General features: G+C 40.2%; 37 protein-coding genes, 1 tRNA gene and 3 pseudogenes. 8 read left to right on the top strand and 33 right to left on the bottom strand.

Annotated features, from left to right (window positions below; translation table 11 throughout):
• From AAX15_RS09495 to AAX15_RS00930, 4 genes are all read left to right on the top strand, one after another.
• The coding region (locus tag AAX15_RS09495; protein ID WP_046938682.1) for a hypothetical protein at positions 1-1,353 on the top strand (1,353 nt) is incomplete at its 5' end.
• Entirely contained in the window at positions 1,346-3,184 is a 1,839-nt protein-coding gene (locus AAX15_RS00935) for a dynamin family protein (RefSeq protein ID WP_046938681.1), read from the top strand. The genes AAX15_RS09495 and AAX15_RS00935, both read left to right, overlap by 8 nt.
• A 189-nt stretch (positions 3,185-3,373) precedes the next feature.
• Complete coding sequence (locus AAX15_RS09665) at positions 3,374-3,508, top strand: hypothetical protein (protein WP_268988586.1); 135 nt, start codon at positions 3,374-3,376, stop codon at positions 3,506-3,508.
• A 167-nt stretch (positions 3,509-3,675) separates the two neighbouring features.
• A complete protein-coding gene (locus tag AAX15_RS00930; RefSeq protein ID WP_329956733.1) occupies positions 3,676-4,029 on the top strand; it encodes a hypothetical protein in 354 nt (117 codons plus the stop codon).
• A 140-nt stretch (positions 4,030-4,169) separates the two neighbouring features.
• Here the strand turns inward: AAX15_RS00930 and cysK are convergent, their stop codons facing one another.
• Entirely contained in the window at positions 4,170-5,120 is a 951-nt protein-coding gene (cysK, locus tag AAX15_RS00925; RefSeq protein ID WP_046938680.1) for a cysteine synthase A, read from the bottom strand.
• A 99-nt stretch (positions 5,121-5,219) separates the two neighbouring features.
• Positions 5,220-6,038 carry a sulfate transporter CysZ gene (cysZ, locus tag AAX15_RS00920; RefSeq protein WP_046938679.1) on the bottom strand — a complete coding sequence of 273 codons (819 nt, stop codon included), beginning with the start codon at positions 6,036-6,038 and terminating at the stop codon, positions 5,220-5,222.
• 152 nt (positions 6,039-6,190) lie between these two features.
• Between cysZ and zipA the strand changes: the two genes are divergently transcribed.
• Together zipA and ligA are read left to right on the top strand one after the other, a co-directional pair.
• On the top strand, positions 6,191-7,177 hold the full coding sequence (gene zipA, locus AAX15_RS00915; RefSeq protein WP_046938678.1) for a cell division protein ZipA: 987 nt from the start codon (positions 6,191-6,193) through the stop codon (positions 7,175-7,177).
• 110 nt (positions 7,178-7,287) lie between these two features.
• Entirely contained in the window at positions 7,288-9,306 is a 2,019-nt protein-coding gene (ligA, locus tag AAX15_RS00910; RefSeq protein WP_046938677.1) for an NAD-dependent DNA ligase LigA, read from the top strand.
• Positions 9,307-9,766: 460 nt separating this feature from the next.
• Here the strand turns inward: ligA and cas2 are convergent, their stop codons facing one another.
• From cas2 to folA, 13 genes and pseudogenes are all read right to left on the bottom strand, one after another.
• On the bottom strand, positions 9,767-10,060 hold the full coding sequence (gene cas2, locus AAX15_RS09575; RefSeq protein ID WP_139989619.1) for a CRISPR-associated endonuclease Cas2: 294 nt from the start codon (positions 10,058-10,060) through the stop codon (positions 9,767-9,769).
• An 84-nt stretch (positions 10,061-10,144) separates the two neighbouring features.
• Positions 10,145-10,998, bottom strand: a pseudogene (gene cas1c, locus AAX15_RS00905) (type I-C CRISPR-associated endonuclease Cas1c); the annotation flags it as partial.
• Between the two features lie 142 nt (positions 10,999-11,140).
• Positions 11,141-12,367, bottom strand: a complete 1,227-nt coding sequence (locus AAX15_RS00900) for a DUF3800 domain-containing protein (protein ID WP_046938676.1) — start codon at positions 12,365-12,367, stop codon at positions 11,141-11,143.
• Between the two features lie 47 nt (positions 12,368-12,414).
• The gene (cas4, locus tag AAX15_RS00895) at positions 12,415-13,065 is read right to left on the bottom strand and encodes a CRISPR-associated protein Cas4 (RefSeq protein ID WP_046938675.1); all 651 of its coding nucleotides are present in this window, start codon (positions 13,063-13,065) and stop codon (positions 12,415-12,417) included.
• 15 nt (positions 13,066-13,080) lie between these two features.
• Positions 13,081-13,947 carry a type I-C CRISPR-associated protein Cas7/Csd2 gene (gene cas7c, locus AAX15_RS00890; protein ID WP_046938674.1) on the bottom strand — a complete coding sequence of 289 codons (867 nt, stop codon included), beginning with the start codon at positions 13,945-13,947 and terminating at the stop codon, positions 13,081-13,083.
• A gap of 11 nt (positions 13,948-13,958) precedes the next feature.
• A complete protein-coding gene (gene cas8c, locus AAX15_RS00885) occupies positions 13,959-15,749 on the bottom strand; it encodes a type I-C CRISPR-associated protein Cas8c/Csd1 (RefSeq protein WP_046938673.1) in 1,791 nt (596 codons plus the stop codon).
• Positions 15,746-16,420, bottom strand: coding sequence for a type I-C CRISPR-associated protein Cas5c (cas5c, locus tag AAX15_RS00880; protein ID WP_046938672.1), 675 nt, complete (start codon positions 16,418-16,420; stop codon positions 15,746-15,748). The genes cas8c and cas5c overlap by 4 nt, the downstream gene beginning before the upstream one ends.
• An 84-nt stretch (positions 16,421-16,504) precedes the next feature.
• Complete coding sequence (locus tag AAX15_RS00875) at positions 16,505-18,205, bottom strand: LeoA/HP0731 family dynamin-like GTPase (protein ID WP_046938671.1); 1,701 nt, start codon at positions 18,203-18,205, stop codon at positions 16,505-16,507.
• 15 nt (positions 18,206-18,220) lie between these two features.
• Positions 18,221-20,416, bottom strand: coding sequence for a P-loop NTPase family protein (locus AAX15_RS00870; protein ID WP_046938670.1), 2,196 nt, complete (start codon positions 20,414-20,416; stop codon positions 18,221-18,223).
• Between the two features lie 18 nt (positions 20,417-20,434).
• A pseudogene (gene cas3, locus AAX15_RS00865) lies at positions 20,435-22,726 on the bottom strand (CRISPR-associated helicase Cas3').
• A 126-nt stretch (positions 22,727-22,852) separates the two neighbouring features.
• Positions 22,853-24,385, bottom strand: a complete 1,533-nt coding sequence (locus tag AAX15_RS00860) for a DHA2 family efflux MFS transporter permease subunit (RefSeq protein ID WP_046938669.1) — start codon at positions 24,383-24,385, stop codon at positions 22,853-22,855.
• 9 nt (positions 24,386-24,394) lie between these two features.
• Positions 24,395-25,567: an EmrA/EmrK family multidrug efflux transporter periplasmic adaptor subunit gene (locus AAX15_RS00855; RefSeq protein WP_046938668.1), complete on the bottom strand. Its 1,173-nt coding sequence runs from the start codon at positions 25,565-25,567 to the stop codon at positions 24,395-24,397.
• 186 nt (positions 25,568-25,753) lie between these two features.
• Positions 25,754-26,236, bottom strand: coding sequence for a type 3 dihydrofolate reductase (folA, locus tag AAX15_RS00850; RefSeq protein WP_046938667.1), 483 nt, complete (start codon positions 26,234-26,236; stop codon positions 25,754-25,756).
• 101 nt (positions 26,237-26,337) lie between these two features.
• Here folA and proB point away from each other — a divergent pair, with 101 nt between their 5' ends.
• Complete coding sequence (proB, locus tag AAX15_RS00845) at positions 26,338-27,441, top strand: glutamate 5-kinase (RefSeq protein ID WP_046938666.1); 1,104 nt, start codon at positions 26,338-26,340, stop codon at positions 27,439-27,441.
• Between the two features lie 110 nt (positions 27,442-27,551).
• On the opposite strand, the gene ftsN is transcribed toward proB, so the two are convergent.
• From ftsN to trmB, 10 genes are all read right to left on the bottom strand, one after another.
• Positions 27,552-28,340: a cell division protein FtsN gene (gene ftsN, locus AAX15_RS00840; protein ID WP_046938665.1), complete on the bottom strand. Its 789-nt coding sequence runs from the start codon at positions 28,338-28,340 to the stop codon at positions 27,552-27,554.
• Positions 28,341-28,515: 175 nt separating this feature from the next.
• Positions 28,516-29,118 carry a cytochrome c3 family protein gene (locus AAX15_RS00835; protein ID WP_005632140.1) on the bottom strand — a complete coding sequence of 201 codons (603 nt, stop codon included), beginning with the start codon at positions 29,116-29,118 and terminating at the stop codon, positions 28,516-28,518.
• Positions 29,119-29,132: 14 nt separating this feature from the next.
• Positions 29,133-29,576: a nitrate reductase cytochrome c-type subunit gene (locus tag AAX15_RS00830; protein WP_005636511.1), complete on the bottom strand. Its 444-nt coding sequence runs from the start codon at positions 29,574-29,576 to the stop codon at positions 29,133-29,135.
• 5 nt (positions 29,577-29,581) lie between these two features.
• The gene (gene napH, locus AAX15_RS00825; RefSeq protein ID WP_046938664.1) at positions 29,582-30,445 is read right to left on the bottom strand and encodes a quinol dehydrogenase ferredoxin subunit NapH; all 864 of its coding nucleotides are present in this window, start codon (positions 30,443-30,445) and stop codon (positions 29,582-29,584) included.
• Positions 30,445-31,284: a ferredoxin-type protein NapG gene (gene napG, locus AAX15_RS00820; protein ID WP_046938663.1), complete on the bottom strand. Its 840-nt coding sequence runs from the start codon at positions 31,282-31,284 to the stop codon at positions 30,445-30,447. The genes napH and napG overlap by 1 nt, the downstream gene beginning before the upstream one ends.
• A gap of 54 nt (positions 31,285-31,338) precedes the next feature.
• A complete protein-coding gene (gene napA / locus AAX15_RS00815) occupies positions 31,339-33,822 on the bottom strand; it encodes a nitrate reductase catalytic subunit NapA (protein WP_046938662.1) in 2,484 nt (827 codons plus the stop codon).
• Positions 33,823-33,978: 156 nt separating this feature from the next.
• Entirely contained in the window at positions 33,979-34,260 is a 282-nt protein-coding gene (locus tag AAX15_RS00810; protein ID WP_046938661.1) for a chaperone NapD, read from the bottom strand.
• Entirely contained in the window at positions 34,253-34,783 is a 531-nt protein-coding gene (gene napF, locus AAX15_RS00805; RefSeq protein WP_005636506.1) for a ferredoxin-type protein NapF, read from the bottom strand. The genes AAX15_RS00810 and napF overlap by 8 nt, the downstream gene beginning before the upstream one ends.
• Before the next feature lie 214 nt (positions 34,784-34,997).
• Positions 34,998-35,342 carry a YggL family protein gene (locus tag AAX15_RS00800; protein WP_046938660.1) on the bottom strand — a complete coding sequence of 115 codons (345 nt, stop codon included), beginning with the start codon at positions 35,340-35,342 and terminating at the stop codon, positions 34,998-35,000.
• A 117-nt stretch (positions 35,343-35,459) separates the two neighbouring features.
• A complete protein-coding gene (trmB, locus tag AAX15_RS00795; RefSeq protein WP_046938659.1) occupies positions 35,460-36,200 on the bottom strand; it encodes a tRNA (guanosine(46)-N7)-methyltransferase TrmB in 741 nt (246 codons plus the stop codon).
• An 84-nt stretch (positions 36,201-36,284) separates the two neighbouring features.
• Here trmB and priA point away from each other — a divergent pair, with 84 nt between their 5' ends.
• Complete coding sequence (gene priA / locus AAX15_RS00790) at positions 36,285-38,477, top strand: primosomal protein N' (protein ID WP_046938658.1); 2,193 nt, start codon at positions 36,285-36,287, stop codon at positions 38,475-38,477.
• 40 nt (positions 38,478-38,517) lie between these two features.
• On the opposite strand, the gene AAX15_RS00785 is transcribed toward priA, so the two are convergent.
• The 8 genes and pseudogenes from AAX15_RS00785 to AAX15_RS09490 all read right to left on the bottom strand — a co-directional run.
• The gene (locus tag AAX15_RS00785) at positions 38,518-39,564 is read right to left on the bottom strand and encodes an AI-2E family transporter (protein WP_046938657.1); all 1,047 of its coding nucleotides are present in this window, start codon (positions 39,562-39,564) and stop codon (positions 38,518-38,520) included.
• Positions 39,564-39,902: a nitrogen regulatory protein P-II gene (gene glnB / locus AAX15_RS00780; RefSeq protein ID WP_005627040.1), complete on the bottom strand. Its 339-nt coding sequence runs from the start codon at positions 39,900-39,902 to the stop codon at positions 39,564-39,566. The genes AAX15_RS00785 and glnB overlap by 1 nt, the downstream gene beginning before the upstream one ends.
• A 1-nt stretch (position 39,903) precedes the next feature.
• Entirely contained in the window at positions 39,904-40,497 is a 594-nt protein-coding gene (gene mog, locus AAX15_RS00775) for a molybdopterin adenylyltransferase (protein WP_046938656.1), read from the bottom strand.
• Between the two features lie 82 nt (positions 40,498-40,579).
• Positions 40,580-40,936: a diacylglycerol kinase gene (locus AAX15_RS00770; protein ID WP_046938655.1), complete on the bottom strand. Its 357-nt coding sequence runs from the start codon at positions 40,934-40,936 to the stop codon at positions 40,580-40,582.
• Between the two features lie 14 nt (positions 40,937-40,950).
• Entirely contained in the window at positions 40,951-43,182 is a 2,232-nt protein-coding gene (gene relA, locus AAX15_RS00765) for a GTP diphosphokinase (RefSeq protein WP_046938654.1), read from the bottom strand.
• A gap of 657 nt (positions 43,183-43,839) precedes the next feature.
• Positions 43,840-43,916 (bottom strand) — tRNA-Ile (locus AAX15_RS00760).
• Between the two features lie 86 nt (positions 43,917-44,002).
• Positions 44,003-46,069, bottom strand: a complete 2,067-nt coding sequence (gene glyS, locus AAX15_RS00755; RefSeq protein WP_046938653.1) for a glycine--tRNA ligase subunit beta — start codon at positions 46,067-46,069, stop codon at positions 44,003-44,005.
• Between the two features lie 37 nt (positions 46,070-46,106).
• Positions 46,107-46,328: pseudogene (locus AAX15_RS09490) on the bottom strand (anti-phage dCTP deaminase); the annotation flags it as partial.

The raw sequence follows: 46,328 nt of genomic DNA, 5'->3' as shown, positions 1-46,328 counted from the left end.
AATCAATTATTTGGTAGCGCAAAAGGAGAGGAAAGCGATCCAAGAAAAGTTATTGCTAAAGTCACTGATACATTAAATGCTCAAGCACACAGTGTTTTTGCAGATAATCAAGATGAAATGATGAAAAAAGTCATTGAGTTATATAAAAAACATAGCGTAATTTGTACATCTAGTGTCGCTTACACGATGTTACAAAACTTTACTCTGCAATCACAATGGGATGAAAACACGCAACACGTTTGGTTGCAATTTAAGAAACATTATCGTGATTTTTTTAGTGATGACACAACAGCAAAAATGGCATTGGAAGAATTAAGTAATATCAAACGTATTAAACAAATTCTTGTTGATGTTCAGGCTCGCAAAGAGCAAATTCAATCACAAAAACGTCAATCATTAATTTCTAGCAAAATTAATGCCTATAAAGAATTTGTTGATTTCATTGCTAGCTATATCGAAAACCGTATTGATGATATTGAAAGTAAGGATATTAATTCTGAACGTCAGAAATTAAAAGAATTTGAAGAGCAGCGTGATGATAGTGAAGATATGATCAATACGGAATATCGTCGTGCAATCCGTGATTTTTCTAGTTTGCAAAATAGTTTAATCGCAATTTTAGATCGTGAAACAAAAGATTTTAATAAGCATAATAAAGTTGAAGAAAAAGAGCGAACAGAAACTTATGAAGACTGGGAGTGGGATGACAGTGCCTTATGGGGAGGCATAAAATCACTATTTGGCGGTAAACGTGAGAAACGATATTTTAATCGAACAAGAACAATACAAGAAGATGTGATTAATGCTGGACAAGTCAATAAATTTATTCGAGAAATCCGCGATACGATAGCTAATAAACTATCGACACGTAATGATGAATTTCGCAAAGAATGGGAAGATGATTTAGTGCGTACCATTTTTGCCGGTATGCGACAAATTCATTCGGAACATCAACATACGGAACGTTTGGATCGTAAACAAATTAACGGCACTATTCAAAATGTATTCTCTAATATGCCGAGAGCGGATTTTAGTGTTCGGGATACCATGCCGGAAAGTTTGAAAAAAACAGGGACATTAAAAGACAGTAGTGCGCGCTCTTTTGCTAGTGAAGCGGAAGATTATATGTTTGAAAAATTCAAACCAAATATTCGTCAAGATATTACAAATTTTATTGAAAACACAATTGATACGCTTAATAAACAAGAGGTTTCTAAATTGATTTTAGATAAATTATCTAAAGATATTGCTAAGCTTATCCACGAACTTGAAAATAAAGAAGAATCCATCGCTCGTTATAAAAGAATGCAAAAAGATTTAGCTGTATTACAAAAAGAGGTTCCAAATGCGTAATGAATTAAAAAAGATAGCAGAAAATATTGAGCAAACATCTCGTATTGGGTATTTATTTAGTAAAGGTAACGTAGTGAATGCCCTTACAGAGCAACTTACAAAAGTAGAAGAAAACATCACCGCTCTTGAGGCTGAAAAAGAAAATGTTGAAAATAACTTAGCTCAACAAACTGAAACTTTAGCAAGTGTAAAACGTAATTTAAAACGTAAGGAAGATGAAATTGAAGAGTTAGGTGAAGAAATTGATGATCTTCAGGCAGATTTAAGTAAAAAGAAAAATGCGCTACGAGAAGTGGAAGAAAACTTCGCGGATCTATCTACCGAGCATGACGATCTGACTCAAAAACATAAAACATTATTAGAAAATGTTAAGAAAGAAAGAACGGTTACAAAATTACGTGAAAACTTAGTTGGTGCATTAATTTCCGCGAAAAATGAAAATGAGCATTTAAATAGTTTTCGCCAAATCTTTCATAATGAATTTTTACCTTTTGCGTCAGAAGAATCTTCTTTGCAAAATGAAGCAGGTGCATTGCTCAAATTGCAAGAAATCGAAAAAGAGTTAGCAATGATAAGTGGCTTACCATCATTCTATTCAGCTCGAGCTATTGCTGTAGGTGGTGGATTTAGTGCTGGGAAATCAGAGTTTATTAGTAGCTTTTTTAAGAATCCTGACTTAAAACTTCCTCGCTCCATCGAGCCGACAACGGCAATTCCGACTTATGTGGTTAATCAAAAAAATAAAAATCAAACAGAGGTTAAAAATAGCTTAATTGGCATTAATAATAATGGGGCAGCGGTTGATTTATTAAAAATTGATCCTGATTTAACGCAAAAATTAAGCCACCAATTTATGCGTTCATTTAATTTCCCATTAAAAAGCATTATGCCTTATATGTTTTTAACAACAGAATTAACCTATGAACACATTTGTTTTGTGGATACACCTGGATATAATCCGACTGGTTCACACACTTCAGAAGATATGGCAGTGGCAAAAGAATTTGTAGCAAATGCTGAGGCTTTAATTTGGTTAGTGGGAGCCGATGTAAATGGCACGCTTCCACGCACAGATATTCAATTTTTGAAAGATGTGCTTGGAAAAACCAAGAAACCAGTCTATTTCGTGCTAAATAAAGCTGATGTAAAACCTGAAGCTGATATAGTTAAAATTATTAAAGAATTTAGTCAAGTATTAGAGCGAGAGAAAATAGCATATATTGGTATTTCAGCTTATGATTCTTTAGAAGGTAAGGGATTACTTTATTATAAAGGAAAAGGTAAAAAGGATATTTTTGAATTTTTAAATTCAATGAATAAATCCTCAAATAAACAAGATGAAATTTTGCATAAACTTTATGAAGTAGAGCGTGATTATCAATTTGCGATTAAGAAAGATATTAAGCAACGTAAAGCTATTGAGAAAGCCTTGGATAATATCACCTTTGATTTAAATGAAGCAAATTTTAAACGGGGTCAACATAAAGTTTATGACCAACTTGAGATCGTTGCAGAATCATTTAATACGAAAACAGAGGAAAAACATTTGAAAACATTGGAAAAATTAATGACTAATTTTACCAATGTCATTAATCAAATGTTTGGTAAGGTTTCTCAAGTTAAACGCCCGAATATCAATATAGCTGATATTGAAGTTGAAGGGTTTGAGTTTGATGAAGATAATCTAAAAGAATCTGAAGTTCATAGTTCTAAAGAAGATGAGCTAAAAGAATTTGAAGTACATAATTCTAAAGAAGATGAAGTGAATGATAAACAATTTGAAACATTCCATGGGAGTTATTTCCAGCGATTTTTTAGTACATTTAAATAACAATAAATTATAGTATTTTATTTAAAAATTTTTCGATTAGCTTATTCATTTATAATAATTTTGTAGTGTTCAACTAATTCTAATAAGTTTATTTGATTAGTTGATAACTACAGTTTATTTTCTTTTGAAATTTACGAATCTGACAATCTATCCTACAGTAGTCCCATTCTCTCCCTATTGGAGCCTATTATGTTACTTGCAGAACAACTCGAAAATTTGACGGCTTATTACAAAGAAAATCGTGATACCTTTAACGATAACTTTCGCTTAAAAATGCACCGTACATTAAGCTGGTTGAAAAAGCCAATGAAGAAGACAATTTAGATTTCAAATTTATCGCACTTTGGATTGCCTTTAATGCAGCCTATGCCGATGAGTTAAGTAAAGAAGAAATTGAACGTAAGGTATTTCATCAATTTATTACTCGCCTTTGTGAATTGGATTCTGAACATCTACTTTATGGAATTATCTGGGATGAATTTCCTGGGACAGTGAAAACTCTACTAGATACGCCTTATACATTCCAACCATTTTGGGATGCTCATAATGATCTATTAGCAGGAAAAGAATGGAAAGCAATGTTTTCTGCAGCGAAGAAAAAAGCCCATTTTGCTTTTGAAGAACAGAAAACAGCAGAAGTATTGGAAGTGGTATTTGGGCATTTATACACATTGAGAAATCAACTTATACATGGCGGAGCTACTTATGAAAGTAGTACCAACCGTAAACAGTTAGAAGAAGCCTGTGCATTACTGTCATTATTCATACCTGCAATGGTAAAAATTATGTTACGTAATGATTCAGAGCCAAGTTGGGGAAAACCTTTCTATCCTGTTGTAAAATAAATTTATTTCTTACTGTAATTTGCGAACCAACCTTGCAATCTAGTTATCTATAATTCTCACCAATCTGATATCATTCAGATTGAACTCCTTTGGTCTAGGTAAAAGTGCGGTGAAATTCACCGCACTTTGTTATTTTTGGTTTAGCCCTCAATCCCTTCAAACAATGCTGTGCTTAAATAGCGTTCAGAGGCTGAAGGCAAAATAACAACAATGAGTTTATCAGCAAATTCTGGTAATTTAGCTAGGCGATCTGCAGCCGCGACAGCTGCACCAGATGAAATCCCTGCAAGAATGCCTTCTTCCGCCATTAAGCGACGAGCTGTGGCAAGTGCGGTATCACTATCAACGGTTTCTACGCGATCAATAATAGATAAATCTAAATTTTTTGGAATAAAACCAGCACCGATGCCTTGAATTTTGTGTGGGCCTGGTTTTGCTTCTTCACCCGCTAAAGTTTGAGTAATGACAGGAGATTCCACTGGCTCAACCGCAACAGAAGTGATTTGTTTACCAAAATCTAATTTAATCGAGCGAGAAATACCCGTAATCGTTCCGCCTGTTCCTACTCCAGCAACAATAACATCGACTTTGCCATCAGTATCTTTCCAAATCTCAGGGCCTGTTGTTTCTCGGTGAATTTGTGGATTGGCTGGATTTTCAAATTGTTTAAGCATGACATAGCGGTTTGGATCAGAAGCAACTATTTCTTCCGCTTTCGCAATCGCACCTTTCATTCCTTTTGCGCCTTCAGTAAGCACTAAATTCACACCCAATCCACGCAATAAGCGTTTTCTTTCTAGGCTCATTGTTTCTGGCATGGTGAGTGTAATTTTATAACCTCTAGCAGCTGCAACATAAGCCAAAGCGATACCTGTGTTACCGCTCGTTGCATCTACAATTTCTTTTCCTTTCGTGAGCGTACCATCTTTTTCTGCTTGCCACACCATATTCGCCCCAATGCGGCATTTTACGCTGTAGCTTGGGTTACGCCCTTCAATTTTCACCACCACATTGCCGTTGTGACCAAAGTGTTTTAAACGCACAAGTGGCGTATTTCCGATAGAATAAGAATTGTCTGCATAAATTGTCATAATATTTCCCTTTCGTTTGACTTCGTTAATGTTGATTTATTTATAGCACCGCACTTTTGATTAAAAAAATAGTTATTTGATCTATTTTATAACCGCAAGCTATTTAACAATCCCTGTATTTTCTGAACGAACATCAAGCCCTGTTTGAGATGAGGAATGACTATTCATATTAAAACGTAAGGCATTACGATAATTTTCCACCCACATTACCGTCGCACCACATACTGCAACAGGCATAATTAATAAATTAATCACTGGTACAAAAGTACAACAAGTAACCAATCCACCAAAAGTTAAACTTTGGGTTCGTTGATTACCAAGCGCATTTTTCATGATATCAAAAGAGACTTTATGATTATCAAAAGGATAATCACAGTATTGAATTGCCATCATCCAACAAGTGAACAAGAAAGTAAGTACAGGCACGATGGTTTGCCCAACCAAAGGAATAAAACTCAGTAAAGACAAGGCTATAATTTTGGGTAGGCTATAACGTAATTTTTGCCATTCTCGAGCAAGCATACGAGGCACATCTCTCATTACATCCACAAAACTATCATCATTAATATTTTCACCTGTCAGCATTTTTTCTACTTTTTCCGCTAACAAGCCATTAAATGGGGCGGCAATAAAGCCGGAAAGTGTGGTGAAGGTAAAATAAAATAGCAATAAAATCGTTAAAATGGACAGGGTTAACAAAATTACACTGAGAAAACTAAGCCAGTCCGGAATAAAATTCATCACCCAATCAATAGCACTCGTAATTTGGCTAATAAAAAGCCAAAATAAACCACAAAGTAAAACGGTATTAAGCAAAATTGGAATAATAACAAACCGACGCAAACCTTTTTGTGTAATATAATGCCAGCCCATTACAAAATAATGGAAACCAGATTTTAATTCATTGGGGTTCAACATTTTTCTTTCCTTTCAATAAAAATACGCCTAAAACAGACCGCTCTTTTCCCTTAAAATTCCACGCATTGAAGTATTTTTTCACCTACTGAAATATGGTAGGATTAGCGCTACTAATAGCATTCTCGCAGGACTAGCACGCGTAAGGAATAAAGATGGATTTAAATACAATTTTGATTATTGTGGGCATTTTGGCACTTGTTGCCTTAATCGTGCACGGATTATGGTCAAATCGTCGTGAGAAATCAAAATATTTTGATAAAGCTAATAAATTTGACCGCACTTCTCATGTGCAAAGATCCCATACGCAAGAAGAAGCGCAACCAACAAATGCTAATTTGTCTCACGTCACTACAGCGCAAGCAAATGCACCAATTCGTCATCAAGTAATGCCCAATGCAGCTGTGACTCAAGAACCTGTTGATTATAGACAAAGTGAAAAAAGTGTCGATGACATTAAGATTTCAATTCCAAATGTTCAACCTGTTTATGATATGGGAAATCATCGTTCTGAGCCGTTAAAGCCGACTCAACCACAATATGATATGCCGACATCAAATAGCGTTGCGAATATGACATTGGAACAAATTGAAGAACAAAGCCAAAATGCTAGTTTCAATGGAATTAATTCGTCATCACCAGAATTAAGAGCGCAACTGGCGGAATTAGCTCATGAAGAACGTCAAGTGGACTACAACGTATCTTTTAATGAACCAAAAGCAGAAACAACAGCTAAACCGAAACAAAAAACTGGATATATTCAACTTTATCTTATTCCAAAATCTAGCGACCAATTTAACGGTGCGAAATTAGTACAAGCACTTGAAAACTTAGGCTTTATCTTGGGTGAGGATGAAATGTATCACCGCCACTTAGATTTAAGTGTGGCAAGTCCAGTTCTCTTTAGCGTGGCAAATTTAGAGCAACCAGGAACATTTGATGCTTACAACTTAGTAGATTTTAGCACAATGGGAATTGTATTCTTTATGCAACTGCCATCACCAGGTAATAATCTCGCTAATTTACGAATGATGATTCGCGCAGCGCATACATTAGCTGAAAATTTACAAGGCATTGTGCTTACTGAAGAACAAGAAATCTTTGATGAAAATGCAGAGCAAACATATCTTGCTCGCGTGTAAATTCATACCTTAAATTTACCGCACTTTTATCTTTATTGAGACAGGCTTTATGCCTGTCTATTTTCACTCTAAACACACAAAAAGTGCGGTCATGTTTCCCCGAGAATTTTATGACAAATATTCAAACTCAAATAGACAATCTACGCAAAACCTTGCGCCAATATGAATACGAATATCACGTTCTAGATAATCCAACCGTTCCTGATAGCGAATATGATCGTCTCTTTCACCAACTAAAAGCATTAGAACTAGAACATCCTGAATTTCTGACTTCAGATTCCCCAACTCAACGTGTGGGTGCAAAACCACTTTCTGGGTTTAGCCAAATTCGTCATGAAATTCCCATGCTCTCTTTGGACAATGCTTTTTCAGATGAAGAATTCAATGCCTTTGTAAAACGCATTGAAGATCGTTTAATCGTATTACCTAAACCACTTACCTTCTGTTGTGAACCTAAACTTGACGGTTTGGCAGTGAGTATTTTGTATGTAAATGGGGTTCTTACCCAAGCAGCCACTCGTGGCGATGGCACCACAGGCGAAGATATTACAGCCAATATCCGTACTATTCGTAATATTCCATTACAACTTCTAACAGACAATCCTCCAGCACGTTTAGAAGTACGAGGCGAAGTTTTTATGCCACACGCGGGATTTGAGCGTTTAAATGAATATGCGCTAGAACATGGTGAAAAGACCTTTGCTAACCCTCGTAATGCTGCAGCAGGCTCTTTGCGTCAGCTTGATCCTAATATTACAAGTAAACGCCCATTGGTATTAAATGCTTATGGTATTGGGATTGCTGAAGGCGTTGAACTGCCAAGCACTCATTATGCTCGTTTGCAATGGCTAAAATCTATCGGTATTCCAGTGAATCCAGAAATTCGTTTATGTAATGGTACGAATGAAGTTTTAGATTTTTACCGAGATATTCAAAATAAACGAAGCTCGCTGGGTTATGACATTGATGGAACAGTATTAAAAATCAATGATATAGCCTTACAAAATGAGTTAGGATTTATTTCTAAAGCACCTCGTTGGGCAATTGCTTATAAGTTCCCAGCCCAAGAAGAATTAACGGTGTTGAATGATGTTGAATTCCAAGTTGGCCGAACGGGTGCAATCACACCAGTAGCTAAATTAGAACCCGTATTTGTTGCAGGTGTTACAGTAAGCAATGCTACCTTACACAATAGCGATGAAATTGAACGCTTAAATATTGCTATTGGCGATACTGTTGTCATTCGCCGAGCAGGCGATGTGATTCCACAAATTATCGGTGTATTACATGAACGTCGCCCTGATAATGCTAAAGCAATTATTTTCCCGACAAATTGCCCTGTGTGCGACTCTCAAATTATTCGTATTGAAGGCGAAGCAGTAGCACGCTGTACAGGAGGATTATTCTGTGCTGCACAACGAAAAGAGGCTTTAAAACATTTCGTGTCTCGTAAAGCAATGGATATTGATGGTATAGGCGGAAAATTAATAGAACAATTAGTCGATCGAGAACTGATTCATACACCAGCGGACTTATTTAAACTTGATTTAACTACGCTCACACGCTTAGAAAGAATGGGCGCAAAATCTGCAGAAAATGCTCTCAATAGTCTTGAGAAAGCCAAAAGCACGACTCTTGCTCGCTTTATTTTTGCTTTAGGCATTCGTGAAGTAGGTGAGGCCACTGCATTAAATCTTGCAAATCACTTCAAAACTTTAGATGCGCTTAAAGCCGCTGATCTTGAGCAACTTCAACAAGTGCCGGATGTAGGTGAAGTTGTGGCAAACAGAATTTTTGTATTCTGGCGTGAAGCGCATAATGTTGCCGTTGTTGAGGATTTAATCGCACAAGGCGTACATTGGGAAACCGTGGAAGTAAAAGAAGCCAGTGAAAACTTATTCAAAGATAAAACCGTCGTCCTCACCGGCACCCTCACTCAAATGGGTCGCAACGAAGCAAAAGCATTACTACAACAGCTAGGCGCAAAAGTAAGTGGCTCAGTTTCCAGCAAAACGGACTTCGTCATCGCAGGTGACGCAGCTGGCTCTAAACTCGCCAAAGCGCAGGAACTAAATATTACAGTATTAACAGAAGACGAGTTTTTAGAGCAGCTTAATATTTTAAATTAGTTAAATTAAAATCGTATGAACAAAAGCGGCCAAAAATTATCATATTTTTGACCGCTCTTTTGTATTTAAATGTTAAGTTATCAATTTACTGACATAGTCATTTGTCTTCTTTCATCCTTACTTAAATACGCAGCTGCCCGTATTAATGACGGTAATTTGATTGTGATTACAGTTTCAACACACAGCCGCGCGGAGGCGGCTGCTTATAGATGTGGATAACTATTGCAATCGTAAATGGTTTCAACACACAGCCGCGCGGAGGCGGCTGCTCTCTACATAAAAAAGCAAGAAAAATCAGCGTATTAAACACTGTATTTCGCTAACTGATTTTATGATAAGGAGTTTAATAAGTATAACGGTCATACCGCCGTTATACAAATAGATTAACTTATTCAAATTGTTAAAGAAAATAAGGATCGCTATCCCATCAGGGTTTTAATGAGAACAACAGGTTAGCGAACTAAATGACAAGCACGTCTTTAAATACATCTATTGCTGGTTTTGCCCCATGATGTTCCACTTTATTACGCCACTTACTGCCTAAATGATAAAAACGCAGACTGTCACATGTAGGGTCGTAGGTTTCCAACAGTTTGTTTTTCAATATGACCCACTGGTCAGGCGTGACATCACATTCAAATACCGAATATTGCGCCCGCACGCCGTAATCTAAGCAATGTTTTGCAATGCGGCGCAATCGCGCTTGCCCATTTGGATCATCAAAAGAAATGTCGTAAGTAATCAGCATTAACATAGTGTATCTCATCAAAAACGGCGGGTATTCCGCCAAATCCCCGCGCAGATGACGCGCCAAAAGCATCGCCTGAATATACGGCAGCAGCCCGATTTCTACTTCTTCGCCCAAAAACGGATGAACGATTTTCTCCTGCTTTTTCGCCTGCAAAGCTTGGAACAACAGCTTACGCGCATCGGCTTTCAAACTTACCGCGCCGCTTGCTTCGGTAACAAAATCCTGCGGTTTGATTTGCCCGCGGTTAATCAGCGACAGCACCAACCTGTCTGCCCACCACGCGCGGAATTCTTCCAAAATATCCTGCGCCAAACTGTCGCGCCCCGACCGGTCGGCATGCAGAAAGCCTACCTGCGGATCCAGCCCCACGCCTTGCAGCGCGCCGCTGATGTCCTTGCCCAACAAACTGTACACAAACGACAACAGCGCATTCACCCCGTCTCTGGGCGGACGGCGGTTGCGCCCATCAAAAGAAAAGCCGCTTTTTTCGCTCAAAAGCTGCCCGAACACGCCGAAATAACGCGCCGCCGCATCGCCCTCAATCCCGCGCACCCGTCCAGCTCCGCTGCGCTCTTCAACTGCCGCAGCGAAATGTTCAAAGAATCGACCGCACTTTGAATCGCCGCATTCTCGCCATAATTGCGAACCTGTCGCTGAAGCACCCGCTTGCCCGCCTGAATCTTCGCCGCAATGATATTGCGCGCAATCGGCACGGGATTTTGCTCCGACACCCGATACTGCGCCCGACGCAACAGCACATTGCCGCTCTGCCGCCCCTGAAACCGTCCCAAGAAACGTCCGTTTTCGGTAAAAAACGCCAAATTCACATTATTTTCGCCGCAAAACCCCAGCAGAAACGGCGACACCAGCACATTCCCAAAACAGAAAATATGCCCGATGGAATGCACCGGTAACTGCGCCACCTTCTTACGCTCCTGCTCAACCACCAGCGTTTCCCGCTCCTTATGCAGATAGCTGCCTTGGGTGGTGATGTAGAGCGTGTTTTGCAGTTTGCGCATGGGGAAAACTCCTTGGGGTTTGAACGCAGTTTGGGACGTTTAACAGGGGTTGGCTACCTGAAAATTATCTGTAGGTTAGGTTAAATATTTCATTTTTCATATGCTCAAAAGCTAAATATTGAATATATTCATTTTCTATTTTTTTTGCTTCATCACTAATTTCGATACCTCGCGTATATCCCTTGTTTAGTTTTACAAAACCAGAAATTCCAATCATATAATTAATGGTTGATAAGTTCTTGTTATATTCTATATTTTCAAATATTTCATGATAAATACTATCCATATCTTCATTTTTAAATCTTTTTTGCATATATCTCATTGTAAATCCAGAAAGAATATCTGCAATTTGAATTCCTACATTATTCTTTGAATCGGTATCGAAAGTAATATTAATTGGTTTTTCAATATTAAAATTTGAATTTGTAAACTTATATCTTGTTTCCCCTACATCCAACATCTTTTGAACATTGTAAGATAACATATCATCAAAATGAACCTGCTGATCATGTATGAAATTAATATCTTCAAGGTTACCATTAAAATAGTTAACTCTAGCTACAAGGTTGGTAAGTGATGAAATTTGCGGTAATAAATAAGTTAACTGCCCTTTTTTATTTTCATCTGGAATAGGAATAAACTTTCTTACTGCATTGTCTAAACCTTCTTTCTCTTTAATATCAAAATAATCCTCTATAGACATACCAATATCATTTACAATACTTTGAAAAATACCTTTTAAGTATAAATCTTTTTCTTCTTCAACTTTTGCAGAAAAGAATTCTCTCAGGGTATGAAACGAATTTAATAGAGATTCTTCATTAATATTTTTACATGCTTCAAAGAAGCATTGATACTCAGGCTCACCTATATTTCTGATGAGGATATCCATATATATTTCGCGTAATACTTGCCACTCTCCATCCAACTCTTCTTCTCTTGGTATAAAATATGGAGGAATTACCTGATGAATAACCATTGAATTGCATATATAATATTTTTTGTCGGTTATTTCTATAAAATAGTCAATATTATTATCTTTGATAAAATCCACAATCTCTAAAATTACTTTTGGTTTTTTATCAAATAAGTTTGAAGATTTTATTTCACCACTTTGAATTTTATATTTTTTCTTCAACTCAGGAATAAATTCATTTTCTATTTTAGAATATACATCTTCAGGTATTTTCACAGCTGAAAGTGTAAAAATATTCTGATTTGAAAATGTTAAATCAATTTTTCTCTGAACAAGATCCCCACTATTACCTGATTCATCAATATAGATTTTCATACTTACTCCTACTAAACAGTTATTTTCACTTCTAATAACCACAGAATTCACTCCCCAAACAACCCCTCTACATACCCCACACTCCTATCCCGTTTCCCCAGCAACTCCGGCTGGCAAATCTCCACCAATGAGCAGGCTTTGCAGCGTTTGCCGTAGTCGGGAGGCGGGATTTGGCTGCTGTTTAGAAGTTCGCGCACGGCGGCGATGGTGGCGAGTGTTTGGGCGCGCAGGTCGTCTGAAAACACGACGGGGACGCGGTGGCGGGTTTGCATATACCACAGCGCGCCCTCAGAGACGGTTTGCCCCGTCATTTCTTCCAAACACAAACCTTGAGCGCAAAGCTGGATTTCGTCCATCGGATCGGGTTTGGGTTTGCCGCGTTTGTATTCCACGGGTTTCAGACGGCCTGTTTTCATTTCTACTTCCACCAAATCCAACACGCCGCTGATGCCCAGTTTTTCCGCCGACACATGCACCGTCCGCTCAAAACGCACGCCCTTGCGCGTTTCCGGCTCACCTGAATCTACCCGTTCGTGTAGCGCCTTGCCCTGCGCGGTCAGATAGTTCTCCGCCCACGCCTGCTCGTTGTGAATCAACGCGCATTGTCGCGGGCAGAAGGCGTAGTGTTGCAGGGCGGAAAGGGGAATCAGGCGCGTATCCTGATTTTCCCCTTGGGTTTTGGTTGAAAGTGCGGTCATTTTTTCAAATGTTTTTTAAAGCAACTCTTCCACACTCACGCCATTTAAGCCGTCTGAAACCACGCTGATTTTGTAATCGCCAAAACCGCTTGCAGGCGTACATGATTCGCCGTTTACGCGTTCGACTTTTACAGCATCAAACAATTTATGTGCAGGCTGGCTGCCGAGTGCACTGTCGTGTTTGAAAACAATCAATTTGCGCGCTGCCATTTCACCACGGGCGGCGGAGCGGTCGTGTTCAAACATCAGCGTCAGGGCTTGCCAGAGTTTGTCTAAGTCGTCGTCTGAAAAACCGGTTTTGGCAGCAAGGTTGGCGGAGATAAAGCCATGCACGCGGTAGAGCGCGTAAGGGACGATGTATTTACGCCCCATAGTGCGTTCTTTTTCCAAGTCTTTTTCGTTGGTTACCGCCATGCGGGTGATGGAAATTTCGAGCGGCACAATGGGGTCAATGGATTGGGCGAACGCCAGTTGCACCGGACCGCGTACTTGTCCGCTGTTGACTTCGGTGGTCATCACGGCGCCGAAGGTGCGGATATCGAAGAAGTTTTTACACATCCAAGCGGTAATGTCGCGGGCTTTAGCTTCGTCTTTTGGCAGTTTTTTGGCTTCAGATTCAATGCCGAGTGCTTCATAAGCGCGTTTGTTTTGCAGGTTTAACACGCTTTTTTCTTTGACGTAGATTTCGTAACCTGCTTCGTTTTCGCTGCTGATTTCGACAAAATTACGAATTTTGCGTTTCAGGCAGACATCGGTTACCAAGCCTTTGCTGGATTCGGGGTCAAGACGCGGCATATTGCCTGCATCGGGATCGCCGTTGGGGTTGCCGTTGGTAACATCAAAAAAGTAAACAAATTCATAGCGGTTTTGAATGGCAGACATTTTCTGGCTCCTTAGTTTTCAATGGTTTCAGCGGTTTCTTTTTTAGCAAAATAGCTTTGTTTTTGGTGGTAGTAGCCGATGGCGAAGCGGCCTTGCTCGTCAATGCTCAAATGACGCGGAAAGGTTTCGGGCAGTTTGGCAATGATTTCGCCCAAATCTTTATCCAAATTCACTGCCATACCGGCTTTGTCTTTACGCAAGCGCGACAAATGGTGTTTTGCACCCGACAAAAGGCGCGGAAAAACCGAAAACGGCACGGCGGATGCAGAGCCGTAGTAGCGGTCGGCAATGCCGGCGTTTAATTCGCCCAACGCCTGATATTGAATGCGCTCCAACACGGCAAACAGCCGCCCTAAAAGATAGGCGCGATTCGGGCTTTCATTGTTCAAACTCATAGGAACTCCTTCTTCGATAAAACCTTTTCTAAAACGCCGCTCTAATACGGCTTTCATCATTGCCACGCGCAAGCCGTTGACATCGCCGTCGGCACGGATTCGGGTAATCAGTTGCGACAGCAAGCTCATGGGATACGGCGTACCGCAAATCACGGCGCGGGTCATTTCGCCTGCCAACACGGGCGAGATATTTTCACTTTTGCCCAATACGGCAGTTTGCAATAAAAGTCGCCAAATGGACGGCGGCGTTTTCCACGCGCAAGGCTCAAGGGCTAAATCTTGCCAATGCTGCGCCAAGTTTTCCGCCAACTGCCCAAACGTGGTGTCCAGCCAAAACCGAACAGAAATCCGCGCGGCATTGGGGGCAAGCCCTAAGATATAAAAACGGGTATTGGGAGAGAGTTCGGGCGCAATTTCTTGCAGTGGACGGCCTTTGCCGATTTGTTCCAATACGTTGAAAACTTTGGCGCTTTCTTGTTCATCATCCGGTGGCGTAAATACATGCGCGAAAAAGCCTTCGGCAGCCTGCGCCGTGGCGGTATCATCCGCTTCCGCCCAAAAGACCGTGCTGGCGTCGCCGATGGTCAGGCAGTGATTATTCGCTTCTTGATTACGTTGGCGCAACAGATAGTTCAGCGCGGTGGTGTAGGCAAACGCGGATTGTTCGGAAACGGGTGCATTTGCGCCTTGCTCCTTGCCAAAAGAGGCAAAGGCTTCTTTGTTGAACGAAATAATCGAGCCGCCGGAGCTTTGCCCGCCAAACACGCCTTTAATCGCCGGATGCAGCCGCGCAATCGGGGCAGTGTCGCCGCTAATCAGGCACAAGCCCTCGAGTGCTTCGTCGCTTTTCAGGCAGCCTGCCCACAAAGTTTGCGCGGCTTCGCGTTTATGAATAAGTGCGGTCGGTTTTTCAAGAGAAAATGCAATGTTGGCATCGAGCATTTCGGCTGGCAGATTTTCGGTAGCAAAATGTGCAGGCTGCCAGTTTTGCAGAAAACGGCACAAGGCTTGCAAGCCTTCATCTTCGCTGTTTTGCAGTAAATCGAGATGGTATTGCTTAAAGGCGTCAAAAGTTTTTTCAGACGGCGTAAACGGTTTTTCTTTCGCTTCGGCTTTGTTTTTATTGGCTTCCACGCCAAGCGCGTAGGCGGTTTTATCCCACAAAAAATTCGGTTTGATACCCGACGTGCGTTTTTCAGGGCGCGGCAGGCTCATCAGCTTCGGCTGCGGCTTTTTATCGGTAGTCAGATTCGGCACAACGGTTTTCAGACGACCTTCTTTATCCAACACCAAAATCCAGCCGATTTTCTCCTCGCTAAAGCCATGAGGCGGCACTTTCGGGTTGCCCATTTCATCGGTTTTTGTTGCCAAACGGCGGTAATAGCGGGCAAGGGATGCAAGAATCATGCTTTCACCTCCTCGGCGTAAAACGGCGGTACATCAATCATGCCACCTTTCATTTCCGCACGGAAAAAATGCGGTGTGTTGCCGTGGTCAAAATCAATATCGTGCAGCATCCAGCCTAAATCACGGTTTGCCTCGCTTTCCGATAACGCCGACAGCGGCAGCAGCTCGCCCTCGTCAATCAACGCAAAATCGGCAGGAAACTCACGCACGCCCAAACAAGGCTGCTGAAAGCATTGCCCCTTTTTCGCACGGCGTTTGAATATCTCGATATGCTTGGTAACGGTCTCATCCGCGCCTGCTTTTGCCGTCAGCACCGCATGGGCTTCAATCACATACGCCACGTCTTTAAGCACCGTCGCCGCGCGCTGCTGGCGATCGTCTTCAATCAGCGTATATAAATCGGCAACGCTCTTGCGCTTCATCGCGCCGCTGACCTTACCCGCCGAAATCTTGCCACCCAACTCATTGCGCCGCACCGACTCAAACCGAATCGGCTTCAACACATAAATCCAATCAATCACCCACCGAATCGCCGGCTTCCAATGCACCGCCGCCAAAATCCCGCGCGCCGCCGACGGCGTGATGACATCATAAGATACCCGCTCCACCTTCATCTCTGGACGGGTAAAACAGGCATAATCGCCCCAAATGTGTAGGCGGATTTGGTTCATTTGGTTCTCCTATTAATTTTTATTAATATAATCCCCCCACTAAAAAAAAGGGGGGATATTCAAATCTAACTAATTGGAATTATTTTAGCTTTCTAAAAGTCTATACTCCCCTTCAATAATTTCACCTTCTTTTTGCCATTCATCAAATGCTCTTTTACGCTCGGCAACTTGCATATTAGCTTCTTGAACCGCTGAAATTTTTTCTTTTAATTCTGCATAAACTGGAAATAATTGTTCAATAAAACTATCATCATTTAATGATTTAAGCAGACCAGATCGCTGCTGTTCAAGCATTTCCACAATATCTTTAACCATATTTGAAAAATCTTCTTCCGCTTTCGCCTTTTTGTAACTATCCCACAACTCCATCGCAATGCCTGCAAAAGCCATAACAGCATTAACTTTCGCTGCAAGATTCACTGCTCCCCATGGTTTAAATTTCAGATATTTTGCAAGATCTACGCCTACCATCTTCCCAGCGGCAACAATGCCATCGCGAGCAGCCAATACATGTGTATTGTCAATTTTTTGCTTGCTCAAAAACCCTAAACTCTTGCTCATTACAGCAGACCCCACAGAATCTTCAAATCGCACCATTTCATTATCAAAGTCCAAGCTAATGCGTTGCAATGCGCTTTCTATAACCTGGCATTGCCGTCCAAACTCTTGTTCTAAACGGGTAGTTAATACAATCCCATCTTTTCCTAATTCATTTTCATAAAAATCTGAGAATGTATGTAAGTCTGTTCCTTTAACCTGACGAATCAATCCTGTGAAATAATCAAGCACAAATTCTTTCAAAGAACTACGCACATTATTGATTCGTGCAGTCATTGGCTCTAATTCAGAATTTAAATGTTGAGCTACATCAGCTAAATGCACCAACTCATTATTTAATATTTCCTGTGTTTTTTGAACAACTGGAAGCTGTTTACCTAATACATCCTGAATCATGCTCTTTTGTGCTTCAAACACAATTGGTATTACTCCGCCATTTTTCTCTATGACATAACGAGTTGCATCTTGCAAAGTATAGATACGAGACAGCTTTTTAAATTCATCTAAATGATCCAACCAATAATCAATTCCTTCACCAAAAGGATTTGCTGATACCGCAACAATCTTAATATCAGCAACTTCTTTATCTTCCAACCCAATCATAGTTTTCAGACGGCTTAAGACATTATCTGCTTTGGTCTTTAGGTTCTCTCTATAATCCCAATCATCTTCGACATCCGCCACCTCATCAAAACGGCTTAATACAAACACAGTACGTGATAACAGATTCAAATCACGAAATAGCCATTTCAAGTCTTCTTGGTGACTCTCTTTAATTGGGTTAGTTGAATTCATGATATATAATATCAAATGAGCTTCACTAACATATTTTTTGGTTATCTCTTTATATTTTTCAATTTGACCTGTACTGTTTTGTTGTTCTTTAAAACCAAATAATCCCGGAGTATCAATAAGCTCAATCCCATTGTCCACATGATAAATTTTTACTTCATTTGAGGATTCTTGCTGACTAATATTCATGCTTTGATCTAAACGCTCCAACCAAGCAGAAGCAATAGAGGTTTTACCTTCTGAAAAACCGCCAATTAAGGCAACTTTTAAAACCGAACTTTGCATGTACTTTTTAGCAGTTTGTAGTTTTTCTAATAAGTCTGGATCGGGAACCAAGCCAAATGCTCGTCCTGTCTCAACAAATTGACTTAATTTTTCTAACATACTTTGCGCTTTTTCTTGTTGAACTTTAAATATAGTTACAGTATTTGTCATAATATTTCCTTTTTTTTAGATTGTTTGAAAAATAGCTTCTAACTCTGTCTCAGCTTTTTCTAATACCTCTATAACAGATTTATATTGTTTTAATGGAGCCTGAAGTTCCATTAAAACTTTTTCAACCTCTTCATTCATTGCATTTTTGATGTCATTAAGAATTTTTTCCATTTCATTTCCAATTTGGTTAGCTGCTTTCCGAATCGCATTATCAGTTTCTTTACGTTGCTGAGACTTCCTGTAATCTGAGCTAAAAAAACCAATAACTGATTTAGTTACTCCAATTAAAGCCCCAACTACAGCTAGCACACCACCTACAAAGGTAACAGTCCAGCCTACTGGATTTGTGGCTAATAAAACAATGCCTGTTACCACAGAAACGCCACTTGAAACCAACCCAATAAGATTTAAACCATTATCAATCTTTATATCTAAATTAAAATTTTTTAAATTAAATGAATTACTTCTTTCATTAAAGATATTATTTAAGTGAAGACTTGTACGCTTTACAATATTTAATAATTCCTCTCCAAATTTATTAGTTTCTAATTCAATAGAATTTCTCAATTTATTTTCTAGTTTTTGGGCTTGTAACTCCATTTCATTTTTCAAGTTACGTTTAAATGCGTCATTACTAATATCTTTGTCTATTTCATTATAAAGACTAGCTCGAATTTCATTTTGAAAAGCCTGTAAAATTTTTCCTCTTAATGAATCTAGAATACCTGTAAATTGCTCCATTAGCACCATAATTCTAGTCTGAGAATTTAACACTTCATCTCTCACCTTTTTTCTATCCTCTTTAAATTTTTGACTTAACGCTTTTAAATCACATATTGAAGAATCTAATGTCTGGCAAGCCTTATTTAAATTTGAACGTTTAATTTTATTACGGTAATCAACAATGATTTCGGAAGATAATTTTTCTACAAAATTAGGTAAGCCACTCAACTCCAAAATTTTATCTCTTTCACCAAAACGCTCTAGGAATTTTCTTTGTTCATTTGCCTCTTTACTTCCTGGGATAACACATTCAGTCAACCCCAAATAGGCTGGCCTTGCACTAACAATTAAGCTCTGACAATACTTCTCTGCTAACTCTTGTTTTAATTTTTCATCCAATGCCTGCAATCCATCTTTTTCGCTTTGACCAATTAATGGTTGTTTCAAAGAGCGAGGATTGTTGACAGCATGGTTGTAGATTGTCCAAACTTCTGTTTGAGCGCCTAAATGCTCTTTCATTTTTTCTAATGTGCCTTTTTTATCTCCCTTCTCTCCTTCATGTGTTTGTGGTGGACGTGCAGTACGCGTTACATAAAATATAGCATGAGCTTTCTTAACAGCCTCTTCAATTGCAGTTCGTACAACACTTTCATCACCTTCAATACCAGGAACATCAATCAATGCGAATTCATGATTATTATAGTTAAAATCAAATGAAGTATTGTCACGGGTAAAATCTGAACGACCATCTCCGATGATTTGACCATCTGCAAACTCTTTCAAACTCTCTGTTTCTTTAATTAATCGTGTATTTTCGGCTTCTGCATCTTTCTTTTCTTGCAATAAAGTTTTTAGACAAGATTTAAAATCTTCTGATTCTTTTTGCTTTTCACCCTTAATTTCTGATAAAAGTTGTCGTGCTGTAACCAATTCTTCTTTTTCTTTAATTGGAATAAATAAAGAAATAAAACGCTGCCACCATTTTTGATTCTTTCTGATTTTCTCTAATAACTCAGACAAATGACGAACTTCAACTTCAGCTCGCATAATAGATTCAGCATATTTTTGATCCAACTTATTTAAAATTTCCTGTACTTCTTCTATTGCTTTTTCTTTACTCATAATAATTTGGCGAACTTTACAGAAAGCCTCTTCAGTTAAACCACTTTTCTCAGCCAACTCCTTAAATTTCTTTTGGCTTTCTGCTTTGCTTTTTTCTTTTAAAAATATACGTAAAGCTTCTATTAAAGTTGATTTTCCAGCATTAGTTTCGCCATAAAAAGCAATAGTAAATTTTTTCCATTCGCTTATCTTTTTTAATTCGTTAAGTTCTTTTTGAATAGTTTCATTTAATTTGTATAGGTTATCTATTGCAAAAGATATATCTTTATCAATTTTATCTTTCGCATTTTGCCGTGATAACTTATCTATTACTACCTCAATTTGGCTAGCAATTTTTTCATAGATAAAATTTGATTCTGTTTCCATTAAATATCTCCAAATTAATTAAAAAACCAACATTTCTACCTTCAAAAACTCTGTATTATTCCAAGAAAGCCCCGCCACCGCATCATACAAACCCAGCCCAATCAGCGTATAAAACTGTTTGCCGAAGTTTTTCTCGTTAATCGGTTCGATACGCCCTGCTTTATATAAAGCGGCGAGGGCTTTTTCGGGGATTTGGACGGTGTAGGGTTGCAGTTTGCGTAAGAGTCCGCCGATGTGGTCGGCGTGCTGCAGGCTGCTAATAAGGTTTTCGGCCTCACCATCGAACAGAATAATCAGCGGCTGCATGTGGCTTTCGATCATGCGGAATTTGTCGGCGATGGTTTGGAATGGGAAATCGAGGCTTTGCCCTGTATCGTTGTGCATTTTTAGGATTTTTTTATTGTCCAGTTCGCTGCCTTTTAATTGATAAAGCTCGGCGAAGTAGGCAGCGACGGCTTGGGTGGATAAGAGGTCGTCTGAAAACTCATCGGCAGTCAAGCGCATAACGGCGGCTTGGGCGGCAAGTTCAGGTGGGGCTTTCCATTTATCTTCGGGCGCGAATATCCAGACAAAGCTGTTTTCAGGTAACCTTTTGCCTTCGCGGTTACAGCGTCCTGCGGCTTGGGCAACGCTGTCTAAACCCGCTTCGGCGCGCATCACCAGCGGAAAATCCACATCCACACCAGCTTCGATTAAAGAGGTGGCGATGACGCGGCAGGGTTCGCCGTTTTTCAGACGATCTCGGATCTCATCAAGTTTTTGGCTGCGGTGTTTGGCGCACATTAAGGTGGTCAGGTGGAACGTGCCGTCAAGGTGTTTGGCTTGGTCGTACAGGCTGCGGGCGTGGCGGCGGTTGTTGACGATGACGAGCATTTGCGGGTGTTCGGCAAGTTTGGCGAGCAGGTCGGCGTCGGTTTGTTTGCCGATGTGTTGCACGGTAGTGCGGCGCAGTTTGTCGAAAAGTGCGGTCGGTTTTGGGGCTATTTCGCGCACGTTTTCAAAGCCGCGATAGAAGCCGTTTTCGGCTTGCACGGCAGGCTGGGTGGCGGTGCACATGACGACAGAGCAATGATAGTTTTGCGCCAATTCTTTGATGGCTTGCATGATGGGCAGCAACAGATTGAGCGGCAGCATTTGCGCTTCGTCGAGAATGATGACGGAGCCTGCGATGTTGTGCAGCTTGCGGCAGCGCGAGGAGCGGTCAGCAAAGAGGGATTCGAAGAATTGCACGGCGGTGGTCACGACAATCGGCGCATCCCAGTTTTCCGAGGCAAGGCGTAGTTTGTCTTTGGTGGCCTCATTTTGCAGTTTGCCGTCGTCGAAGGTGCTGTGGTGTTCCAACACGGCTTGTTCGCCTAATTCGCCAAAGGCTTTGCGGAATTCGGCGGCATTCTGTTCGATGATGCTGGTGAATGGGATGACGTAAATCACGCGCCGCATGTCGTGCCGTTTGGCGTGTTCCAGCGCAAATGCCATGGAAGTGAAGGTTTTTCCGCCGCCAGTCGGCACGGTGAGCGTGAACAGCCCTTGCGGTTGTGCCGCTTGTTCTACGGCATGATCCAGAATTTCACTACGTAGGCGGTTTAAGGCAGCATTGCGTTTTTCGGCTTCGGTTTGCTCTGGAGCTTGGGCAATGCGTCGTCTGAAAGCGTTGATGAATTGATTAAAATTGTGTTGTAAGGCGTTTAGATCGGGATAACCGCCGCGCTCGATGGCTTTGTTTTCTTAGTTTGAATAAAAGGCTTCAGTATCAAGATAATCGGCATCCACTAAGCAGGAATAGAGCATTCGGGTGAAGAAGGCGTAGGAGAAAAAAGGATGATGCGCATCGGCTTTGAGTGGCGGTGCGGATAGGTTTTTGGGGAGCTTGATTTCTTGTTGCCACAAATTATCGAGAGCGGGAATATCTGCGCCAAATTGCAAGGCTAAACGATCCTTTAACGTGCGACGCTTATCCCCTTCACCATTGCCATTTGCAAGCCCCGCATGATGCCCTGCAATGCAAAATGCCATCAGCTTGCCAATAACATTTCCCCAACGCTCGACAGCAATTTTGGCTCCGGCGGTGGCATGATCGACTGATGGGCCACCATGCAATCGGTAATTAAAGGCTTCTGAATATTTCCCAAAATCATGCAGGTGCCCCATCTGACAGGCAATTTCCTGTGCACCGAATACCCGAGCAAACTCCGCCGCCATTTCGCCGACATTGACCGAATGGCTTTGCAAGGTTTGCCAATGTTCGTAAGGCAAGAGATTGCCGAGTTCGTCTTGGGCGGAATGAGCGTAGTACAGAGGCTTAGCAGGCATAAAAATAATCCTTTATATTTATGATTATTATTTGACCTAATCTACTCCTAATCCTGTTTTAATGTCAACAACGTTTACATTGATACATTTTGAGGTTAAATCATTCAAATTTTGAATAATATGATACTAATGACGCCCGCCAAAAGGTGGTTTTGCAAACCAAATCACAATAAACAATCCTAAGAATCCCATAGCTGATAGCCAAAATATTTCATTTGCGCCAATAATAAATCCTTGCGATGTTATTTGTTGAGCAATGTAAGCTGAAGTTTGGGTATCACTTAAACCAAATTGATTCATTTGATGGTAAAAACTTTGGGAAATTGGGTTATAAGGATTAATGTGTTCCGTTAATTGAGTATGGTGAACAGCTTCACGGTTATACCAAATAAATGTGGTTAAAGATGTCCCTACAGAACCCGCTAAAGTTCTCAAGAAGTTAAATAAGCTAGATGCAGAAGCCATTCTATGCGCAGGCAAGCCAGACAGCGTTATAGTGGTAAGTGGCATAAAGAAACAAGCCACAGCCAAACCTTGCACTAATTGTGGTAAAGTCACATCAGCAAATGTCATTGATGGCTCAAAAGTCACCGCTCGCCAATAAAATGTTATTGCATATACAATAAAACTTATTGTCACTAAAACTCGCATATCGATCTTATAACCGAAACGCCCAATAATCGGTGAAAGCAAAATTGGGAATAATCCAACTGGGGAAGCCGCAAGCCCAGCCCACGTCGCGGTGTAATGGAAGACTTGTTGTAGCAAGAGCGGAATTAATACCACAGAACCTAAATAAATCAAAAAGGCTAAACTAGTACATAAACACCCTACACTAAAATTACGAGAATGGAAAAGCGAAATATCTACTACAGGATTATCATCTGTCAATTCCCAAATAACCAAGGCAATCAGACAAACGACAGCAACAACGGCTAATATAATGATTTCATTAGAATTAAACCAATCTTGCTCACGGCCCTGATCAAGCATTAATTGCAAACATCCCACGCCTAAGACAAGTAAGACTAAACCGACTTTATCAATAGGTTGATGAACAATTTCACTTTCTCGGCTACCCAAAATCTTCCAACTGATTAGCACAACTAATAAACCAATCGGAACATTAATAAAGAAAATCCATCCCCAGTGGATATTATCACTAATCCATCCGCCTAAAATTGGGCCAAAAATAGGCGCAACCACAATAGTCATTGACCAAAATGCCAATGCCATTCCACGTTTTTCTGGCGGGTAATTATTTAATAATAAACTTTGCGAAAGAGGAATCACAGGGCCTGCTACAGCGCCTTGAATGACGCGAAAAATAATTAAAGCCTCAAGACTATCTGCAATCCCACAAAGCCAAGAAGAAACAACGAATAAAAAAGTTGAGACTAAAAATAACCGCACTTCGCCAAAACGTTTTGCTAACCAACCTGTTATTGGAATAGAAATCGCATTTGCCACCCCAAAAGAAGTAATTACCCACGTACCTTGACTAAAAGATGCGCCAAGATCGCCCGCAATAGTAGGAATCGCCACATTTGCAATCGTAGAATCTAATACTTGCATAAAGGTGGCGAGAGATAAAGCCAGAGTTAATAAAATCAGCGCACCACCTTGAATAGGTGGAAATTTTTTTGCGGAATTGTCCATAACGCCGCCTTAATGGCTGTTTTGCTGAATGATAGATTCAATCAAATCTTCTATCGCACTTTCATCATATTTAAGTGTATCAGTCGCAAATAAAGTTTTCGACTCTACTTTTTCTCGTAGCATTGGACCAGATGAATCTGCAATGCTTACTTTAGCCGTTGCAGAAAGACCAATTCTCAATGGCGTTTCTGCAAATTGTTGTGGATCTAATTTAATTCGCACAGGTACACGTTGTACCACTTTAATCCAATTACCAGTTGCATTTTGTGAAGGCAAAAGAGAAAACGCATTGCCAGTCCCCATTTCAATGCCATTTATCACGCCATCAAATTCTTTATTTTTACCGTATAAATCAAAATGAATTTTCACCGGCTGACCGATGCGCATATTCGTTAATTGGGTTTCTTTGAAGTTAGCTTCTAGCCACATTTGTTCATTAGAAACCACCGCCATTAACGCGCCACCCACCGAAACGGCTTGTCCAACTTGAGCATTACGACGCGCCACATAGCCATCAATTGGGCTTCTAATTTTTGTACGTTGTAAATTCAACCAAGCCTGTTTGAGTGAACTCATTGCATTCTGTATTTGCGGTTGTTGACGTAGTGGAACGTTACTCAATAAAGCCTGATTGGCCGCTAATTGATTTCTAGAAGAATTTAAATTTGCTTTGGAAAGCTCAACGGCTTCTTTTGCGTGTTGGAAAGACTCTTTATCAATCGCACCCATTTTTTCAAGTTGAACTCGGCGCGCCAAATTGCCTTGTGCTTGAGCTAAAGAAATTTCATTAGCGTGCACAGCTGATTGTAATTGTTGCACAGTAAAACCAAGTTGTTCTACCTGACGCACAGCATTGGCTAGATTGCTTTTGGCCTGCTCGAAACTAAGTTTTGCATTCGTATCATCCAATTCAACTAGAATATCACCCGCATGGACTTTATCCATATTGTCAGCATTAATCTTCGCTACATTGCCCGCAACTTGTGATGACACCATCACTTGGTTACCACCCACATAAGCATCTTCTGTTTCTTCAAAATCCTTCAAGAAGAAAAACCAATACAAAGCACAAGCAATACCAATAATAAGCAGGACAAGAATAAAAATGCTTAAGCCTTTTTTACGGTTAGTTTTATTTGATACAGATTTAGTTGATGGGTTTTCAGTTGCAGTTTGCGTCATAATGCCTTCCCTAAGCTGGGATAATGTTTAAAAATGAGATATTTGAGATAACCTTTAAAACTATCAAAAATAAAAATGAAGGGTCATTATGAAACTTTAAAAAGAGGAACTCAAGGGAAATCATCATCTCTTTATTTTCTAGATTAATGAATACTCTAAATAAAGATATGGTTTCATTAATTTGATTTATTTTCGTGTAAGAATCAAAAATCGACAATCATAGCAATTTTGTTCATCCGCCTTACGATATTCGTCAAATTCAATTTTCCACTCATCCCAATTCAATTGAGGGAAAAAAGTATCACCATCTAGTTCTGCCTGAATTTGAGTAAGGTATAACTTATCTGCTTGTGGCAAATATTGTTTGAATAACTCTCCCCCACCAATCAACATAATTTCATCAAAATCTCTGACAAAATCGACCGCACTTTCAAAGCTATCTTTCCATATCACACCTTCGTGTTCAAAAAGCTGACGAGAAAGTACGATATTAGTGCGTTTAGGTAGCGGGCGACCAATACTTTCAAACGTTTTACGTCCCATGATGACTGGTTTGCCAGTCGTGTTCTGACGAAACCATGCTAAATCAGCAGGCAAATGCCAAGGCATTTGATTATCTTTACCAATCACGCTATTTAATGTCGTCGCCACAATTAAACTAAATGTCATAAATCCCCCTAAAATTTGCTGTTACTATACCTGATATTAGGTGATTTTTCATTGATTTAGTGATAACGTTAATGCCAATTTTAAGAAATTTGGAAACGACTATGAATAAAAAAACAATCGTAGTGAAATTTGGTACAAGTACCCTAACACAGGGTTCACCAAAACTGAATTCACCGCACATGATGGAAATCGTTCGTCAAATTGCAAAACTGCATAATGATGGATTTCGTATAGTAATCGTTACTTCTGGCGCTATTGCAGCAGGTCGCCATTATCTGAATCATCCTCAATTACCACCCACAATTGCCTCAAAGCAACTGCTTGCAGCGGTTGGGCAGAGCCAATTAATTCAGGCTTGGGAAAAATTATTTTCTATTTATGATATTCATATCGGGCAACTTTTATTAACGCGTGCCGATATTGAAGATCGCGAACGTTTTTTAAATGCGCGAGATACTTTACACGCACTTTTAGATAACCACATAATTCCTGTAATTAATGAAAATGATGCGGTGGCGACCGCAGAAATTAAAGTAGGAGATAATGACAATTTATCTGCCTTAGTCGCTATTCTTGTTCAAGCGGAACAGCTTTATTTATTGACTGATCAACAAGGTTTATTTGATAGTGATCCACGTAAAAATCCTGAAGCGAAATTAATCCCAGTTGTAGAACAAATCACCGATCATATTCGCTCAATCGCTGGTGGCAGTGGAACCAATCTTGGCACAGGTGGAATGATGACTAAAATCATTGCTGCCGATGTTGCCACTCGCTCTGGAATTGAAACAATTATTGCCCCAGGTAATCGCCCAAATGTAATCGCTGATCTTGCTTATGAACAAAATATTGGTACAAAATTTATTGCCCATCAATCTGATCGATTAGAAAGTCGCAAACAATGGCTTTTCGCCGCGCCATCTGCAGGCATTATCACTGTTGATGAAGGGGCCCAAAACGCTATTCTTGAACAAAATAAATCCTTATTACCAGCTGGCATTGTTAACGTGGAAGGACGTTTCTCGCGTGGTGAAGTAGTCAAAATACGCACTCAATCGGGTAAAGACATTGCACTAGGTATGCCACGCTATAACAGCGATGCTCTACAATTAATTAGGGGCCGAAAATCAGCAGACATTGAAAATGTTTTAGGCTATGAATACGGTGCAGTAGCAATGCATCGTGATGATATGATTATTTTGTAATAATTCTTAATGAAAAAATCCCAACTAATTGCACCGCACTTTTAGTTGGGATCTTTTATTCAATAATGCAATTTAAGGTATCAAGATAACTCAACAATGTTAGATTAGAATTACATACCAATTACAACACAATCCGCTACACTTTTAGCTTTACTTTGCGCTTGCACTGCAGTATCCCTACTAGAAAAACCAGCTATACGAACACGGTTCCACTCGCCATTCACTTGTACTTGTGCATTTAACCCAGTCATTGATAAGCGTCCTTGCAAATTTTCAGCTTGCGCTCTATTTTTGAAAGCGCCACATTGTAAACCGAATTTTTTACCACCGTTCAAATTATCCGTAGTTTTAGGTTGTTCAACCTTTTTAGCTGTCTCAATTTTTGGTTGTTCTTGTTTTTGTGTAGATTCAGGTTGCACTGTTTCTGTTTTTACTGCTTCAGACTTTTTCGATTGCTCTACTTTTTGTGCTGCTTGTACTTGTTGAGCTTTCGCCGTTTCTACTGCACGTTGTTGCTCCGCTAATTTACGAGCTTCCTCCGCAGTTTGTTGTTCTTTTTCCATTTGAACTAGAACTTGGCGTTGTTCTTCGGTTAAACGCATATTTTGCTCTACACTTGTAAGTTTATTATCAACAGGAACAGTTCGAGTTTCTAATGCTTTGATATAACTCCAAACTTCCTCTGGACGATTAGGTAAGACACTTTTAGGTTGCGTTTTTTCTTGTTGTGTCGCAGCCTGTTGCACTACAGCTTCGCTATTTTTATTTTTCAACAAATAAAGTCCTACGCCAAAAGCCAACACAATGACTAAAGCGAGGATGATCAGAATATTCTTATTCTTTTTTGTTTTTTTCTTATTATTTGAACCGCGACGCGCGGCAAAATCTCGGTGAGCCACAATAAATTCCTAAATTTTAAGTAATATTTTAATAATTTAATAAAACTTGCTAAGTTTACTGAAAAATAGGCTTTAAATAAAGACTAACATCAATAGATTATCGTGTATAAACATAAAATAAAAATACCGCACTTATTAGATAAGTGCGGTATTTTTTCACAATATTTTGAGAAAATTATTTCTCGTCTTTGAATCCTGACTCAACGCCACTCATATCAGGTAATTGGTGCGCAATACCTTTATGACAGTCGATACAAGTTTTACCTTCAGTCTTCATTTTTTCATGCATACGTGCTGCCACAGAACGTTGATCGTTAAAGTTCATACGATCTACTTTATGACAGTTACGGCATTCTTTAGAATCGTTAGCTTTCATACGAGCCCATTCGTTTTCAGCCATTTCTAAACGATGTGCATTGAATTTTTCTAAGGTATCCACTTTTCCAGTATAGTGAGCAAATACTTCTTTCGCCGCAACAATTTTACGTTTCATTTTTGCGCCAAATTCATGCGGCACGTGACAATCTGGACAGCTTGCGCCCACACCTGTACGAGTTTGATAATGCACGCTATGCAAATATTCTGGATAAGCATCTTGAGTATGACAACTCGCACAGAACTGCTCTGTGTTAGTTTTCTCTAGACCATAGTTAAAACCAACCCAAGAAAGAATACCACCAATAGCTGATAAAATAATAATCGTACCTATCGCCATACGGCTTGGTTTTCTAAACCATTGCCAGAAACGCTTTAAGATATTTGGTTTTTTCTCAGACATATAGACCTCTTAAATTAGTTTCCGTAACCTTTCATCGGTTTGAAATCATTTGGAACAATCGGATCTACGTTTGACTGAGAAACGTGACATTGTAAACAGAAATAACGACGTGGTGATGAGCTTGAACCCACTTTACCATCACGATCCATAAAGTGAGTTGGGCTGATTCGAGTTGCACCACTCAAACGAGAATTTTCTGGACTGTGGCAATTTAAACATTGGTTCGCATTTTTTGTCACTTGATAATTTGCAACACTATGTGGAACCATTGGAGGTTGGTTTACATAGTTTAATGCTGGTAATTCACCTTGACGCGGTGCATTATGAAATGCTGGAGCAATATTTTCTGCAGCTTGCGTTAAATCTTTTCCCACTGCTGGTGCATCAGATGCCATCAGTGAGCCAGCAAAAAGTGCGGTAAATAATCCCGCTAAAATTTTAGATACCTGTTTAGTCATATTAATCACTCCCCTGAATGATCGAATCTGGTCGAAAATTTAAAAACTTTTTCAGCGCAAACGTCAATACAACGTCCGCAGCTGATGCAATCTTTGGAAAGCACAAGTAGGCTTTCGTCTTTTTTTCCATGTAAAGGTGAACGTAACACTTGGGCTTCAGGACAAACATTGTAGCAATCCATACAATTATCGCATTTTGCACGATCAATCACTTTGATACGGATTAAACTTTTTGCACCAATCACACCATAAGCAGCACCAATTGGGCAAAGGTGTCCACACCAACCATGTTCTACAATCAATAAATCAAAAAGAAAAATAACAAGTAATAGCCAACCTGTTGCACCAAAACCAAATATAAAGGCACGGCCAAGTGCAGCCACTGGATTAACCCACTCCCAAAGCAACATTCCGCTTACGCAACTGCCTAGTAAAATAAGCGCAAGAATACCATAACGTAAACCGCGCGAAATTTTTGCCGTTTGGCGAATGCCTAACTTACGGCGTAGCCACGCCGCACAGTCCGTCACAACATTTAGCGGACATACCCAACCACAAAACACCTTACTACCAAGCACTGCGTAAAATAACACAATAATTGCTGCACCAATCAAAGTGAGAGCATCAGGTAAATGTCTTGCAGCCAAGCTTTCTGCTGTAATTAAAGGGTCGCTTAATGGAATAGTATCGAACAATAAGCTTCCACTATAATCGCCTTTTAAAATCCACACGCCAAAATAAGGGCCGCTTAAAAACATCGCAAGAATGCTAAGTTGGCTTAATCGACGCCAAAACAAAAAGCGGTTTGCATACCACCAGCCCCATTTTTCTCGCGACTCTTTACCTGCAAATTTTGGTGTATTTGCCATTATTTGCCACTCCCTAAAATAGGTGCAAGCACTGGTTCTGCCGGTTCAGGAATTACAGTTGTTCCTTCTGGCGTGCGAGTTGGCAACGAAATCATATCTTTAGGCGCAAGAGAATGGCCAGCTTTCGCTTTTTCTTCCCAGCCCAAACGATAATGTTTACCTAACATACCTTTTGCAAGATCCATTGGTAAAACCTTAATCGCAGCTTCTTCTAACACACAAGCTTGCTCACATTTCCCACATCCGGTACATGCATCAGAATGTACTGTTGGAATAAATAACGCATGCTTATCAGAACGTGGATTATGTTGTTTTTCCAATGTAATCGCTTTATCGATTAATGGACAAACCCGATAACAAACATCGCAACGTAACCCTTGCCAGTTCAAGCACGTTTCATGGTCTAACAGTACTGACAGCCCCATACGCGAGTCATTAATATCTGTCGCATTGCGATCAAGCGCCCCTGTTGGGCAAGCATGAGCACAAGGAATGTCAGGGCACATTTCGCAAGGTTTATCACGCGCAATAAAATACGGTGTTCCCGCTTCTACTGGCGATAATAAAGATGCTAAATGTAGCATGTCATAAGGACAGGCTTGAACACATTGTCCACAACGAATACAAGCGGCAGAAAACGCTTTCGCATCTTGCAAAGCAAACGGTGGGCGTAATGGCACACCTTCGCGAGCAAGACTTTGATTTTGCTGCAATCCCAACAAAATCCCAACGCCAGCTAAACCACCCGCAGTACGAGTTGCTTCTTTGAGAAATTTTCTACGTTCAGGATTGAGTGCGGCTTTCTTCATTTTCTTTTTAGATTTTAACCGCACTTTCATCTTCCTCTTTTATTGATAGGGGAAAATAAAGTGCGGTTGATTTTTACATTGTTTTTACGCAGCCTTTTCCACTTTTACCGCACATTTTTTGAAGTCGGTTTCTTTTGAAATTGGGTCTGTCGCATCTAGCGTTAAGCTATTTGCAAGCTGACCTGCATCAAAGAAAGTGGTGAACACTAAGCCACGAGGTGGTTTATTACGTCCGCGAGTATCTAAGTAAGAAATCATTTCGCCTCGACGAGATGAAATCTTAATTTTATCGCCATGGCGTAAACCACGAGCTTCAGCATCTAATGGGTGCATCCAAACAAGGTTATTCGGCATAGCACGGTGTAATTCAGGCACACGACGAGTCATAGTACCAGTATGCCAATGCTCGAGAACACGACCGGTAGATAACCACAAGTCATATTCTTTATCTGGAGACTCAGCTGCAGGCTCATAAGGTACCGCAAGAATAATCGCTTTCTTGTCTGGGTAACCATAGAATGCTACACCCTCACCTTCTTTAACGAATGGATCGTAGCCTTCACGGTAACGCCATAAGGTTTCTTTACCTTCTACAACTGGCCAACGTAAACCACGCGCTTTGTGATACATATCAAATGGAGCCAAGTCATGGCCATGACCGCGACCAAATTCAGCATATTCTTCAAATAAACCTTTGTGTACATAGTAACCAAAGTGTTCTGATTCGTCGTTTAATTGGCCTTCAGCAAGTTCGCTTAATGGGAATTTATCTACTTGACCATTTCTGAAGAGCACATCATATAAGGTTTTACCTCTATATTCAGGCATTTGAGCAAGTAATTCTTCTGTCCACATTTCATCAGTCGTGAAGTATTTTGCAAACTCCATTATTTGCCATAAGTCTGATTTTGCTTCACCTGGTGCTTTTACTTGTTGACGCCAGAATTGAGTACGACGTTCTGCATTACCATAAGCCCCCTCTTTTTCTACCCACATTGCAGTTGGGAGAATTAAGTCAGCAGAAAGTGCGGATACAGTTGGATAAGGATCGGATACAACAACGAAGTTGCCTTCTTTACGCCAGCCTGGTAAACGATCTTGATTAATGTTTGGACCAGCTTGCATATTGTTGTTACACATTTGCCATAGCACATTCATTTTGCCATCGTTCATTGCACGGTCTTGTGCAATTGTATCCAAACCAACTTTTTCAGAAACCGTACCTTTTGGTAATTTCCAAATACGTTCCGCTGTTTCACGGTGTTTAGGATTAGTTACCACTAAGTCTGCCGGCAAACGATGAGGGAATGAACCTACTTCACGCGCTGTACCACAAGCAGAAGGTTGACCTGTTAATGAGAATGGTCCACAACCTGGAAGTGAGATTTTCCCAGTTAATAAGTGAATATTATAAATTAGTTGGTTTGCCCATACACCACGAGTGTGTTGGTTGAAGCCCATTGTCCAGAACGATACCACTTTTTTGCTTGGATCAGCATAAAGTTTTGCTAAAGTTTCAAGCTGAGTCTTATCCACACCAGACATTTCAGATACTTTTTCAAGTGTATATTCAGACACAATTTGTTTTAATTCTTCGAAAGAAGAATCATGCATTTTGCCCGCAGTTTTACGGTTAGTATCTTTTTCTAATGGGTTTTCAGGACGTAAACCGTAACCGATATTGGTTTCACCACGTTTGAATTTGGTGTGTTTGTTCACGAAATCCCAGTTAATCGAATTGTTCTGAATGAGATAGTTGATGATGTAGTTCATAATCGCCAAATCAGTTTGTGGTGTAAATACCAAACCGTGATCGGCAAGTTCGAAACTACGATGCTCGTAAGTAGAAAGTACAGTTACACGAACATCAGGATTAGAAATACGGCGATCAGTAATACGCGACCACAAAATTGGGTGCATTTCCGCCATATTTGAGCCCCAAAGAACGAAAGCATCTGCATGTTCAATGTCGTTATAACAACCCATAGGTTCATCCATACCGAAGGTACGCATAAACGCGACTGCCGCCGACGCCATACAGTGACGTGCATTCGGGTCTACGTTGTTAGAACGGAAACCAGCTTTCCAAAGTTTGTTCTTCGCATAGCCTTCCCAAATGGTAGACTGACCAGAACTGAACATACCTACTGCATTTTGACCGTTCTTTTTGAAAGCTTCTTTGAATTTCTCAGCCATTGTTTTGAACGCAAAATCCCAAGAAACAGGCGTAAAATCGCCGTTCTTATCAAATTTTCCGTTTGTCATACGTAAAAGTGGCTGAGTTACACGGTCTTTACCGTACATAATTTTCGGTAAGAAGTAACCTTTAATACAGTTTAAACCACGGTTTACTTCTGCCTCCGGATCGCCTTGAGATGCCACAACACGTCCATCTTTAGTACCCACTAATACTGCACAACCGGTACCACAGAAACGACATACTGCTTTGTCCCATTTAATTTCGGATTCAGCCGCAACCACATTTTTGACTGGGATGGTTAGCCCCGCAGCCGTTGCCGCAGCTACAGCTGCGTTGGCTTTCATAAAGTCTCGACGACTTAAACTCATCGCGTTTCCCCCACGTTAAACACTGATTTATTATTAAATGTAAACTTTTTTATATACCTATTAAGGCAGAGCATTGCGATAAAAGGCAACAACTTTTCTTTTATCTTTTAAGCATTTCCCTTGCTTACAAGAGAATTACGGTATTGTTATAGTAATTTATTTCTTCTGCTCGTCTTGCTCGTGATACACCAATGACACATTAATAACACCATCAATGTCTTTCACGCTTTCCATATTATCTAGCAGAATATGTTGATCATGCGATTGCATCACTACGACCATCTTTCCAAATTTTTCATCAAAAGTTGGAATTTCAGTATGCTCAATCGCTAAAAGTGCGGTTCGAATTGCCGCAAATTTTTCCGGATTACCTTGAACAATTAGCCCAACAACATGCCAATCTTTTGCGCTTCCCGGAGATAAATTTGTATTACTCATTTTGTTTTAGATAACTAATTTTAATCGCATTCACCGGACACCCCTGTAAACAAGCTCCACAGCCGTTACAAACATCCGTATTCACTAAAGGCTGCGCCACTCCCCCCATTTGCAGACGAAAACTAATTGCTCTCATCGGACAACTGTCTTGGCAAGAACGGCACTCAATGCGATGTTGGCTTAAACAAGCCATGCCAATTTCGATTTTATGTAACCAAGGTTTTTCATCGCGAGAATGAAAAATAGGTTGTTTACACACATCTACGCATTTTCCACAAAAAGTACATTCACCATTATCAAAACGAACTTCAGGAAAGCCTCCATCGCCTTTCACCAAAATATTGGTTTCACAGACAGAAAGACAATCGCCACAGCGAGTACATTGCTCCACGAAAATAGAATTTTCGACAGCCCAAGGTGGGCGAATTCCATCAAAGCCTTGTTTTTGCTCATTTTCTGAATGTAAAGACGTTAAGAATTTACCTCGTAAAAACTGTCTGCGGGGTAAGTTTTCAACGGTCATCGAGCGTGCCTTTTGTGAATAAATAAACAAATGCTTTTTTAAGGCGTAGAATTATGCGACGCAACAGTTACAATATAAACCACCCAAAATGGGTAGATCGTTAAATTATTGAGCTTTATTTGTGATAGATCAAAAAATCTAAAGTGCGGTGAATTTCGCGAATATTTTTAATAAAACAGCACAGCGATTTATGCCATGCTATTTTTAAATCAAATTACTCTGCTTTTGCTGGGTATTCCCACCAAATATCAAATAATTCGCTTACTTCAATTTTTTGTAAACCATTGTTTTCTAACCATTTTTTTACAGCTTCACGGTGGCTTTCATCACATTTACCAATTTTTTCTAGGCAAACTAAACCTTCCCAATGTAAATATCCGCTACCTTCATAAGCTAGACCATTTGGTTGAATCACTTCGTTAATAAAGCGATCAACGATTTCATCTACAGTTTCAATCGCAGTACCTTCTGCAAATTGGAAATTTACAAGAAAACCAAGTTCTTGGAATTCAGCAAGGTGAAGTTTTTTGCGTTGACGTTGATTGTAAGATTTAGACATGGTATTTCTCCTATTAAGGTCGTATTCAAATCAGTATTCTATATTAAATTCGTGAATTTGGCATCAGATTTCCCCGACTTTAATCTTCACCCAAAAGTTAAGTTGCTCAAAATAGATTTATTTCTTCACAAAGTATAAATCCCAAACACCATGGCCAAGTCTGTGTCCTCTGGCTTCAAATTTAGTTAAAGGTCTAAAATCTGGTCTTGGAATATAATTGCCATTTTTCGAGGTGTTCACTAAATCGGTGTTTGTACTTAATACTTCTAGCATTTGCTCAGCATAATTTTCCCAGTCTGTTGCCATATGGATAAAACCATTTTCACCTAATTTTTGCACAACTTGTGCCACAAAGTGCGGTTGAACAATACGACGTTTATGATGTTTTGCTTTGTGCCAAGGATCGGGGAAAAATAACTGCAAACCGCCAAGCGCACTATCTGCAATACTGTCTCGTAAAATTTCCGTTGCATCATGACAAATCACGCGTAAATTCGTGACGCCTTTTTCCACTGCATAAGCAATACAAGCGCCAACGCCAGGAGTATGAACTTCAATACCAAGATAATTCTTGTCAGGATTAGCAAAAGCCATATCCACGAGCGATTTTCCCATTCCAAAGCCAATTTCTAATACAACTGGATTATCGTTACCATAAATCTTCGCAAAATCAAAAGGTTCCGTTTGATAATCTAAACCAAGTGTTCCCCAGTTATCATTCATCATGTTTTTCTGAAATTCGCTCAAACGACCTGTGCGGAGAACAAAACTACGGACTTTTCGTTTATAGCGGCCATCTTCGGTAAATTCTGCGGTTTCAACGGTTTTACGTTTTTGATCAGCAAAAGTTTGTGTCATAAAAATCTTGTTCGTGAAAAAAATTGGCGGCGATTATACACGTTTTTCTCGTATAATAGGGCAAATTTTTTCCCAAGGTTGATTATGAAAATTGTCCGAGTGGCACTGGCTGTGCCGCTTCCTCGTTTATTTGATTATCTCATCCCCGATGATGTTTTATTACAAATCGGGATGCGCGTTCTTGTGCCTTTTGGCACGCAAAAACGCGTCGCCATTGTGGCTGATTTCCCGACAAAATCAGATGTACCTGAGGATAAACTCAAAACCATTCTTCAACCATTAGATTTAGCACCGCTCTTCACCCCAATTTATTGGGATTGGCTTCATTGGGCAGCAAATTATTATCAAGCGGGATTAGGCGATGTGTTATTTCAAGCCTTGCCTGTGAAATTACGCAACGGCGAAAGTTCGGTGAAAAATGACCGCACTTTTTGGCGAATTACAGATGAGGGGAAAAATGCCCTTGAACAAGGCCTGTTAAAACGCTCGAAAAAGCAAGTTGAAGCCCTACAATGCTTATCTGAAACTGATCTTGAAAAAGGCAATAATGATTTTTCCTCTGCAATTTGGTCAGCCTTAAAAGCCAAAGGGTTTATTGAGGAAATGACTATCCAAACAAAAGCCCTAAGCTGGCAACAAAGCTTAGGCGATAACCCAATTGTCAATGCTGAAAATCGCTTAACCTTAAATAAGCAGCAAGCCTTAGCCTTCAGCCAACTGATCTTTCATTCTGGTTTCAATGTATGGCTGCTCGATGGGGTGACTGGTTCTGGAAAAACAGAAATTTATCTGCAGTATATTGAAGAAATTTTAAAATTGGGTAAACAAGTATTAGTGCTTGTGCCCGAAATTGGGCTAACACCACAAACAGTGCACCGTTTCAAAGCACGTTTCAACGTAGAAATTGATGTTCTTCATTCTAATTTAACCGATACGCAACGACTTCATGTATGGGATCGCGCCCGCTCTGGACAAAGTGCCATTGTGATTGGCACGAGATCCGCGTTGTTCACGCAATTTTCTAATCTTGGTGCAATTATTTTGGACGAAGAACACGACGCGTCTTACAAACAGCAAGACAGCTGGCGTTACCACGCGCGAGACTTGGCGATTGTGCTGGCTCAAAAACTAAATATTGCGGTATTAATGGGCTCCGCCACGCCAAGTTTAGAAAGTATTAATAATGTACAAAATGGCAAATACCAACATTTAGTTTTATCAAAAAGAGCGGGAAATTCTACCGCACTTCGTCATTTCGTTATTGATTTAAAAAATCAACACATACAAAACGGGCTTTCAAAACCCTTATTAGAACGGATGAAAGCTCACCTCGAAAAAGGCAATCAAGTGTTGCTTTTCTTAAATCGTCGTGGCTTTGCGCCCGTATTGCTTTGCCACGAATGTGGCTGGATCGCACAATGCCCTCATTGTGAAAAACCTTATACCTATCATCAGCATCAAAATGTATTGCGTTGTCATCATTGTGGTGCACAGAAAACTATTCCTCGACAATGTGGTGATTGCGGCTCGACTCATTTAGTCACTACAGGTCTCGGCACGGAACAATTAGAAGAAACCTTGAAAATGCTATTTCCTCATTATTCTGTGGCACGAATCGACCGCGATAGCACTGCGCGTAAAGGAAAATTGGAAGGTTATTTAGAAGATATTCAACAAGGAAAAAGTCAAATTTTGATTGGCACACAAATGCTTGCGAAAGGACATCATTTTCCGAATGTTACTCTCGTTGCCTTAGTGAATGTAGATAGTGCATTATTTTCTCTAGATTTTCGGGCAGAAGAACGTTTAGCTCAACTTTATATTCAAGTTGCTGGACGTGCAGGGCGTGCCGATAAACAAGGCGAAGTCGTGCTACAAACACATTATCCGGATCATCCTTTGCTTACCACGTTATTAGCGAATGGCTACCAAGTTTTTGCAAAAGAAACCTTACAATTACGCCATTCAATGGGATTGCCGCCTTTCACTTTTCAGGCGTTATTCAAAGCACAGGCTCGACATTCTGAGCTTGCAGAAAATTGCTTAAGCCAAATTGCAGATTTTTTTCAATCAAAGCAAATCACGGGATTGCAAATGCTTGGCCCAATGCCTGCACCGTTCAGCAAAAAAGCGGGACAATATCGTTGGCAGTTATTATTGCAGCATCCTTCAAGAATGACGTTACAAAAAGCATTAAGAGAATATCAACAAGCCGAACTTGAAAAAAACAGCCAAGTGCGGTTAATTTTGGATGTTGATCCACAAGACTTATCATAAAAAAATGCGGTGAAAATTCACCGCACTTTCTCTCTAAAATCTATTTGAAATCTTCTACATCACCCAATAGACAGGCATATTTCGCCGTATTGGGACTGGACTCCAAGGCAATTTTTAATGCCATCGTCAGAGGAACAGAAAGTAACATTCCCACTGTTCCAAGCAGCCACCCCCAAAACAATAATGAAAGGAACACCACTAAGGTTGAAAGCCCTAATCGTTGTCCCATCATTTTAGGTTCAATAATGTTACCGACAACCATATTGATCGCAATAACACCAACTGCCACGCCAAAGCCAATTCCAAAACCGTTCAGTAATAAGGCTTGCACAATAATCGGAATAGCCGCGATGATAGAACCAATATTCGGAATATAATTCAGCAAGAAACTCAAGGTTGCCCACAAAATGGCATATTGAACCCCACAGGCTTCCAACAAAATAAAAATGCCAATGCCAGTAAGCAAGCTGGTGATACTTTTAATGCCAAGATAACCAATTACGCCTTGCAAAACTCGGTCAATATGGCGTTCTTCTTTGGCCGCATCATGAGGGGTGGAACTAATCACCATAGCAAATTTATGTTTCATCGTTGGCGCTTCAGCAAGCATAAAAATCACGACTAATACCAAAACAAACACATTACTCACCACACCAGAAAAATTCAGCAATACTCGGCTCACAAAATTCATAATGATGCTTGGGTCAAAATTTTCTTGGATAGTTTCACGTGAAAGCGTAAAAGGCAAATTGAAACGTTGTAATAATCCAGTTAAATCACTCACTCGTTGTGAAAGCAAAACTTTATATTGTGGAATGGATTGAGTAAATTCTCTTGCAGTGCTGTTAATCAGCCCGACTAAGAAGAAAAACACCAAAGAAATCAAGACGAAAAGCAAAGTAATGGCTAACCAATGAGGAATTCGACGTTGCGTCATCGCCTTAATCATCGGTGAGCAAATTATCGCGATAAATAGCGATAGTAAGAATGGCACCACAATTTCTGCCGCCAATTTTACGCCAGCTAAGATAATAATCACCGAAGCAATGCCAAGCAAAGTGCGGTGTAAATTTAAATTATTTTGCACTAAATCGCATCCTCGTTTTCTTCGCCCGTGCGAATCCGGATCGCTCGCTCAACGTTATAAACAAAAATTTTGCCGTCACCGATTTTGCCTGTTTGTGCCGTTTCAATAATAGCTTCAATACATTGATCCACAAGCTCATCAGGAACTACCACTTCCAATTTCACCTTCGGCAGAAAGTCCACCATATATTCCGCACCACGATAAAGTTCTGTATGACCTTTTTGGCGACCAAATCCGCGAACTTCCGTGATTGTCATACCTGAAATACCAATATCTGAAAGACTTTCTCGCACATCGTCTAATTTAAACGGTTTAATCATTGCTTCGATTTTTTTCATGCTATTTCTCCAGATTTTCACGTCTTGCTGATTTAGGACGGAAACTTTCGATGATTTCAGGCTTGGTATCAATATATAAGCCGTTAATCAGTTGCAAACAATAAGGCACCGCACTAAAAATGCCTTTTACAAGCACATTTCCCTCTTTATCTTTCACGCCTTCCAAGGTTTCTTTAATCGCTTTAGGCTGCCCAGGAAGATTTAAAATCAAGCTTTCCTTACGAATCACGCCCACTTGACGCGATAAAATTGCAGTGGGCACAAAATGCAAACTCACTTGACGCATTTGCTCGCCAAAACCCGGCATTTCTCGATCTGCTACCGCAAGGGTGGCATCAGGCGTTACATCGCGTTTTGCCGGCCCAGTTCCACCGGTTGTCAGCACTAAATGGCAACCTTGTTCATCCACCAGTTCTTTTAATGTTTGTTCAATAACTGGCTGTTCATCGGGAATTAATCTTGTTTCCAAATAGAAAGGATCGACAAGGGCTTGTTCTAACCAAGCCTGTAACTCTGGAATACCTTGATCTTGATATACGCCTGCTGATGCGCGGTCAGAAACAGACACCAGACCAATTTTTAAAAGTGCGGTCATATTTTTCCTTATTTTTATAAATAATTTTGACATGATGGTATAAATCAAAAATGCGGTAAAAACTTACCGCACTTTTGAAGGGCTAGAAGAATAAAATTCCGCCCCAAACGATACCAACAATACAAAGGGCAATAAATACCGATGCAGAACCTTGATCTTTCGCACGTCCTGAAAGTTCGTGGCGTTCTGTACCAATGCGATCAACTACAGCTTCCACCGCACTGTTTAAAAGCTCTAATGCCATCACGAGCAAAACAGAAGAAATCATCAAGATAGTTTCAATTTTTGTTTCGCCTAAAAAGAAAGCAAGAGGAATTAAAATGCAGGCTAAAAAGCATTCGTGGCGAAAAGCTGTTTCATTTTTAAACGCACTTTTTAAGCCTTGTAATGAATATTTAGTGGAATTGATTAAATGGGTTAGTCCCGTCGTTTTATACATAAATTTTCCTATTTTTATAAACGTTTCGCTTCGATAACATCATCTAATTTTGCTAATCGAGCCAATATTTTACTTAAACTTTCAACATTATGGAGTTCAATTTCCATATCAATAGTAGCAAGCTGTTTTTTGGTATCAGCACGGCTTGACACCCCTAATACGCTAATTTTTTCATTTGCCAGAACCGTCGTAATATCACGTAATAAGCCATTGCGATCGCCTGCCACAATACGGATATTAATATGGAAACCACTTGCGTAACTTTCGCCCCAAATTGATTCCACTACGCGTTCTGGATGGGCCGCTTGCAAATCTAAGAATTGTTCACAATCCGCTCTGTGAATAGAAATTCCACGCCCCATTGTGATATAACCAACAATCGCATCACCCGGAATGGGCTGGCAGCAACGCGCAATATGATGCATAAGGTTACCCACACCTTCCACAATCACGTAGCCATTTTTTTTCTCAGATTTCTGCTGAGAATTCACCGCACTTTTGTTAGCAACATGGCGTAAAATTTCTTGGTCAGCTTCTTCAGCAGTCACCTTAATCAATTTACTTTGCAAGAAATTGATTAAGTTATTTAAACGAATATCGCCGCTACCAATGCCCGCATAAAGATCGTCCAAATTTTTCAAGTTATAGCGTGGTAACGCATAAGGTTCCACTTGCTTAATACTTAAATTTAAACGCGCTAATTCATTATCGAGTAATTCTTTACCCGCTGGAATATTTTTATCACGATCTTGTTTTTTAAACCACGCCTGGATTTTGGCTCGAGATTTTGCGGTGTGAGTAAATCCTAAATTGGGATTTAGCCAGTCACGGCTCGGATTCGGATTTTTCTGGGTAATAATATCGATTTGATCACCCATTTGTAGCTGATAGGTAAATGGCACAATACGTCCCGCTACTTTTGCCCCGATGCAGCGATGACCAATTTCACTATGAATTGCATAAGCAAAATCTAATGGTGTAGATCCCGTTGGCAAATCCACTACTTCGCCTTTTGGCGTAAACACATAGACGCGATCGTCAAATACTTGGCTACGCAACTCTGCCATCACTTCGCCTGAATCCGTAATATCATCTTGCCAAGCTAACAATTTGCGCAACCACGCAATTTTTTCTTCATAGGCAGACATACTGCCTGTATTGCCTTCTTTATATTTCCAGTGAGCCGCCACACCTAACTCTGCATCATCATGCATTTGTTGGGTTCGAATTTGCACTTCAATTGGCTTGCCGCCTTTACCTAAAACAACAGTATGAATAGATTGATAGCCGTTCGGTTTAGGGTTAGCGACATAATCGTCAAATTCTTTGGGTAAGTGTTTAAATTGAGTATGAACAATCCCAAGTGCGGTATAACAATCTTGCAACTTTTGCACGATAATTCTGACCGCTCTTACATCATATAAACCGCTAAACTCAAGATGCTTTTTCTGCATTTTGCGCCAAATGCTGTAAATATGTTTCGGACGACCATAGACTTCTACTTGCTCGATATTTTCGCGTAAATAACCGCTCAACTCTCTAACGAAATCAGCAATGTAATGTTCACGATCAAGACGACGTTCCTGCAATAATTTAGCAATAGCGCGATATTGTTCAGGATGGAGATAACGGAAGCAGTAATCTTCTAGCTCCCATTTTAATTGACCAATCCCAAGACGATTGGCAAGAGGGGCATAAATATTAGAACATTCTTTGGCAGCAAGGACTTTATCCTCCTCTGCACAACGATGCTCAGCATCACGCAAGAAAGTAATACGTTCGGCAAGTTTAATGATTACGCAGCGGAAATCATCTACCATCGCCAACAACATACGGCGAACATTATCCACTTGTAAGGCATTAGCTGAGTGACTGGCATTGAGTTGGCGGATGTTATCCATTTCCAACACGCCTTTGAGCAATTTAGTGATTTTCGCACCAAACTTTTCTTTTAGACTTTCCCAATCGGTTAATTTATTTGCAACGATAGGCAACAACATTGCAGTAAGCAATGTTTCCGCATCCATATTAAGTTCGTGCAAAATTTCTACCATTTCCACGCCAGACTGGAGCATCAAGGTAGCATTCTTCATTTCATCGGGATGGGTGATCATTAAGTCACGTGCGTAATACCACGCATCGATCAAACTTTTTTCTGTTTGTTCTGCCAGTTTTAAGCCAACGCACCATTGTTCAATCACAAAATCCTGCGGATTTAACAAATGAGAACCACGAACAGCAACCATAACACCCCCTTGTTGGTGAAGTGAAAAACGACATCCTATCGCTCCGTTTTGAGTAGCTATTCTATCAGAATATCCTCGTTATTTTGTATTAAATTGCGGAATTAATAGGAGGATAAAATCTATCCCATTGAAAATCATAGTTTTTATATGTTGGTAATCTAAACAAATGGGTTTGCGGAGATGATAACAATACGATTGATTCTATACGTTGTGCCAATAGCCCGCACCATATACGAGCCTTATCCCTAGCGAAAGCAAGTGGAATTGATGGATAATTTCCAAAAGATTTTTTTATGCGTTTTTTGGTTATTGGGTGAGTGTAAATGAATCGCTATATTTTGGCTCCAGTTGGTTTAACCAATAAATACAGATTATCCCTATCTGAAAATAGTTGCTCTTTGTCGGTTAGTTTAATTCCATGAATATAAGAATGAATGTTTTTGAAAAGTCTCTAGCCATTGTTCAAGCCCTAATAAATAACAATTTACCGTTCTTCTGTTCCCTCGTTTTTGTTCCTTCATAAAGAGGGAACATTTAAGGGAACAATAAAAACGAACAATGACAAACAATAAAAGACGAAAACAACAATAAGGTTGATTATAAAATGCTGTTTTTATGATGTTTTTTGACAGAAAAGACGTTATTTGACAAGTCGAATGGTCCCCCCTACCGGACTTGAACCAGTGACCAAGCGATTATGAGTCGCCTGCTCTAACCGACTGAGCTAAGGGGGGAAAGTGCGGTGATTATAGAGAAATAATCACTTGAAGTCTATAAAATAAGGGATGATTGATGAAAAATCAATCATCCCTTTTTAGCATTATTGAAGGACTGAAATATCAGCTACTTGTAAGAACAAGCCTTGTAACGTGTTTAAAATCGCTAAGCGGTTTTGGCGTAATGCTGGATCTTCAGCATTTACCATTACGTTATCAAAGAAACTGTCTACTGGTGCACGTAAGTTCGCTAATTTATCTAATACTGCGGTGTAATCACCCTGTGCAATAAGCGGTTGTACTTCAGTGCGTAATGCAAGTACCGCTTCAGCAAGGGCTTTTTCTGCTGGTTCTACGCAAGCGGTCAAATTGATCTCACCAATTGCCGCATCCGCTTTGGCTAAGATATTGCTTACACGTTTATTTGCGGCTGCTAACGCTTCCGCTGAATCTAAAGTACGGAAGTGTGAGACCGCACGCACACGCGCATCAAAATCAGCAGGGCGAGTTGGACGACGCGCCAATACCGCTTGAATTACATCCACTGCAATACCTTCATCTTGATACCATGCACGGAAACGACCAAGCATGAAGTCCACCACATCGGCGACCACATTTTGATTAGTAAGTTTATCACCGAAAAGTGTGGCTGATTTTTTCACTAAATCCTCTAAATCCAGTGGCAAGTTTTTCTCTACGATAATACGTAACGCACCTAATGCCGCACGACGTAATGCAAATGGGTCTGCGCTACCTTTTGGTGCTTGACCAATGCCGAAGATACCTGTTAAAGTGTCAAATTTATCCGCTAAAGCGACCGCACTTGCAACGAGTGATTTTGGTAATTCATCACCCGCAAAACGTGGCATATATTGTTCATTTAATGCGACTGCGACTTCTTCGTCCTCACCATCATGACGAGCGTAATGCATACCCATTACACCTTGTGTATCAGTGAATTCGAATACCATGTTGGTCATCAAGTCACATTTTGACAGTAAACCTGCACGTTTTGCTTTCGCTTCGTCTGCACCGATTTGTTTTGCAATTTCGCCTGCAAGTTGTTCGATACGATCAGTTTTGTCTTTTAATGTACCGAGTTGTTGTTGGAACAACACGGTTTCTAAACGTGGTAAACGATCAACCAGTTTTTGTTTTAAGTCGGTTTTGAAGAAGAACTCCGCATCGGTTAAACGTGGGCGAACCACTTTTTCGTTACCTTCGATAATCGCGGTTGGATCTTCTGGATTGATGTTCGATACAAAAATAAAGTGCGGTAATAATTTGCCGTCTTTGTCATAAATCGGGAAATATTTTTGGTCGCCTTTCATGGTGTAAACCAAGGCTTCTGCAGGCACTGCTAAGAAACGCTCTTCAAATTTTGCCGCTAAAACGTTTGGATATTCCACCAACGAAGTTACTTCTTCAAGCAGGCTTTCTTCAATATCAGCCACGCCGCCAAGTGCGGTCGCTTTTGCTTGAGATTTTGCAAGAATTTCGGTTTTACGCTCGTTGAAATCAGCCACTACAGAACCTTTTTCACGCAATAATTGTGGATATTGGTCTGCATGTTGAATTTCAAATTCTTTCTCACCTAAGAAACGGTGACCGCGAATAGTGCGAGCACTTGCCACACCTAAAATTTCGCCTTCGATTAACTCATCGCCTAACAGCATAGTCACAGTGTGAACCGGACGGATAAATTGCACGGTTTTATCGGCCCAACGCATTGGTTTTGGAATTGGCAATTTCGCCAACGCATTTGCAACAATATCGTTCAGCAAGTTTTTGGTCGGCTGACCTTCAATTTTTGCACGGTGAACTAACCATTCGCCTTTATCAGTTGCAATGCGTTCTGCTTGCTCTACAGTAATACCGCAACCACGCGCCCAGCCTTCTGCCGCTTTAGTTGGTTTACCTTCCGCATCAAAGGCTGCAGATACTGCCGGCCCACGTTTTTCGATTTCTTTGCTCGGTTGCTGTGTGGCTAAGTTCAACACCTTCACCGCCAAACGACGCGGCGCCGCAAACCATTCGATTTTGTCGAAGGTTAAGCCCGCTTGGTTTAATTCCGCCTCAACGTTATCCGCAAAAGAGGTTGCTAATGTTTTGAGAGCTTTTGGCGGCAGCTCTTCTGTGCCAATTTCTACTAGGAAGTTTTGGGTTGTCATTGTTTATTTTGTCTCTTAAATAATATATTAGAATTAATTAGGTATTTTGAAAACGCTCCCAAATCATTTGGGCATCATTTTCAAGTTCTATATAAGATTTGTTCAATAGAGGAGTCCTTATATTCTTAGTAATACCTCTTTCAAGAATTGAACCATCTTTATCTTTACGACGAAGCTTAGTTCCTGAACCTAAACTCATAGAAAATAAATCTAAAAAGCGTCTAGGTCCTACCCCAATAAAAGGCTCAAAAATAACCTT

This window comes from Haemophilus haemolyticus (assembly GCF_001008275.1).
GTDB lineage: Bacteria > Pseudomonadota > Gammaproteobacteria > Enterobacterales > Pasteurellaceae > Haemophilus > Haemophilus haemolyticus_P.
Note: the sequence above shows the minus strand (reverse complement) of the source record. Positions and strands in the feature narration are given on the sequence as shown.

Excerpts from the sequence above, each read along its gene's own strand:
- AAX15_RS00935 (WP_046938681.1), top strand. The coding sequence starts at position 1,346 with ATGCGTAATGAATTAAAAAAGATAGCAGAAAATATTGAGCAAACATCT.
- AAX15_RS09665 (WP_268988586.1), top strand. The coding sequence starts at position 3,374 with ATGTTACTTGCAGAACAACTCGAAAATTTGACGGCTTATTACAAAGAA.
- cysK (WP_046938680.1), bottom strand. The coding sequence starts at position 5,120 with ATGACAATTTATGCAGACAATTCTTATTCTATCGGAAATACGCCACTT.
- cysZ (WP_046938679.1), bottom strand. The coding sequence starts at position 6,038 with ATGTTGAACCCCAATGAATTAAAATCTGGTTTCCATTATTTTGTAATG.
- zipA (WP_046938678.1), top strand. The coding sequence starts at position 6,191 with ATGGATTTAAATACAATTTTGATTATTGTGGGCATTTTGGCACTTGTT.
- ligA (WP_046938677.1), top strand. The coding sequence starts at position 7,288 with ATGACAAATATTCAAACTCAAATAGACAATCTACGCAAAACCTTGCGC.
- cas2 (WP_139989619.1), bottom strand. The coding sequence starts at position 10,060 with ATGTTAATGCTGATTACTTACGACATTTCTTTTGATGATCCAAATGGG.
- AAX15_RS00900 (WP_046938676.1), bottom strand. The coding sequence starts at position 12,367 with ATGAAAATCTATATTGATGAATCAGGTAATAGTGGGGATCTTGTTCAG.
- cas4 (WP_046938675.1), bottom strand. The coding sequence starts at position 13,065 with ATGACCGCACTTTCAACCAAAACCCAAGGGGAAAATCAGGATACGCGC.
- cas7c (WP_046938674.1), bottom strand. The coding sequence starts at position 13,947 with ATGTCTGCCATTCAAAACCGCTATGAATTTGTTTACTTTTTTGATGTT.
- cas8c (WP_046938673.1), bottom strand. The coding sequence starts at position 15,749 with ATGATTCTTGCATCCCTTGCCCGCTATTACCGCCGTTTGGCAACAAAA.
- cas5c (WP_046938672.1), bottom strand. The coding sequence starts at position 16,420 with ATGAACCAAATCCGCCTACACATTTGGGGCGATTATGCCTGTTTTACC.
- AAX15_RS00875 (WP_046938671.1), bottom strand. The coding sequence starts at position 18,205 with ATGACAAATACTGTAACTATATTTAAAGTTCAACAAGAAAAAGCGCAA.
- AAX15_RS00870 (WP_046938670.1), bottom strand. The coding sequence starts at position 20,416 with ATGGAAACAGAATCAAATTTTATCTATGAAAAAATTGCTAGCCAAATT.
- AAX15_RS00860 (WP_046938669.1), bottom strand. The coding sequence starts at position 24,385 with ATGGACAATTCCGCAAAAAAATTTCCACCTATTCAAGGTGGTGCGCTG.
- AAX15_RS00855 (WP_046938668.1), bottom strand. The coding sequence starts at position 25,567 with ATGACGCAAACTGCAACTGAAAACCCATCAACTAAATCTGTATCAAAT.
- folA (WP_046938667.1), bottom strand. The coding sequence starts at position 26,236 with ATGACATTTAGTTTAATTGTGGCGACGACATTAAATAGCGTGATTGGT.
- proB (WP_046938666.1), top strand. The coding sequence starts at position 26,338 with ATGAATAAAAAAACAATCGTAGTGAAATTTGGTACAAGTACCCTAACA.
- AAX15_RS00835 (WP_005632140.1), bottom strand. The coding sequence starts at position 29,118 with ATGTCTGAGAAAAAACCAAATATCTTAAAGCGTTTCTGGCAATGGTTT.
- AAX15_RS00830 (WP_005636511.1), bottom strand. The coding sequence starts at position 29,576 with ATGACTAAACAGGTATCTAAAATTTTAGCGGGATTATTTACCGCACTT.
- napH (WP_046938664.1), bottom strand. The coding sequence starts at position 30,445 with ATGGCAAATACACCAAAATTTGCAGGTAAAGAGTCGCGAGAAAAATGG.
- napG (WP_046938663.1), bottom strand. The coding sequence starts at position 31,284 with ATGAAAGTGCGGTTAAAATCTAAAAAGAAAATGAAGAAAGCCGCACTC.
- napA (WP_046938662.1), bottom strand. The coding sequence starts at position 33,822 with ATGAGTTTAAGTCGTCGAGACTTTATGAAAGCCAACGCAGCTGTAGCT.
- AAX15_RS00810 (WP_046938661.1), bottom strand. The coding sequence starts at position 34,260 with ATGAGTAATACAAATTTATCTCCGGGAAGCGCAAAAGATTGGCATGTT.
- napF (WP_005636506.1), bottom strand. The coding sequence starts at position 34,783 with ATGACCGTTGAAAACTTACCCCGCAGACAGTTTTTACGAGGTAAATTC.
- AAX15_RS00800 (WP_046938660.1), bottom strand. The coding sequence starts at position 35,342 with ATGTCTAAATCTTACAATCAACGTCAACGCAAAAAACTTCACCTTGCT.
- trmB (WP_046938659.1), bottom strand. The coding sequence starts at position 36,200 with ATGACACAAACTTTTGCTGATCAAAAACGTAAAACCGTTGAAACCGCA.
- priA (WP_046938658.1), top strand. The coding sequence starts at position 36,285 with ATGAAAATTGTCCGAGTGGCACTGGCTGTGCCGCTTCCTCGTTTATTT.
- glnB (WP_005627040.1), bottom strand. The coding sequence starts at position 39,902 with ATGAAAAAAATCGAAGCAATGATTAAACCGTTTAAATTAGACGATGTG.
- mog (WP_046938656.1), bottom strand. The coding sequence starts at position 40,497 with ATGACCGCACTTTTAAAAATTGGTCTGGTGTCTGTTTCTGACCGCGCA.
- AAX15_RS00770 (WP_046938655.1), bottom strand. The coding sequence starts at position 40,936 with ATGTATAAAACGACGGGACTAACCCATTTAATCAATTCCACTAAATAT.
- relA (WP_046938654.1), bottom strand. The coding sequence starts at position 43,182 with ATGGTTGCTGTTCGTGGTTCTCATTTGTTAAATCCGCAGGATTTTGTG.
- glyS (WP_046938653.1), bottom strand. The coding sequence starts at position 46,069 with ATGACAACCCAAAACTTCCTAGTAGAAATTGGCACAGAAGAGCTGCCG.